This window comes from Shewanella sairae (assembly GCF_023283535.1).
Lineage (GTDB): Bacteria > Pseudomonadota > Gammaproteobacteria > Enterobacterales > Shewanellaceae > Shewanella > Shewanella sairae.
The window spans coordinates 1-57,671 of sequence record NZ_JAKILT010000032.1; the positions used below are offsets into that span (position 1 = coordinate 1).

Consider the following 57,671-nt stretch of genomic DNA (forward strand, 5'->3'; position numbering starts at 1 on the left):
TAGTCACGTTGTGTACGTTTACTGCGGATTGCACCTGAGGGTTTCATAGATAAGTCTCCAAAGTGTCAACTTATCTCAGGACGGGACACTGACATAAAGCCACCTCTGGGTTGATATGTAAGCCTTTTATGCGGCCTATACCATGTATACTAGTACTCGTATCAAGATTACCTTTCTCTTATTCCGCTAGGTTTGATGTACATCAATATCTCCCCCGAAAATATTGGCTAGGTGTGACCTATGCATTCTTTTTACATCTTAAGTTATTCACCCACAAATTGATGAATTTGGACATTGCTGCAGCTTATTGCTCTAATGGTATTTATAGCCAAGGAGTCAAAATTTGCAAACGCCCGAATTACAGCATTTCTATATATCTGAAGAGCAATCTATTTACTTGCTTGGCGCTAACGATGCGCGTAAACACAAGGCGTGGATACGCCTGTGCAAACAGCAACTCGGTAAGCTCGGTTATAAAAATTTAGAATTGGTTGGCAAAGGCGCTTACGGCTTTGTGTTTGCGGGGGTAAATCAACAAGGTGACTCCCATGTGTTCAAATTTTCAAGGCTTACTCTGCCGCAACATATTCAAGATAGGCTTGAAGAAGAAGCCTTTATGCTATCGCAGGTTATCCATCCCAACGTGCCACCAGTGATTAAATTTGAACACGTAGGAAAGCAAGGGATCTTAGTGATGGCTAGAGCCCCTGGCGAAGACCTCGAACAGCTATGTGTCAGGGTCGGCGCTCTTCCAGTAGCCATGATAATGAATATTGCACGGCAACTTGCCGCCATATTGCAATACCTGCATAACGGTCGACCGCTTATTCACGGTGATATTAAGCCCTCGAACCTAGTCTATGACATTAAAACCCAGCAGCTGTCTCTTATCGACTGGGGCTCAGCAGTGTTCGCCCAACGCGATACAGAGGGCAATCCAGTCAACGGCAATGTCATGGATTTAATGTCCAGTGACCAGCAGCATACTAATGCGCGCATGGGTGATGTTTACTTTATTGGTGACGAACAGCTTAACGGCGCGCTATCGAGCCCAAGGTTTGATGAACAAGGTGTTGCCGCAACCTTGTATGCATTAGCATCAGGTCAAGCCAGCCGCTTTGGCAGTAAAGTTATCCCACCAACCAGCATAGGCTTACCGGTAGAACTTGCCCGCACTTTAGATGGCATGCTTAGCGACGACCCAATCCTGCGTAAAAAAGCGGGAGACTACTTCTTAAAAAGTATGGTTCATAGTCACAGACTGCATTTACCAGAGGTCAATAATGGTCCTTTAATACCCGAGATCCCGGTATGGAACCTACCACGAGATAAAGAGGTTGAAACTGTCAGCTATAGCTCTCGTAAAGCTTTCCTCAAAGAACACAATGCTGACGACCCAATTGCAAAAATGGACGACCTGCAGCTAGAGAAATACTACCGTAACTTTATGGCAGGTATGGGCGATACAGAAAAAGGCTTTATTGCTGCAGTCGGCCGCTTAAGCCAATATGCTATTGTTGGTGGCTTAGCCATTCATTGGCGCGAGACGGGAGTGTTTATTGACTCCAACTTAGCCATCTATAAAGCCGAGCAAAAGCATGCTATTACTTTAGCGGTTAATAATATGGTGACTTTGGCGCGGGGGATCCGCCGCATCGGCGTATTTAAAGCCTGCTTTTTTAATGCTCGCGATACCTTGCATATTGAACGGACTGACAGCTCACAGCCATTTATCACCGCTTACGATCAACAACTCCCTTTTGAAGTCGGCGATGTGCCCTCTCTTGAAGATAAATCGCGGTTACACAGCTACTTTGAAGATGGCCGAGATCCCGAGGAAAACTTAGAGCTGCCAAAAGAAATTATGACGGAGCTTGGCTGGATAAACCAAATCCATCATACAGGTTGTATTATTTTTGAAGTCTTGCCTAACCACATGAAGATCCACAGTTACTTGCGCTTGCTCAACCCAAGAAAACAAGCCGCCTTCAGAGCCAGTCTAGATAGGATCTTATCTCATGTTGATAAGATCCAAGGCAAGGGGGTGTCTGGTTTTATGAAACTACCTTACAAAAACACCCGCAAATTTAATCTAATAGAACGTCGTGCCGACCGTTTTTACCCTCGAAACCCTAAAGAGTTGGTACGCTAGGGTTCGAGTGTGGCGTTAACTTAAGGCTTTGATTGCTTATCGTTAGCGTCTTTATCCGTTTCATTATTAACGGTTTCGCCTTCAATGGTTGAGCCTTTGACTTGATGACTCTCAGGACGTTTGTCACTCGGATCATCTCTACGTTCAAAGTCACCATCAAAAGTATTGCCGTCATCAAATGGTGAGTTACCGCCTTGCCCAAATGGATTTTGCCCCTGTGGTCCCATTCCCGGACCAAAACCGCCGCCAAAACCAGATTGAAAACCACCATTAGTCTGCACTTTTAACTGCATGCGTTTATAGAAAAATTTTGCCACTGGAATACGTGTAAACGGCGTTAATAATACTAGGCCGATAAAGTCAGTAACAAAGCCTGGGATTAACAATAGTAAGCCAGCAAGCGCTAACATCATGCCCTCAACAATCTCTTGTCCTGGGGCTTCACCACGAGCCATTTTTTGCTGCACCTGCATTAAGGTGCTAATGCCTTGGCTTCGCACTAATGATACGCCCACTACCGCGGTAAAAATCACCAATGCGACAGTCGTCCAACTGCCTAACACTTCGCCCACGCGGATCAGTACTGATAGCTCCATAACCGGAACCACAACAAAGATTAATAACAAAATAAAAAACACACTGACCTCACATTTCTTGCTGCTGATGAAAACTAAATTGGGGTAACTCGGTCTATTTTCAAGCCATAGCTATAACCGCACTGACAAGTAACAGTATAAATGCTAACTAAGACTGTATTTATGTCCGTAATTGTAAGCAAAAACTACTGGCATCACTATTTTAGCCATAGCTTAATGCAAGGCTAAGTTAAAACACGTAAAGTAATAATTAGCTTTATTATCCGCCATTGTAACTTATTTGGCTTAATACAATTTTAATCTGTTGGACAATAGAAATAGTTTACATGCAAACCGAATTCTTACTCGTTATCACAACTTGCCCCAGTGCCGAGCATGCTAAAAGCCTTGCCCGTGAATTGGTCAAAAGTAAACTTGCCGCCTGCGTACAGATCTCGCAAGCAATTACATCCGTATACCAGTGGCAAGGAGAGTTGTGCGAAGAACAAGAGTTTAGCTTGCAAATAAAATGCTTAGCGCAGCATTACAATGCCATAGAGCACACTCTCTCAAAACTGCATCCTTATGATGTACCCGAGCTAATTGCAGTCCCAATTACCCAGGGACTGCCAGCCTATTTTGATTGGATAAAAGAAACTACACAGCCATGAAAAGAATCATTAACCTGTTTTTAGCCTCGTTATTGCTACTAACCCCCTTAGCCCATGCTGAGGGGATTTTCAGCAGTAACAAGTTTGACTTTTTAAAGGGTGAGCCTGAGCTCATGCCGGTTGATCAAGCCTTTGTTTTTGATTTTAAACAGCAAGGTGAGCAAGTCAAAATTAGCTGGGTCATTGCCGACGGTTACTACATGTACCGCGACAAACTCAAGTTTGAAACCAGCGACGGCGCTGTACTTGGTGAAATCGCCTTACCTAAAGGCAAAATGCACAACGATGAGTATTTTGGCGAACAGCAAGTTTACTACTCGTTTGTAGAAATCCCCGTTGCCATTAAACAAGCGGCAACCGGTGAAAGCTTAAACGTGACTTTTATGGGCTGTGCTGAAGGAAAACTGTGTTTCCCACCAACCAAGCGCACCGCAGAATTAACTGAAGTTGCAGCCAATGACGGTACGCTTACGCAAACTGATGCCACGATTGCCGTTGACGATACTGCAGCCGCTGCCAATGAAAACAGCGCCCCCATTACCCAACAAGACAGCTTAAGCGCCATGCTATCGGGCGATAGCTTAATTTGGACCTTAGTTATCTTTTTCGGTCTAGGTATCGGTCTGGCATTAACACCTTGCGTGTTCCCTATGTACCCTATTTTGTCAGGCATTATTGTCGGTCAAGGGGAAAAGCTATCTACCGCTAAAGCGTTTACACTTTCAATGGTGTACGTGCAAGGCATGGCGATTACCTATTCTCTTGTTGGGCTTGTCGTTGCCTCTGCAGGGATGAAGTATCAAGCATGGTTGCAACACCCTGCAGTACTTATCGGCCTTGCGATACTGTTCTTTGTGCTCAGCTTATCTATGTTTGGCCTGTACGACCTTAAACTGCCATCTAAGTGGCAAGAGAAGATGAATGCATTCTCGAATAACCAAAAAGGCGGCAACGTTATTGGTGTATTCATAATGGGGGTTATCTCTGGTTTAGTTGCCTCACCATGCACTACAGCACCGCTGTCGGGCGCACTGATTTATGTGGCGCAAACAGGCGACCTAATGCAAGGTTTCTTAGCCCTGTATGTATTAAGTATGGGTATGGGTCTACCACTACTGATTATTGGTACCTCTGGCGGTAAGCTATTACCAAGAGCTGGCAGCTGGATGGATATCATCAAGACGATTTTCGGCTTCCTACTGATTGCGGTATCAATTGTAATGATTGGCCGTATTTGGCCAGACTTTATCTCAGATCTGTTATGGTCAATTTGGGCTATTACTTTAGTCGGTTACTTGATGCACCAAAACAAACTTAGCGAGTTTAGCTGGAAGCAAACTGTGCGTTCTGTACTACTCATGCTAGCGTTACTCGCAAGTTTCTCTTACGGCATGCAAGCGGTAATGACCAAACTTGGTTTTAATAATCACGCCAATATCGCCACTAACAGCACAGCTGAAAATCACGGCTTCACACGCATTAAATCATTGGATGATTTAAATACTGAGCTTGCCGCAGCTACCGCAGAAGGCAAGACGGTAATGCTCGACTTCTATGCTGATTGGTGCGTGGCCTGTAAAGAGTTTGAAGCGATCACGTTTAAAGATGCACAAGTGCTAGAGCGCATGGATAAAATGGTATTGCTACAAGCGGATGTGACTAAGAATGATGCCATAGATATTGAACTGCTTGAGCATTACGACATTCTCGGGTTACCGACTTTACTGATGTTTGACGAAAACGGCGTAATTCGTGATGACCTGCGAGTCACAGGTTTTATGCGACCCAAAGCGTTTGCAGAACATTTAGATCATTTAGTTAAGTAACACTTTATCGCCTGAATTAACGCTTCAAGTTAACGCGATAAAACTGATATCTGCCCCGTTTCACATTTTGAAACGGGGCTTTTTATTGCCCTAGCTTAAACATAAACAAAAAGCGTTAACCCACATCAAATTTGTTCACATTTTTCAGCTCAACTTCATAAATTTCTTATACAATGGTGCATCATTCCATATTTAAAAAGGAGCACTATGGAACCCGCCATACTCATTATCACCTTAGCCTGCGGCATGCTAGTTAGCCGAGTGGGACTGCCCCCATTAATAGGCTATCTTGTTGCGGGCTTTATGCTGTTTCTATTTGGAATTGAAGAGTCCAGTTTGCCGATGCTGGAACAACTTGCCAACTTAGGTGTAACCCTGTTGTTATTTGCTATCGGACTTAAACTCGACCTAAGAAGCTTATTTAAAGCCGAGGTGTGGGCAGGCTCAAGCTTGCATTTACTCGGTTCAATGCTGTTTTTTATTCCGCTGTTAAAGCTACTAGGACTGTTAGGGCTTGAGCAGTTAACCGGATTAGATATAAACCAATTAGCATTACTCGCATTTGCGTTAAGTTTTTCAAGTACCATTTTTGCGGTAAAAATACTGGAAGACAAAGGTGACATGCAGTCACTATATGGCCGAGTCGCTATTGGTATCTTGATTATGCAAGATATCTTTGCCGTGGCTTTTTTAACAATTTCAAAAGGTGACATCCCGTCCTATTGGGCATTGGGCTTACTACTACTTCCGCTAGCCAAGCCGCTTATTTACAAAGCATTTGATCGCGTAGGCCACGGAGAGTTATTAGTACTATTTGGCTTAGTGATGGCGCTTGTTATGGGTGCGGGGCTATTTGAGCTAGTTGGCTTAAAACCTGATCTTGGGGCATTGATTATTGGTATCTTACTCGCAGGTCACCCAAAATCCTCTGAGTTGGCAAAATCACTGTTCTACTTTAAAGAGCTATTCTTAGTCGCTTTCTTCTTAACGGTTGGTCTCAACGGTTTACCAAGCTTCTCAGATATTGGCCTTGCCGCCATATTAGTACTCGTAGTACCAATTAAAGTTATCCTATTTTTATACTTACTCACTCACTTTAAGCTACGTTCACGTACCGCATTAATGAGCTCTTTTAGTTTAGGTAACTACAGTGAGTTTGGATTAATTGTTGCTGCAGTGGCTACCTCAAAAGGCTGGTTACCACCACAATGGATGGTGATCCTCGCCGTAGCGCTAAGCTTTAGCTTTTTGTTTGCTGCACCACTCAATACCGCCTCCGGTCGGCTTTATCAAAAATATCAAAGTCGACTTAAGCGCCTAGAGAAACATCCGTTGCACCCTGAAGACCGTCCTATTCCAGTCGGCAATCCTCGCTTTCTTATTTTAGGCATGGGTCGTATTGGTTCGGGGGCTTATGATGAGCTAAGAGCCCGTTACGATGGTGAAATCTTAGGGGTTGAACATAAGCAAGACTTAGCGGATTTTCATATCAGCCAAGGCCGTAATGTTGTACAGGGTGATGCTTCAGATACTGACTTTTGGGAAAAACTTGATAGAGCGCCAAATCTTGAGCTAGTGCTACTTGCCATGCCTCATCACGTCGGTAATCAGTTTGCCGTAGAGCAACTAAAACAGCTGGATTACCGCGGAAAACTCAGTGCGATAGTCAAATATAAAGAAGATGCAGAGTCTTTAAGCGAATCAGGTGTCGATAGCGTCTACAATCTTTATGAAGCTGCAGGTGCCGGTTTTGTCGAGCATCTAGTAAAAGAGCTGCTGACCCCAAGTGGCAAAGCGCCAGATAACCCGGATGCTGTAAACCACAAAAATGAAGCCGAAAACGCATTAATCAAACGAAACTAAACTGCAATACTAACCCCTTATCGCCACGGTACAATAAACAGTGCAATAAGGGGTTAATCTAAAGCCCGACCTAAATAATCAACAAGCCAACTTCGCCTCAACAGCAAAGCAATACTGCATAGTCAGTAATCCTATTGCTGGGCAGAGGTGAACATATTCATGCTCTCGCCTAACGATATACCTGCTAGCTATCAGCTACTTTAAATACTGACTTTCCCGCTTTGCAAAAACTAGCTTGAAGCCCTCACGGTGCAAGGAATAAATCCCACCGCCACTCATTCAGGCTCACTGTGGTCGCGGTTTAATTGAGCACGACCAAATAAAAAACTCAGTTACACAAGTCGCAAAGACATGATATAAAACAATAGATGGATATTGAGCAAATAAACACATTTTACAAAAAAGCAGTATTTAGTCTAAATGGCTATGGCCTCACTGCCGCTCAATCGCTTGTTTGAAACCAAGCTAATTTTTAGGTAACTCGCTGTTATTAATTTGGTCGTCAGAATCAAACCGCAGCTAAACCACCCAGTTTACAGCAACGTCTTTGTACTGAACGCAAATATTAATATTCGGAAGTAAAAATTATGTCCAATCCCGCTCAGCGAGCAAACAAATTGTTTGTGCAAACTTTTGGCACCCAAGCAGATAAGCTTTATTGTGCCCCTGGACGCGTTAACCTTATCGGTGAACACACTGATTATAATGATGGTTTTGTTTTACCCGCTGCGATTAATTTCCATACCGCAATTGTAGCCAAACGCCGTGATGATCAAACCTTCCGCGCAGTATCGGATGCATTCCCAGGTGAAATAGAGGAATGGACCTTTGGTGAAGAAGGCACGCCGGTAGCCAGCCATTGGTCAAACTATTTAAAAGGCTTTACCGCCGCGATGGCAACATCAGGTTTGGCTCCTAAAGGGCTCGACTTAGCTGTGGTGAGCAATGTGCCGATGAGCGCTGGTCTCTCATCGTCAGCAGCATTAGAAGTGGCCTTTGGCACAGCAGTAAATGATTGCAGCCAAATTCAGCTATCACCACTTGCAATAGCCCAACTCGCTCAGCGCGGCGAAAATCAATTTGTTGGTCATGCTTGTGGCATTATGGATCAAATGATCAGTGCCCTAGGCGAGCAAGATCACGCGTTACTTATTGACTGCCTTGACCTTGATAGCGAAGCCATTGGCATTCCAGAAGATTTAAGCCTGATCGTTATCAACTCAAAAATACAGCGCAGTTTTATTGAATCTAAGTATCATTTACGTCGCCAAGAGTGCGAGCAAGCAGCAAGTCATTTCGGTCTTGAATCCTTACGTGACCTAAGCTTAACGACGCTCGAAAGTGCTAAAGATGAATTGAGCTTAGCTTGTTATAAACGCGCTAAACATGTCGTTACCGAAAACAGACGCACCCAAAATGCAGCCTGGGCATTGGAAGCTGGCGATATTGCTAAATTAAGCCAATTAATGGCTGAGTCACATATTTCTATGCGTGATGACTTTGAGATCAGCACCACTGAAATCGACTATCTAGTCGAGATAGTATCAGACGTTGTAGGGAATCGCGGTGGCGTGCGTATGACAGGTGGAGGCATTGGTGGCTGCGTCGTGGCGCTGGTCGAACATGAGCTCACTGACTCCGTCGTCGCGATCATTGAACAGAAGTACACAGAAAAAACTGGGCTAGAAGCCGAAATTTATCTGTGTTCAGCCAGCGATGGTGCCAAGCGCATCGACGACTAATTTAATGTAAACAGGACGGCATAATGGTACGTATTCGGGCGCTAGAACCTTGGACAGATCCACGTGGTGGACAGATTGAACGAGTCCTGATGGATAATGGTACTATCGCCGTTGAGGTGATTAGTCTTGGCGGGATAATTCGCTCGCTATGGGTGCCCGATCGAGATGGCGAACGTGCCAATATCGTACTGGGTTGTGACAGCGCAGAAGACTACCTAAACCAAGAGGCACACTTAGGTGCCATTGCCGGACGATTCGTTAACCGAATAGCAAAGGGTCAGTTTTCTGTTGGAGAGCAACACTATCAATTGGATGTCAATCAAGCTGGTAACTGTTTACATGGCGGCAATGAAGGCTTTAATAGAAAGAATTGGCAACTCGGCACCTTACCCGATGGCGTGCGCCTGAGCTTAAGAAGTCCTGACGGGGATATGGGCTTTCCTGGTAATTGTAATATTCAGTTAGATTATCGCCTCGTAGGTAACAATCTATATGTAGAGATTTTAGCAAGCTCAGACAAAACCAGCCCGATTAGCCTGTCCCAACACAGCTATTTTAATTTAGACGCCAGCGATACCAGCCTCAATCACCAACTGCAAACGGATGCCAAGCAGTATCTCGCAATGGATAACACCGGTATACCAACGGCCATTTGCGATACTGAAGGTAGTAGCTTAGCTATGCCACTGCCAACTAGCTTTCAGTCGTTAATAGGCAAAGAAGAGTTTTGTGCAACCTCAGGAATTGATCACTGCTACTTGTTACCCAAGATTGATTCACAGCTGCAAAAGTTTGGTACATTAAGCTCACCACTCAGTGGGCGCAGCTTAACCTTGTATACCAACCAACCCGGCGTGCAAGTTTATGGTGCCAATCACTTACAAGGCACAATAGGCAAAAACCAGCAGCCACTTAAGCAATATCAAGCGGTATGCTTAGAGCCACAACAAATACCTGATGCACCAAACCAGCCGAATATAGCAGGCAGCGCCTTAATTGCCCCAGGTGAAATCTATTACCATATTAGCCGCTATCAATTTGAAAGTAATTAATAGCGTTAATAGATAAAAAAAACAGCGCCTTATTAGGCGCTGTTTTTTATTTATTAATCGTCGTAATCATCCGACCAATCATCATCGTAGTCATCGCCATCGGCTGACTCTAATTCTGGCTCATCGTCATCTTCTGCTGGTGCAGCTTTAGCTTTCTTAGGTGCTGGTGCACTTTTAGGATTATTCGCCTCAACCCAGCCTTGATGCTTAGCCATAAACTCTTCACGTGCTGCAAACCATGCCGCACCAAAGTTTTTCTCTACTTCCGCTATCGCCTGATCATCAAGCTCATGCAGATTAGGCTTAACGATATCCTCTGCATACTCAACAATTGACTCTCGAGTCGCGTTATAGAAGTAAACACGTCCCGCAGATGCATCTGGAAACTGCTTATCATGAATTAGAATGGTATTGCCTCGAGCCGTTCTTAGCTCGCCGTACCAAACTGGTTTTTTTGAAGTCTTATACATATATGTTAATGCCCTTAAATCAACACATACAAAAATAAATAAGAGATAAATTGCGCTAACATTTACCTCCGTTTTCCCTATATTTTTTCATCAGGGACAGAAGCGGTATTTTTACAGATTTTTGCCGAATATCAATAGTTGAAACAGCGAAATATCACTCTCAAAGATGAAATAAATCACATAAATTATTCAGCTCTTATCGAATTTAGTTCAAAGCAGCGGTTATTCAAGTTTTTCGTTATCAATAAATGCAAAAAAACATTGCAACGGTTAACAAACCTCACTAACTCAACCACTTAGGCAACAAACCGTCAAGGAAACACAACAAGCAACTTTTCCATTGCTTATGTGCTATCCCTATAGTGTTAGTAGAATATGACAAGAAGATGTCAGCGATATAGAGTCCACTTGATTCCTCCGTAAACCAGCCTCGCGAGTCGGCATTTAATTAACCCTATTAAGTGTCTATGTTAAGCGACTAATCACACAATTACGGAGCAACAATATCGATTTTATAGCGCTGTTAGTTAACCAAAAAAAACGAGCCTTGCGGCTCGTTAAAGTCATAGCTAAACAATGCTAACGGGCTTTCTCAACCATCCTTTGAATCACTTTATTATGAGTAACATCATCAGGAGCATTGCCCTCAGCGCCTAATTCATCGCTACCATGACAAGCTAAACAGGCGCCTACTCGACTTATCCTATCCATCTCCTGCTTATTAAATGGGCGTGCTCCTTCATGAGACGTTGATTGCAGTTGGTTGCCCTGCTCATCCACAAAGCGCTCTAACTCGAAATCAACAGGGGCCTCACCATCAGGGAAGTTACGCTTGATATCATATTGACCACTGCCAAGCCCTAAAACTTTAGGGTTGGTATGGCACTCTTCGCAGGTACGCGACTTTTTACTCATGGTATGCGGCTGAATCGGATTATGGGACAAACCACTAGTGCCATCTTTAGTCACATAGGTTTTATTAGTCACAATCGCTTTCTCGCCGTCTACTTGAGTTAAGAACACCTGACAGCCCGGTACAAACGTTGATACCTTACCGCGGTGGTTAATCCCGAGAGCGGGATTCTCCCAGCGCACATATGAGCGAGACTCGCTCCAGCTAAAGGCTTGCTTGTTAAGGTTAGACTTTTTACCTAGTTGTGAAATATCGCTATGTTCGCCATCCAACCAATCGCCATTAGGCTTACTGACGTCTTGTTTAGCATGACAGCCGTAGCACTGAGGCGCCCACGCTGCATGGCAAGTCGAACATTCCATTTTCTCCATGTGGCTAGCAATCTTGACCATTGCCACCTGGCCTTCTTCCGATAACTCTGCGCCATTAAGCTGTGGCACATTAAGCTCTTTTGCATCAATTTTTGTCGTTAAGGTCACTTTATTACCGTCACGCTTAAGATTGGTCATCTTATTGCCGCGTGCAGTTGCTAACGTCGCGTCAGCTGATGTGGTGCCATGGCAAGTCTCGCAGCGCACTTCAAGTGCATATTGCTTTTTGGTATACAGGTAACCATCACCATGCATTTCATCTTTTGTATGGCAATCAATACAACTCATGCCTGCGTCATAGTGCAGATCTGCCTGCAAGAAGTTGTAATGCTTACCATGCAACTTACCTTGCTTACTGCCGTCTGCTTTATATGGCGTGCCATACCAGTCGGATTCCATCATCCCCATATAACTCACACCAGTACGACCACCGCGGTTGTGGCAGTGCTGACATTGTTCAACAGATGGCGCTCTGGTCATTTTGTGTTTACGCGGTCGATCCTTCTGTGTCTTATCAATCGCTTTGTCGCCACCTTCATAAGTTGCAGCGTTACTATATTCTACGTGACATGCGGCACACCCTGATGCTCGATAGTCACCATCCCTTTGGTGTCCGTCACTCCAAATATGGCAACGTAAGCATTGGTTACGTAAATAGTCATCACCCGGGGAATTACTGTCAGATTCAGCTTTTGTGGGGTCGTAACTCGGTAGTTGAGTTAACGCGTCTACCGTCCCCTCCCTTCCCGTTTTCAGTGCTTTTACATCGTAGGTAGCATGAATAGCGTCTCGAGTTTGACTACCAAAATTATAACGGGTACCCGAAATCATCCCCGCCATAGTTGCATGTAGAGAAGTTTTAGCATTATCGACTTCATCGCTATGGCAACTGCCACAGGTTTGCTCAACCACTCGCAGATCTGTCGGGTTTGCCCACATATTTTTATGTGCACTTTCTAGGGAAGTGGCATCACCATTACCGTTATGGCAGTCAACACAAGTTAAATCTGCCATGCCATCTATATCAGAAAACTGTTCAATACCTTCATGGCAACTTAAGCAGCCTTTATTTTCATCCCATTGAGCAAGCGCATTAGACATCCCTATGCCAAGAATCATCGGTATAGCAATGAGAAAGGATATTTTTTTCATTATCTTCATCTCCAGTAAACTGCAACTCATATAACCTTATAATTATTGTGCCTTTATATTTTGCTCAGTTAACAGTAACAATGTAAGCAAATAGTTAAACGATTGTGAGCGCGATCGTGTTTTTTTTGAGTGGATTGGGTTACAGGTAGAGTTTTGAAGAAATAATTGAAATAGATGAAATTTTTTAGCCCTAGTCCAATTAGAGCGAATACCTTTAACTACCTAAGACAGATAAAGTTCACACTCCATCTAAATAGTGGCAACAACTTAATTTAGAATAGCTAATTTAGACAAAAAACTTTAAAATATAATGACTTGAAAGCATATTGCTTAACAAGATAAGATGCGCGACTTTATTTACATAACACAGCTAACATAATGAATAGTAAAACGATTATAGCGGTATTAGTCGGCCTAATATCTTCATCTCAAGCAGCTTCAGCCAGCTCAATAGAAGGGCTTGTTTTTGCAGATGCTAATTTTAAAAAGTGCGTAGAGGTACATCGCGTCACAGATCCAAGCCAAACTAAAAAGTTAAACTGCCGTCACTTGCCCATGGAAAGTGTCAGCGATTTAAAATTCTTTCCAGCACTAGAAACTGTTAGCTTGGCAGGCCCACTGATAAGTACGATTGATTTAAGTCATAATCCTAAACTAAAGGATCTTTCAATTAGTTCTCGCCAACTAAGCGCAATCGATTTAAGCCATACACCTCAACTAGAGGCTTTAAGTCTAGACGCTAAGTTAATTAGCCAAATTGATCTTAGCCACAACCCTAAATTGAAAGAATTAGCAGTCATGTCTGCAAAATTGGCTGAGATTGATTTAAGTCACACGCCAAAGTTAGAAGAGTTAAACGTATCATTTAACCAGTTAAACTCGCTGGATCTTAGCCATACTCCTTTATTGACCGATCTTGCCATTGTGGGTAATCAGCTGACAGAACTAGACGTTAGCCATGTACCGGCGTTACGTTACTTTTCTGCTAAAGAAAACCAATTCACATCAATGGATTTCAGCAGCAACAAAGCGCTAGTGCAAATTGATTTAGGTTCAAATCAACTCAATGAGCTTAAGCTACCTGTTAATAATCAAATCTCAAGTTTAGGGCTTATGTTTAATCAGCTTACAGTTCTAGACGTCAGTCATAGCCCTAAGTTAAGTACCCTATACATCACTGATAATAAAATCAGCAAACTGGATGTTAGTCAAAATCCTAAGCTGCGTAAGCTATGGGCAACGGGTAACCCTATCGCTGCAGTTGATATTAGCCACAATGAAAAGCTAAGTGACTATGAGTTTGAAGACTCAACAAAAGTTAGCGAATAGGCGCTAAGAAAACCAATAAAAAAGCCGCTAATGCGGCTTTTTTATTATTTATCCAGTTCAACTTTAAAACGGGATATCGTCATCCCAACCATCATCCAAATCTGGAGTGAAGTTCTGCTGTGGCTGCGGAGCTGGGCGCTGTTGTGGCGCTTGCTGTGGAGTAGGTGCAGCTTGTGGCTTAGGCGCATAACCACCTTGTTGAGGTGCTTGCTGCTGTTGCTGTGGTTGCTGCTGTTGGTAACCACTTTGCTGAGCTGGAGCTTGTGGCTTCGGCTGGTAGCTGTTTTGCTGTTGAGGCTGCTGTTGCTGTGAACCGTAGCCACCACCTTGTTGCTGTTGCTGCTGACCACCATAGTTCTGGTTGCCACCTTGCGACGGAGCACCGGCATTTTGGTTACGGCTACCTAGCATCTGCATGCTACCGCTTTGATCGACAACCACTTCAGTGCTGTAACGATCTTGACCGCTTTGGTCTTTCCACTTACGAGTCTGTAGCTTGCCTTCAAGATAAACTTGAGAGCCTTTACGTAAATACTCACCAGTGATTTCAGCTAGTTTGCCGAACATCACAACACGGTGCCATTCAGTACGCTCTTGCTGTTGACCTTGTTGGTCTTTCCAAGACTCACTTGTCGCCACGGTAATGTTGGCTACGGCATTGCCATTTGGCATGTAACGTACTTCAGGATCTTGTCCTAAATTACCGACCAAAATTACTTTATTGACACCACGACTAGCCATTGAAATCTCCTGGAACGTATATTAAATTTTACCTAATCGACAGAGCGTAACACAGCTCTGGCTTCTCTCAAATCGAAATGGTCATCTACTTTTAAATAAGCCACTTTCTCTTCAAGTACCACTATCGCTTCTGACACACCTGCTAATGCCGATAACTCAGTCGCCATGGTCACTGCACTCTGTTTATCAGTTACGTTAGCCTCTAATGTATAACTCTTCAGCAGCACTGGATTTTTCATACCGAAGGTCAGTAAAAACCATATGCACATTAAGCCTAATGCCACCGCAAATACACCCGACGCGCCCACCAGTTGATAGGCGCCACCGCCTAATAAACCACCGCAAAACGCACCTAAAAATTGACTAGTCGAATAAACGCCCATTGCAGAGCCTTTATCACCCACAGGGCAAAACTTAGCAATCAAGCTCGGTAATGACGCTTCAAGATAATTAAAGCCGGTAAAGAACAGCACCACTGCAATACTGAGCATGACTAAGTTGTCAGCAAATATCGCCATTGTTCCAAGGGCTGCCATCATAATCAGCAGCGCAACTTGGAACATGCCTTTAGTATTATTGCGCTTAACTCCAATAATAATCAGCGGCACCATTAAAAAGAACGCCCCCATAAAGGCAGGGAAATACAGCATCCAATGCGCTTCTTTAGCAAGGCCTGCATCGACTAAATCCAGTGGCAAGGCAACGAACACTGCGGTCAAGACTAAGTGCAGGATAAAAATACCCGCATCGAGTCTAAATAACTGCGGGTCCATTAACATGCGCTTGAGCTTTTCAGGCGCGGCGACCGTGTCACCTTTTGGCGCTTGTGAAATAGGGTTGGGTACCAGCAGCTGTACAATCAACATGCCCAGCAAAGCAAGGCCAGCGGTCATAAAGAACAAACCTGATAAACCAAGGTGCTGCGCCACAATAGGGCCGACTAGTAAGGAGAGTGCAAACGAGAATCCGATACACATACCGATAATCGCCATCACTTTGGTGCGTTGTTCATCGCGGGTTAAGTCTGCAGCAAGTGCTAATACGGCAGCGGCAATCGCGCCCATACCTTGCAAGGCTCGCCCGGCAACGACGCCATAAATAGTTTCAGCATTAGCAGCCACTAAGCTACCTAACGCAAAGATTAATAATCCGGCTAATATGATCGGCTTACGGCCAAATTTGTCAGATAAAATCCCCATTGGGATTTGCAGAACCGCTTGCGTTAAACCATACGCGCCAATCGCAATCCCCACCCATAAAGGTGAGAACCCTTCGAGATGTTGCCCGTAAAGCGCAAACACAGGCATGATCATAAACAAGCCCATCATGCGTAAGCCAAATACACTGGCTAAAGAAAATGCGACTTTTTTCTCAGTCTTGGAAAGTCCTTGGTTGGCCATGCCCCCGCCCTGATCTGTCAACCTTAAATAGGTCGCGGAGTTTATCACGAAGTTTTTCATAGCCCAAAAGTAAAAACTGAAGATGTATACTTGAACCATGTTTTAAGTGATTGGTTCTCAAAGCCCCGATATCAAGGGGATTACCACCGTTAGCGTGGCAAAATCTTAGTTCTCTCCTACAATTGTTAGCCAGTCTTGGCTATTTACATAGCCAAATTTGTGAGATACTTAACCACTTTTTTCGGCTTTGAGATCTGAACGCTAGATGGAAAATATTGAAGTACGTGGAGCTCGTACCCACAATCTTAAAAACATCAACCTGACTATTCCTCGCGACAAACTAATTGTTATTACAGGACTATCGGGGTCAGGCAAATCTTCTCTTGCTTTTGACACCTTGTATGCAGAAGGCCAACGACGCTATGTCGAGTCTTTGTCGGCTTACGCACGTCAATTCTTGAGTTTGATGGAAAAGCCAGATGTTGATCATATTGAAGGCTTAAGCCCAGCAATTTCTATCGAGCAAAAATCAACGTCTCATAACCCGCGTTCAACCGTGGGAACCATTACCGAAATTTACGATTATTTACGCCTACTATTTGCCCGTGTAGGTGAACCACGCTGTCCAACCCACGGTAAACCGCTTGCTGCGCAAACCGTCAGTCAGATGGTCGACAAGGTGCTTGAGCTACCTGAAGACAGCCGTCAAATGCTACTCGCGCCAGTGATTAACAATCGTAAAGGCGAGCACGTTAAGCTACTTGAAAGCTTATCGGCACAAGGTTATATCCGCGCCCGTATCGACGGGGAAGTTTGCGACTTAACCGATCCGCCAGAGCTAGACCTTCACGTAAAACATACCATTGAAGTGGTAGTTGACCGCTTTAAAGTGCGTGGTGATATTAAGCAACGTTTAGCCGAATCATTCGAGACAGCACTCGAGCTTTCTGGCGGTATCGCCAAAATTGCCAGCATGGATCCGGTTGAAGGTAAGGCAAAAGCTGAAGAGCAGGTGTTTTCAGCTAACTTCGCTTGCCCCATTTGTGGTTATTCAATGGCAGAGCTTGAGCCACGTATTTTCTCATTTAACAATCCGGCTGGTGCGTGCCAAACCTGTGATGGCTTAGGTGTACAGCAATTCTTTGACCCAGAGCGCGTGATTACTAATACTGAGCTTTCGTTAGCCGGTGGCGCAATTCGCGGCTGGGATAGACGTAATTTCTATTACTTCCAAATGCTCACCTCGCTTGCTGACCACTACAAGTTTGATATTGAAAAACCATTTGAGCAGCTAAGCGATGAAGTACGTAAAATTGTACTTTATGGCTCAGGCAAACAAAGCATCGCATTCAAGTACATTAACGACCGCGGCGATGTCGTTGTGAGAAATCACCCATTCGAGGGTATTTTAAACAACATGGACCGCCGTTATCGCGAAACCGAATCCAATGCTGTGCGTGATGAACTCACCAAGTTCATTAATACTCAGTCTTGCCAAAGCTGTGGTGGTTCACGCCTGCGCGAAGAAGCCCGCAACGTATTTATTGAAGAACTTAACCTGCCAGTTCTAACTCAGTGGTCTATTGGCGAAGCCATGGATTACTTTGAGCAACTGGAACTGACCGGACAACGTGCCCAGATAGCCGATAAGATTTTAAAAGAAGTGCGCGACCGCTTAGGCTTCCTAGTGAACGTTGGCTTGAACTACTTAAGTCTTTCACGCTCAGCCGATACGCTATCGGGTGGTGAAGCCCAGCGTATTCGTCTTGCCAGCCAAATTGGTGCCGGCCTTGTAGGCGTAATGTACGTGTTAGACGAACCATCAATTGGCCTACATCAACGTGATAACGAGCGCTTATTGCAAACCCTTATTCATCTGCGCGATCTCGGTAACACTGTGATTGTGGTTGAACACGATGAAGATGCGATTCGTATGGCTGATCACGTAATTGATATCGGACCAGGTGCAGGTGTCCACGGTGGGCAGGTGATTGGTGAAGGTACACTGCAAGACTTACTGAACTGCAAAGAATCCATCACAGGTCAGTACCTGTCTGGTGAAAAGCAAATTCACATTAAAACAGAACGCACTGAGTATGACCCAACTAAGCTTATCGAGCTATTTGGCGCATCGGGTAACAATCTGCAAGATGTAGATCTACAAATTCCTGTGGGCTTATTTACCTGTATCACAGGTGTTTCTGGCTCAGGTAAGTCAACACTGATTAACGATACTTTCTATAAGATTGCTCATATGCAACTTAACGGCGCGACCGTTGATGAGCCTGCACCTTATAAGAAAGTGGTTGGTATGGATCACTGCGATAAAGTAGTCGATATCGACCAGAGCCCAATTGGTCGTACACCACGTTCAAATCCGGCAACTTACACTGGTATTTTCACGCCAATCCGTGAGCTATTTGCTGCAACTCAAGAGTCTCGTACTCGCGGTTATCAGCCAGGTCGTTTCTCGTTTAACGTCAAAGGCGGTCGCTGTGAGGCTTGTCAAGGCGATGGTTTAATCAAGGTAGAAATGCACTTCTTACCGGATGTGTATGTGCCATGTGATAGTTGCAAAGGCCAGCGTTATAACCGTGAAACCTTAGATGTACGCTTTAAAGGTAAGAATATTCACGAAGTGCTGCAGATGACCGTTGAAGAAGCGCGTCCGTTCTTTGAAGCGATTCCTGCGGTGGCCCGTAAGCTGCAAACCCTAATGGATGTAGGTTTGTCTTATATTCGTCTAGGTCAAAGTGCAACTACCTTATCAGGCGGTGAAGCGCAGCGGGTTAAGCTAGCGAAAGAGCTGTCTAAGCGTGATACCGGTAAAACATTGTACATTCTTGATGAGCCAACAACCGGCCTGCACTTTGCAGATATTCAACTATTGCTAGATGTATTGCATCGTCTTAAGTCTCACGGCAACACTATCGTGGTGATTGAGCATAACCTTGATGTGATTAAAACGGCTGATTGGATTATCGATCTTGGTCCAGAAGGTGGATCTGGTGGCGGCACAATTTTGGTTGCAGGCACGCCAGAAGAGGTTGCAGAGCATACTGAGTCGCATACAGCACGTTTCTTAAAGCCTCTTTTAGGTCAGTAATCGAGTTTAAATAGCAAAAATGCATTTTGGTAATATCTTATTGAGCTTAGGCCTAGTGTTTACACTTGGCCTTTTAGCCACTGCCGTTATTGATCCGCTTATTGGTAATTGCAGCGTTCATAGCGCTAGAGTCATTAGCAGCGATAAAGAATCCAGCACGATTGCACTGCCGAACGGTACAGTTTCTAGTGTGGCTGTTGGCAACCTAAAAGAGCAGTCGTTAATTCAAGTTGGTGCCAAGCGACGCTTGTTCTCGCGGGTAAAGGTGTACAAAGTTAAAGCCGTTGACCTACCGCAGGCTCACAAAAACGTTATGCAATTCAGTAAAATATAAGTTCACCTATTTGGGTCACATTAAGCCGATAACTTGCTAACCTTACTGTTAGTAAGTTATCAAAAAGGCGAATTTGGATGTTGCGTTTACTGGGCTTAATTATATGTATATGCATTAGCGGCTGCGCTTCAAGCCCTAGCTGCAATAAAGCGCCACAGCTCAGTTGGGCCAACACTTCTACTATTACATCAGATATCAAGACCCTCACGAGTGGTGAAATGGCCGGCCGTAAAACCGGTTCCCAAGGCGCAGCACTCGCCCGAAGCTTTCTACAACAACGCTTTAAACAGATCGGCCTGCAGCCATGGCAAGGTCAGTATCAACATGCTTTCACTTATCACAGTTCGTTTAGCAACAAAGTCGGCATCAATATCATCGGTGTAGTACCTGCAACTACTCATAGCGATAACTGGCGTATGGTAATTGCCCATTACGACCATTTAGGTGGCAATAGTAAACGTTATTATCCCGGAGCGGACGATAATGCATCTGGTATAGCGGGCTTGCTTCAGCTAGCTGAACACGCAATAAAGCAAACAAATGACGTTAACCTCCTTTTTGTCGCAACTGACGCCGAAGAGCCCGGATTATACGGCGCTTACGCGTTGACCGAACAACTCGCTTTAGCTGTCACAACACCACAAATCCAGCAAATACAACTCGCGATAAACCTGGATATGATCGGCAGACCAAACCGCACTAAAGCAATTTATATAGAAGGCCTTAGAAAGTTTTCGTCTGCAAAAGTCATCCGCAATACCCTCACACAAGATAATCAGTTATGTGTGCGAACTCAGCAACCAAAAAGTTTTGATGGCTCCGTGATTGCCATTGATTACCTAAGAGCCTCTGACCATTACCCATTGCACAAAGTTGGCATACCTTGGCTCTATTTTGGTGTGCCGACACACAGGGATTACCATCAAACAACAGATACTCTGGATAAGCTAAACATTAACTTTATTGCAGCAGTAAGCGAATCCGCGTACCAATTGCTAAAAATAGACACTTTATCGCTACAAAATTCCCATTAACGTGAACAAAGACTGACTTTTCATTCTTCGTAAACCACTATTTGGCGCACTATTTGCTTTGAAATTGGAGAAAAACTCAAGATTAATTGGTATTACCAATTGGGTGCTGCTATACTAGTCGGCTTACTGATACGTTTTCGGTGCGGGAAGTCGACACGGGGTTGATTTTCTGTCTATTAAACATCGGCACATTCTATGTGCTCTGCTATTCCACAAGGCTACAACCCATGTCATCCAATGAAAAAACTTTCCGCGAACTCGGTCTTGCCGAGCCTTTGTTGCGTGCTCTTGACGAGTTAGGTTACGAAAAACCAACTCCTATTCAGGCAGCAAGTATCGAGCCTTTAATGGCTGGCAAAGATATTTTAGGTCAAGCACAAACTGGTACAGGTAAAACAGGTGCTTTCGCCCTACCTTTACTGAACAGCATTGATCCAAACACTAATGCACCACAAATTCTAGTACTAGCGCCAACACGTGAACTTGCCGTTCAGGTTGCTGAAGCGTTTGGTAGCTATGCTAAATTCATGAAGGGCTTACACGTTCTGCCAATTTACGGCGGACAAAGCATGCACCAGCAATTAAATGCATTGCGTCGTGGCCCTCAAATCATCGTTGGTACGCCAGGCCGTGTTATGGACCATATGCGTCGTGGCACTCTTAAGCTTGATACCCTAAAAGCGATGGTTTTGGACGAAGCTGATGAAATGCTAAAAATGGGCTTCATCGATGATATCGAATGGATCCTAGAGCACACGCCTAAGTCACGCCAATTAGCGCTATTCTCTGCGACTATGCCAGAGCAGATTAAGCGTGTTGCTAACAAATACCTAAATGAGCCTCAGCATGTAAGTATCGCTGCTACTCATACAACGGTTGAAACAATTGAACAGCGTTTCGTTCAAGTATCACAACACAACAAACTAGAAGCACTAGTGCGTGTTCTAGAAGTAGAGAAGACTGAAGGTATCATTATCTTCGTTCGTACTCGTAACAGCTGTGTTGAGCTAGCTGAAAAGTTAGAAGCTCGTGGCTATGCGTCTTCACCACTACACGGTGATATGAACCAGCAAGCTCGTGAGCGTGCAGTTGACCAACTTAAGCGTGGCCAACTAGACATCATCATCGCAACTGACGTTGCGGCGCGTGGTCTTGACGTTGAGCGTATCGGACACGTAGTTAACTACGATATCCCATATGACACTGAAGCTTATGTTCACCGTATTGGCCGTACAGGCCGTGCTGGTCGTTCAGGTATGGCGATTCTTTTCGTTACACACCGTGAAATGCGTATGCTACGCACTATCGAACGTGCAACTAAGAGCCGTATCTCTCCAATGGACGTACCAAGCCCAGAGACTGTGACTGAGCGTCGTCTTTCTCGTCTAGGCGAGCAAGTTGCTGAAATCATTTCTCAAGATCTTGAGTTCATGAAGGGCGCAGTTGCAACTCTTTGTCAAGAACTAGAAGTTGATACAGATATGCTTGCTGCTGCACTATTGCACCAAGTACAGAAAGACCGTCCATTGCAGTTACCAGCAATGAACGAACGTCAACGTGATAGCCGTGACGACCGTAACTCTCGTGACCGTAATGATCGCAACGACCGCGGTCCACGTGATCGTAGCGACCGTCCACGTCGTGAGTCTCGTCCAACACCTGCAAACTTAGGTGCAGCTGATTCTCTTAAAGATAATCCAGACGTTAAGATGTGCCGTTACATCATCGATGTAGGTCGTGACAATGGTGTTGGTGTAGGTAACATCGTTGGTGCAGTTGCTAACGAAGCAAACATCGATAGCCGTTACATTGGTCAAATCCAGTTGTTCGACCAAGTAACAGCAATTGACTTGCCTGATGGCATGCCAAAAGAAGTGCTACAGCATCTTAGAAAAGTACGTGTTTGTGGTCGTCCACTAAACATCCGTGAAGCTGCTGGCGAAACTTTTGCTAATACTTCAGGTGGCGACAGCCGTCCACCACGTCGTCCACGTAACGACCGCCGCCCAGCAAGTGGTGAGCGTAGCGACCGTCGTCCTTCTGGTGACAGAAAGCCGCACCGTAAAGGTCCAAAAGACGCTGAATAAGTTTTAGTATTTGGAACATCCTGTTCCAATCACTAGATAAAGAAAAGGAGCCTAATGGCTCCTTTTTTGTTGCCTTTCATTAAGCCATTCACATCACCTGTTACCAGTGACTAAAGCTCGCCTCAACTTAGAGCTCCCCCACTCCTTGGCTTTAATTTTGACAATAGTCCTCCTTGCAATGCTTCTTGTATAAGTCTGCTATAAGCAGCTCGCTATACTGATCCCCCAATACCTAACACCAATAGCATTAAGAGTCTGTTCATTGAGTCTGAATTAAAAGAGCTGAAGGCAGGCAACTTGAAGCCATTCAATCGATAGGCCTCTGTTAACAACAAGCATAAAATAGCCACCTAAAAAGGTGGCTATTTATTTTAAGTTCTAAAGCTGAGGCTGAAATCCTAAGCTGCAGCCTTATTCACTTTCAGTGCCTTGCGTTTTTGCCAGATAGGCGATAACTGCACAACAATCACTGACGCTATAATCAGTACGATGCCGCTAAAGGATAACGGGTCGATAATCGCGCCTTTAATCAGGTCACTCCACCATCCTAAACTGACCACGATTGCCGTTAAGGTAAAACTAATCACTGGCGTTAGCGCCAACATCGCACTTACTTGCCCCGTAGGCCAATACTTCATTGACTGACCAAAGCAGCCATACGCAATCAAGGTATTAATCGCACAAAAGATAGCAATAGCCCACTCATTACTATCCATTGCAGCAAATTGGCTTAAATCACTAAAAGGCGCCATCGCAAAAATGCCAAACAAGTAAATGAACAACAATATGTTATTTGGAGACAATCGCTTAATCATCGACTTTTGAATGAGTGCGTAGCTTGCCCAAGATAAAACCGAGAATTGAACAATCAACACTCCTTTCCATACATCAGAAGGCCCAGCAGAAAAGCCGAGATAAGGATGGAAGAACATCAACATACCTAATGCTAACGTAGCAAAGCAGCTAAGCTGTAATGCATTGAGCTTTTCTTTAAAAAATAACATGCCACCGAAAGCTAAAAAGAACGGCGCGGTTTGGAAGTTTAACTGAGCAGAACCCGGCGCTAAGTACTGTAAAGAATACACAAAAGACACATAGTTAAAAATTAAAAATATCCCCGCTAAGGTCAACTTAATCCAAGACGTTTGATCTAAGTCTTTAAACTGCTTAATACTGCCACTAAGACATTGGATGGCAAAACTCACCACTAACGCGACTAAAAATCGAAACCAAGTCAAAGTTACCGGATCGATAAACATCCCCGATAGTTTAAGTGCGATGGGCAGCAGCCCCCAGAAAAGTACTGCGACTGAAATAAAGATAAATCCGAGTTTGAACTCGGCACGCTGAGTAAGCGTATCCATGATGTGCTCGATACAGATAAAAGAAGATCGGCATAGTGCCTTAAACAGTCAAGCTTGGTCTAGAATTAATCAACTTGCTTATATAAAGCATGCTCTACAGCAAGTTCGGCTTTTATCGAACTTAAACAAGACTCACAAATACACGCTTTACCATCAAGTGCCGCTAACATTTCTTCAGTTAGCACCTTTGTTAGGCCCTCTGTAGTCAAATATGGCTGTTTATTACACCAGCAATCATTAATATTGGCGCCCGATGTAACCGCACAAGCATTTAGCTGTTGGCATAAAGGGCAATTTTCTGTTGGTTGCTTCACTTATTTACTCTCGTTACCCGCTGTAGAATTAGTATCGCTCAAGGAAGTATTAGCGTTATAAGCCTGCGCTCCGCACTCAAGGCTCGCCTATCTGGCTTCAAAACTTTATAAGAATATACCAGCTAGGTTTATTAGTTGCTGCTTTCCTGCGTTCACAATACCTAAAATAGAAAGAAAGTTGAGCCTGCGACTTACCAGCAAAAGACACAAAAAAACCAACAACTCAAAAAGTTGTTGGTTCTATTGCTTAAGGCTAGCTAAGTATTTACTTGCCAGGGCGAACCCCTAATGTGTGGCAAATCGCATAGGTCAGCTCAGCGCGGTTTAGTGTGTAGAAGTGGAAGTCTTTCACGCCTTCACGTGATAGCACTTTAACCATATCAATCGCCACATTCGCGCCAACCATCTGGCGGGTAGTCGGATCATCTTCTAGCCCCTCAAACTGACGGTGTAACCAGCTTGGAATAGACACATTTGTCATCGCGGCAAAGCGTTTAGTTTGATTGAAGTTAGTCACAGGTAGAATGCCCGGCACAATCTCTGCCTCAATACCTGCTGCAGCGCAGCGGTCACGAAAACGTAAGTATGACTCTACATCGAAGAAGAACTGAGTAATGGCGCGGTTGGCACCTGCATCAATTTTCTTCTTTAGGTGAATCAGATCCGCCTGTGCGTTACTCGCATCTGGGTGCACTTCTGGATAAGCCGCAACAGAAATATCAAAATCAGCAACAGAGCGCAGCAAGCTGACAAGATCATTGGCAAAACGCGTAGGTTTCGGGCTACCATCTGGTAAGTCACCACGTAGCGCGACGATATCGCGAATACCGCTGTTCCAGTAATGCTTCGCTAGCTCTTTTAACTCTTCATCACTTGCGTCAACTAACGTCAGGTGGGGTGCAGCCAATAAGTTAGTCTCGTTTTGAATACGCTCAATCACGCTATGAGTTCTATCACGAACCCCAGAGTTGGCACCGTAGGTGACTGAGACAAACTTAGGGTTAAGTGGCTCTAATCGACGAATGGAGTTCCAAAGTAATGTTTCCATCTCTGGAGTTGAAGGCGGGAAAAATTCAAAAGAAACGTTAATATCACCATTTAGCTCAGATAGGCTCTGGTTTAATGACGTAGCATGTTGCGCATGATGAAAACCCATTTCTACTTCCTCAACTTCAGCATTAGATTTTATTTTAATTTAGACGTTTGGACGTCTATATGTCTACATACTAGAGAAACTAAGATTGAAGTCAAGCTTAAAAAGCAGGCAAATGAGTTTTTTTCTTGGAACAATATATAAACGTTATTTAGGATGGGGCTGAGACAACAAAAAAGGACTCAAATGAGTCCTTTTTAATGTTTATTCATTGAAGTACATGAAAATTATTCTTGTAACAGATCACGACAGATATGAGCGAGATCCGACTGTACTGCCGCAGCTGTAACCAGCCTGCCAGCACCAGGTCCCCTGATGATAAGCGGGTTATCTTGATAAAACTCACTGCGGATAACGAATACGTTATCGCCAGGTGTAAGGTTGGCATAAGGATGACTATTATCGACCCATTGAATACCAACTCCAGCTTTTAACTTGCCATCAACCTTGTCTAACGATGCCACATATCTCAGTACCTTATCTTGCTCTGCTGCGGTCATAAACTGTTGCAGCATGTCAGCATCGAGTTCATCTATTCGCGACAGGAACTGCTCAAGTGATAACTCTGCTAAAGCTGTCGGCACTAAAGACTTAAGTTCAATATCTTCAAGCTCAATTTCAAAACCAATTTCACGCGCTAAGATTAGAAGTTTACGCTGCATATCTCGACCCGATAAATCGTCGCGCGGATCAGGCTCTGTGATCCCTAGACCTTTGGCTTCAAGTACTAGCTCTGAGAACGGTTTTTTAGCATCAAAGTTTTCAAACAGCCAGCATAAGGTGCCAGAAAAAATACCGCCAACAGCTTCGATACTGTCGCCGCTGTTATGCAAATCATTCAGCGCATGCTGCACTGGCAAACCTGCGCCACAACTGGCGTTATAGCGCCAGAATAAACGGCGATTATCTAACTGTTGCTTTAACTCTAAATAGAATGGCAGTGGACCAGACCCCGCTAGCTTATTAGCGCTCACCACGTGAATGCCGCGGGCAAAAAATTCTGGGTATTGCAAAGTTAAATCAGCACTGGCACTGATATCGAGTGCAATCACTTCATCGCACTCAAGCTCATGCAAATCGTCAAACAAATGATTGTACTGCCACGGGGTCGCTTGCGCTGCAAATGTTTGCTTCCAGCTATCGAGCTCTATACCGTCATCAGTAATAAGGGCTTTTTTCGAGCTCACTAAACCAACTAGCTCAACACTGGCTTCTAGCTCTTTATTTAATGCCGCTTGCGCGTTAGCAAATAACTCAACCCAAGCCTCACCAATATTCCCCACACCGAGCAATAGCACACCAATACGCTTACGCGGGCCTGCGCAGCGACGATGGACTTTCTGTGTAAGCAAGTTAACTTGGCTTTGCGGCACTAACGTCACTAGGCTCATACCATCGTTAAATAGCGGTCTAGCATTGCGGCTTAGTAAACGTGCAAAACCTCGGCGATAAAGGTTAGCATCGGCGCTCACTAAGGCAACAAGTCCTAAGTTATCGGTGATTTTAATATTACTCACACCAAGCGCTTCGCTATTCGTTTCGAGTAACGCAAGCACCTGCTTTTGGTTTTCAAGGGTGACTGTTAACTCGACACGATTCTGCCCTAGCTCCCAATGCGCTAACGGGCTAAGACCCGCTTCATCCAATAAAGCGATAAACGGCTTAAACTGGGTTTTTAGCTCAAGGTTAAATAGCGCCACACTATTTAAGTTGGTCACTACCGGTGCGCTCGCTGACGAGCTTTTAGGCGCAATCAAGGTAAAATCAGTGTGCGAAGCGTAGCTTGAACGCACTGCAAGGCTGACTTCAGTGTCAAACAGTGGCTGCAAAGTACGGTTATGCAATACCGGCGAGCCTAAATGCGCTAAACGATTAGCTTCAGCTAACGACAAACTGCTTAGCAGCTTAGCGTCATTGATTTTATTCGGGTCAGCGTTAAATACACCTTCGACATCAGTCCAAATGGTGACACGTTCAATATCTGCCAAACTCGCAATCAAAGTCGCGCTAAAGTCCGAGCCATTGCGACCAAGTAGCAAGGTATCGCCACGCTCATTGGCGCAGATAAAACCAGTAATGATCAAACGCTCATTAGGGTGAGTCTCGATCATGGTTTGCACACGTTGACGAGATTCTTGCAGGCGAATTTGTGGCACCGCCGCTTCATCGGCGATTAACAAAGTGCGCGCATCAACATCGGATGCCGCAACACCTGATTCACGAAGCAACGCCGCCAATAAACGTGCAGACCAACGCTCACCAAAGCTCACCACTTGGCTGCTTTGGTAATCATTAATCGATGTAATAGATAACAAGCTGATCAGTTGTGACTGATCCGTAGATAAACGTTCGCGCAATGAACGCGCTTGCTCATTAGAAAGCAGTTGCTCGATTAGGTTTTGCTGAAAACTAATCAGCGTTTGCAGCTCTTCTTGCCACAACTGCTTAGTGGCACTTAGCTCAAGCAACTTATATAAAAAGTTAGTGCTTTTACCCGCAGCTGACACTACAACCAAGTCATCGCTGTGACCGTGTGTCAGTAAGATATGAGCAACGCGACGGTAACAGTCTGCATCAGCCAGACTAGAGCCACCAAATTTATGTAAGTGACAGCGTGCCATCGTATACCCCTTTAATTAACAAGCAGCTGCGGCATTAAGCGCAGCTTCAATATCGGCGACAAGATCGTCAGCATCTTCGATACCAACAGAAAGACGGATTAGCGTATCTTTTACGCCAGCTTCAGCCCGAGCTTCAGGCTCCATCGCTCTATGTGTCATCGTCGCTGGAACAGCCACTAAGCTTTCCACGCCGCCGAGACTTTCTGCAACTGAAAAATAATTAAGATTTTTTAAGAATGCCACTAACTGCGGCTCGCCACCTTCAAGCTCAAAGCTCAACATGGCGCCAAAGCCTTTTTGCTGCTTTGCAGCAATGGCATGTCCAGGGTGATCTTTAAGCCCAGGATAATAAATCTTTGATACCGCTTTATGGTTGACTAGAGTATCAAGAATTCGCTGTGCATTCGCCTGATGTTCACGAATTCGCACTGCAAGTGTGCGAATTCCGCGCAAAGTGAGATAGCTGTCAAATGCTGAGCCAGTTAAGCCCAAGGTATTTGACCACCAATGCAGCAATTCACCCACTTCTGGGTCTTTGGCAACCACGGCGCCACCGACAACATCACTGTGACCATTAATGTATTTGGTGGTGGAGTGAATCACAATATCAGCACCTAATAACAGTGGTTGCTGCAAAATAGGCGACAAGAAAGTGTTGTCTACTACAACGAGTGCGCCCACTTCATGGCTCGCCGCACAAATAGCCTCGATATCAACCACGCGTAATAGCGGGTTAGATGGTGTCTCTAACCAAACCATCTTAGGTTTTTGTGCAATCGCTTGGTTAAGTGCTTGTGAGTCAGTTTGGTCAACCACTATTAGCTTAAACTGGCCCTTCTTCGCCAAATTAGTAAAGAGTCGATAACTACCACCGTAGCAGTCATGTGGCACAACAATTAAATCTTCTGGGCCAAGCAAGCTTGTAGCAAGGGTAATAGCTGCCATTCCGGTGCAAGTTACCACTCCTGTCGCGCCCTTTTCGAGTTCGGCAATCGCATCACCTAAAATAGAGCGGGTTGGGTTACCTGAGCGGCTGTAGTCGAAATCTCTTGGATTTTTATGTCCATCAAAAGAGTAGTTAGTTGATAGGTATATCGGTGGAACAACGGCACCATGTTGGCTATCGGACTCAATGCCTTGACGCACCGCCGCAGTGGCGAGTTTACGCTCAGTCATGTACTACTCCCTTATGATACTGATTTGTTATTAGAGATGTCTGGACGTCTAAATGTACCGAAGCCTTACCCCTTCGTCAACCACTTTAGCCGTTTAGACGTCCATGCATATAGAAATCTATTTGCAATTGTCATAAATAAGAGGCAATAATTTGACTGCACAATTTAAAGGGTTAAAATCTGCCCCGAATTTTGAAATAACAGGTGAGTCAATGACTGAGTGGAATGGCGATTATATCAGCCCATATGCTGAACACGGCAAAAAGAATGAACAAGTGAAAAAAATTACTGTGTCCATTCCTTTGAAAGTACTTAAAGTACTTACCGATGAACGCACCCGCCGCCAAGTGAACAACTTGCGTCACGCCACAAACAGCGAACTGTTATGCGAAGCATTTTTGCATGCGTATACAGGCCAGCCATTACCAAACGATGCCGATCTTACCAAAGATAAACCTGACAGCATGCCTGCAGAAGTGAAACGTTTGATGGATGAGATGGGCATTGAGTGGGAAGAACTTGAATAATCTTCATTGATTATCAAAGACATTAAAAACAAACAAGGACTGCTAAGCAGTCCTTGTTTGTTTACAGAGCCCTAATACCAATTAGTATAAAGATTTGGTCGCTCAGCGAGAATTTAGCGGCACTGAGACAAGGCAACGAGTGAAGAGCATAGTGATTCTACGTTCAAGCTTGTTAACGCAGTATCAGAGCCGCTAAAACTCGCCATTCTGGAGCGTGTTTGGCTGCCTACTTCAGCGTTAAATAACTTCACAAGGGAACAACCATTCTTTCAGTCATTCGCCTTGAATTAGGTTGCCAAAAACGCTCTGAGTAGATCAACTACTTATACTAATTGGTATAATATAGCTTCAATAATGCCAAGGCTAGATAAGTTTCTCGCTAATGGCTGGATAAACCGATGATCGATCCTGTTACGCTTTTACTCGCCTCACTAATTATTTTCTGTGGCGCATTAACTCAAAGCCTTATTGGTTTTGGCTTGGCAGTCGTCGCCAGTCCTCTACTTTATATTATCGATCCAAGCTTAGTACCAGCCCCTGTTATCATGATGGGCTTTTCTATTGCGCTGTTAACGCTATTTAGAGAGCGCGGCCAGTTAGAGTTTAATGGCCTGCAATACGCGCTACTTGGACGAGTTCCTGGAGGCATACTCGGTGCAACACTGATTATTATCGCGCCGCAACCCATATTAGGCTTAGCCATCGCCGGCATTGTTGGCTTAGCAGTGGCTTTAAGCTTGATGAAATTCAGTATCCCGGTGAATCGTTTTAGCTTATTTGTCGCCGGAGTCTTATCCGGCGTATTTGGCAATATTGCCGCTATTGGTGGACCACCACTAGCCATTTTGCTGTCAGGCAAAGATGCTGGCCAATTTCGCGCGGCTTTATCAGCATTCTTTATCTTTAGCTCAATGATAGCGCTAACCATATTAGCATTTGCAGGTTTACTGACGCTTGAGCATTTTTATATCTCATTAATGTTGCTGCCATCTGTAGTGCTAGGCTACCTGGTGGCAGGTCGGTTAGTTGGCCGAGTCGACAAGCAAAAAACCAGAGCATTAACCCTGTTTTTATGTGGTGTGAGCGCATTAATCTTAACGATTAAATCGATTATTGAGCTGACTTAAGCGGGTGTCAGAAGTGATAGGAGGTCCTGAGTACACCTCCTAGCGCATTGTCATTACCAAACATGCCGGTAAAATCTAACGAGAAAGACTCTCCAATAGTAAAGCCTGAACCTAAAGAATAAATATCGCCACCGGCATCTTGCATATCATGGCGATAACCCACTCTTACCGACATCCAATCAAAGGCTTTCATTTCACCGCCAAGTCGCCAATACTGTGCGCCTTTAAGCTGCTTAAATTGATTATTCTCGATGAGGTCGATATCCGTGCTAACTGACAAGCTCTGCCAATCATAAGCGACTCCCGCCTTGACGAGTGGCTCGACTTGGTAAGTTAATTGCTGTCCGTTTAATGCTATCGTATCGTGCTCTTTATCTATGAGGTTACGCCCAGACAGCTCCACAGTTAAACCCGCCAATGGCTGCATCGCAATGCCGACATCGACATTAAAGTGAATTGCATCGTTGCGATAGCGATCATCAAAACCGTTCAACTCGCCAGCGCTAGCATCAAAGTGTGGTGCATTACCAAGGGAATGGTAAGTATCAACTCGTTGTAATTTAGGCGATACACCTACCGCGATGGGCATATTCACAATCGATAATGGAAAGCTCATGGCAACCCCAAAGTCAGAAACCCGACTGCTGATCAAAGGGCTTTGCTCATCAAGGCTCACTACGTCAACAGACGCATTAGCGAATCGATTTGTAGCCCCGAGTTCAGATTGAATTGCATCGCCAAGCTCTATCGCTGTATCTTCAGTTTGGTAAAAGCTGGTCAACGACATTATCGAGTTCGAAGCGACAGGCTCAAGCGCCACACTGGTATAAGTTGAGTGACCTTTGATTAAGCCTAAATTATTGCCGTAAGAGTGAGTGTCTGTGCTATTTCTTGAATTGAAGGTTAACGCAAGCTGGTTATAATCCTTTGCCGAGCCGGAAGTATCATGCGGTCTAACCTCGATAGATTTTGTCAGCGTTTGTACTGTATCTAGAGCAGAGCCTTGAGCAGGTGTTAGCCGCTCTGTCGCATTGTTTTTGTGACTGTTAAGCGCTAATAAAGCAGGATTAACAAAGGCCTTACCTTCAATATAAGCCGCAGCTACGCCCCCCACGGCAGCACGATGAACAAGGTAAGAGCCTTGATCTGCTAGCGCTGAAAAGCAGGGTAATAAGGCACAAGCTAACGCTATTTTATATCCTTTCATCCATCCCACCTTTTTTATTTCCTTAACGCTTTAAGCTGCAATACGGCTAAAAACGAAAAAAGGTTATTTTTTGTTCTTAGAATATTCTAAGACAAAAAAAGCTAATTGGGACGACAAAATACGTTTTTAAATAAAATTTCAATTCCCCCTCAAATCATCACAATTTATATGATCCATTTTCACTAACGCCTGACCTCAGGTAACTCAACGTACTGCATAAAATTTTGCATGGTAAATTCTATAAATTGTTTTAGTCTTGCGGGTTGAAACTGGTCTTTGTTGTACAGCAAATATAACGGTGTATCAGAGATGGTCCACTCATCAAAAACGTGTACTAACTCACCACTATCCAGCTCCGCACTGCAATAAATCTCCGGTAGCCTAACAATGCCATTGCCAGCTAGTGCACTGCTTTTCATTACCCGACCATTTTTACATAACAAGGCGCCAGCAATTGTTACCTCTGTTTTCTGGCTTTTATCGCCTTTACGATGGTAATTCCAATGATAAACAGAGCCAGTAACACAGGCGTGAGCTTTTAGATCTTTAGGGTGCTGCGGCCTACCGTGTTTTTCGATATAGCTGGGAGCAGCTAACGTGCAATTAGCAATATCCATTAACTTGCGCGCCACTAGGCTTGAGTCTTCAAGTTCGCCCATACGAAACACCAAATCAAACTCATCCAGTACCAAGTCAACACGCTGGCTGCTAAAGTCGAGATGAATTTGAATATTGGGATGCTGACTCATAAAGTCGTTCACCAACTGATTGACGATATCTTCGCCTATGTAGCCACCAACACAGTTGATATTGATTTTTCCTTGCAAGTTATGGGCATCATCAACCGTTTTAGCCACCGCTTGCTCCATCACATCAAGTGCATGCTGGCAACGCTCATAAAAGAACTGCCCTTGCTCAGTTAGTCGCTGCGCCCTTGTTGTACGAGTAATCAAAGTCACCCCTAAATAGCGTTCAAGCTGAGTTAACTGCTTAGATAGATGAGAGCGAGAGCAACCGAGCTTCTCTGCAGCAATAGTGAAACTGCCTTTTTCCGCTATCACGGTAAAGGCGCGCACATCTGCTAGATTTAAATCTTGATACATAAGTAGAAGCGCCCCATTAGGAGTTGTGTGTAAACAATCTTGTTCGCTATAGATTATATATCAACAATCATCCCTTAGTTAAAATACTCGCAACTTAACAACATAACCTTTTTATTGAGGCTGATATGAAACAATTAATCGTTATTACAGGTGCATCTTCTGGTATTGGCGCAGCCATGGCTCAAGCATTTAGCGCTAAAGGCCACCCTCTTCTTTTATTGGCCCGTCGTGTTGAGCCGATGCAAGCGCTAGGTTTAGAAAACAGCTTATCAATTAGTGTTGATGTTACCGATGCCGATGCAATGAAAGCCGCTATCGCAGAAGCTGAAGCTAAGTTTGGCCCAGTAGGTTGCCTAATTAACAACGCTGGCGTAATGCTACTAGGCGCTGCTGACGTGCAAGATCCTGCAGAATGGAGTCGTATGCTTAACATCAACGTGATGGGCGTACTAAACGGTATTCATGCAGTACTAGCAGATATGAAAGCCCGTAAAACCGGTACTATTATCAACGTAAGCTCAGTTGCTGGCCGTAAGACATTCCCGAACCACGCCGCTTACTGTGCAACTAAGTTTGCAGTACACGCACTCACTGAAAACATCCGTGAAGAAGTGGCCATGGATGACGTGCGCATGATAACAATTGCACCTGGTGCAGTTGAAACAGCACTGCTGAGCCATACCACCAGCGAAGAAATCAAAGACGGTTATAACGACTGGAAAGAGTTTATGGGCGGTGTAATGGACCCAACAGCGGTTGCAGATGCTGCAGTATTTGCATTTGAACAGCCACAAAATGTATGTGTGCGTGAAATCGTATTAGCGCCAACTCGCCAACAGCCATAAATCAGACTTACTTTAGTTCATCTTGACCATAGTTGTGCATCAATTGATGATTAATCAATCTTTGATGTAACTGAATCACCTAAAGTTTTCTGCTTTAGGTGATTTTTCTTTACTGTGTTCTCAATCATTAAAAATCAGTATTCACGAATATTAGACCAATTGACCATTTAAAATTAAAGCGGGAGCCAACTTGTCTCAACTCGGTTGGACTATTGCCGCCTTAACAGCATTTTGCTCCCATTATTCCTTTTAAAATCTGGCATCAATCTTGCGATAGTTATAGCGTTCTTTTCCCACGGCAAGCTATATGAGATGTAAGACCAATAAATTTGATAGTGTTAACCAGTATTCAGGAGAGTTTAGCGGCGCTTTTGCCGATCTAGGTACTTTTCTTCCCCTCGCGTTAGGTCTAATAGCCCTTAATCATTTCTCCCCCCAAGGGATATTTGTAGGCTTTGGTCTATTTGCGCTATTTACCGCTTACTTTTATCGACGCCCTATTCCTGTACAACCGATGAAGGTCATCACTGCACTAGTTATTGCGCAAGGGCTAACACCTGGAATGCTGCAAGCTAGCGGTATGTTAATGGGGCTTATTCTATTAGTCCTTGCTTACAGCGGCGCCATCACTTGGATGGCCAAGCAGTTGTCTCCAGCCATCAGCATAGGTATTCAGCTAGCCATTGGTTTGCAGCTTATGTGGATGGGCGGTCAGATGATGAGTCAAACTTGGCTTGTGGGTCTTGTGGCTTTCATCGCGTTATTTGCCAGTAAGTTCTTGCCTATGCGCTATTTGGCAATGCCTTTAGTCATCGTGCTCGGCATTGTTTGGCAGCTTAATAGCGGCACGGCACCTAGCTTCGATCTGTCCGTCTCAACCCCTTGGCAATTTATTTGGCCAAGCCTTGATGAATGGACCTCTGCTGCTGGCTTATTAGTGCTACCGCAACTCGCGCTAACACTCACCAATGCCGTCATTGCCACCTCTGCTATGGCAAAACAGAAGTTCCCCGAAGATGGTGATGCGGCCTTTGCCCCTAAGCGCTTTGCCACCAGCTCAGGCTGGGCTAATTTATTGCTAGCACCTTTTGGCGCAACCGCTATGTGTCATGGTGCCGGCGGCCTTGCGGTGCAACATCACTTTGGCGCACGAACTTGGCTAGCGCCAACGATTTTCGGTAGCAGTTGCTTACTGATAGCTGCGTTCTGGGGACAAGGTATCGCAGGTGTGTTATCCCTTATCCCGTTGGCCGTTTTAGGTAGTTTACTGGCGATTGCGGGGACGCAACTGGCATGGTCGCAGCGATTTATCGATGGTAAACCTTTCTGTATTTTTGTGATTTTATCAACGGCAGCGATTTGCTTACTGGTTAATACCGCTGCTGGTTTAGCAACAGGTATAGTGCTTGAAATGGGCCGACGTCAATGGCTCATATTTACTGATATTAAATCTTAATTAAAACTGCACTGGTACAGTGTTGCCAGTGCAATTTTATTAGAGACTAACGACTCTTTTACCTAGCCAAACCTCGCTTTTTATCTAACATATCTCGGTCTGCAGCATCCAATAAATCACTAATGTCTTCTGACTCAGTAATAAAAGTACTGCCAATAGATACGGTAACCTTAGGGATAGAAGATGCGTTTTGTACCTTTTCAAAAGCATCAGTTAAACGCTGTTTGATGTTAGCAAGCCCAGACATATTATCTAAAGCAATCAAAGCAACAAACTCATCTCCTCCCAAGCGTCCGACCACGTCGGCCTCGCGTACGGTGTCACTTAAAACTTGCGCAACAGATTGCAAAACTGCGTCACCAACGCCATGACCAAACTTATCGTTAACACATTTAAACTGATCAATATCTAGGTATAACAAACAGAGCAAGCCGCCTGTACGTTTCGCAAGTTTAATACGCTGCTCAGCCAAAATATTAAAGCCACGTCGGTTATTTACATTACAGAGAGGATCGGTAATGGCTAATTGTTGCATTTGCGCATAACTACCGATTAAAGCGAGATCTGACTCTAAAAGCTCTTTTAGCTGAGTAATTAATTCGATATAACTTTTTTTGTAATCCGTTTCTTGATAATCCATCACGCAGAATGTACCAAATGCCGATCCACATGGCCAAAAAACAGGTACTCCTAAGTAAGATCTAAAACCGTCATTATGTACTTCAGGATTAGTGTCCCAGCAAGGGTCGAGCATTGCATTATTAACGTAAAGTGCTTCGCCGGTTTCAACAATTTTACGGCAAAAGATATTCGCTTGGGGGTCAATAACAATACCAGAGGGATATGGATTGGTTTCTTGTTCGCTAGAAATGGTGACCTGAAAGCCTTCTTTAGTATATTGAACCAAAAAACCTGCTGGAGCCTCAAACAGCTCAGCTAGCAGGTTGACGGTTTTCTGCCACTTATCAATTGAGATTAAGTCATTAGGATTGTCCAGCAAAAACAGATCCGTCGTAAAAATTGAGTCAGTATTCATCGGTTATGGTACATCCTGTTTTAAGCGCTTCCTTAATTACAGTATAACCACACAAATAAAGCTCTCCTCAAATCATTCAAATAAATGCTTAACTATCTCGATGATCAGCTGTCGGTTTTTTCAATAACTTACGTTGTAAAGTACGCCTATGCATGCCTAACTGCCTTGCGGTAGCGGATACATTGCCGTTATTAGCAGTAAGTACTTGCTGTATGTGTTCCCATTCCAATCTTTTTGGCGATAACGGCTCTTCAGTTAATGGCTCAATTTCATATTCAGCGGCATTAACCGACAAAGCGTTAAGCAAGGTTTGGGTGTCGACCGGCTTGGCTAAATAGTTATCCGCTCCAAGACGAATTGCTTCAACAGCGGTGGCGATGCTGGCATAGCCCGTCAACAACACCATAGTGGCATCTGGCAGCAACTGCCTCAACGGCGAGATAAGTTTTAAGCCGTTTTCATACTCTAATTTCATATCAAGCAGCACGTGCGTCGGCCTGAACTGCCTAGCCATTAATAAACCTTGAGTAGCATCATGGCACTGTTGGCATTCAAAGCCCAGCTTGCTCATCCGCCGAGTCAAAACACTCGCTAAAGCAATATCATCTTCAATAATTAACAACTTATTTAGCGTTGTAGTCGTCATTACGCGGCTCCAACTGGGGAGGTAGATATAGACTCACTGGCCGGGAAACATACCTTAGCAATCGTCCCGCCTTCGTCAGCACTACTCAGTAATAACTGGCCACCTAAACGCTCGAAACTGGCATTACTTAACAAGAGTGCCATTCCCATGCCCTGTTCACTTTCAATCAACTTATGTCCTAATTGCAACAACATCTCTTTTGGGATCCCTGCGCCAAAATCTTTTACCGAAATACACAAGCGGTTGCGACCAGAGTCAAGCTGCACTGACACTAATACTCGCGACTCGCCGCAATGAGCCAAACTGGCACTACCGGCATTTTCAATTAAGGCTAATAAAGCAGGCAATAAGCTCGCATCGGTTTGGATCTGTCTCTCGCTCGATTCAGACTTCTCATCAAATTTAGGCCCTAAACTCAACTCTAAATTGATTTCAGGCATGAGTAGTAAAACTTGTTGCTTAATCGTCGCCGCGAGTTGCTCAGCACTCATTAACGCCTTTCTTTGTTGGCGAATAGATTCCGTTGCCATGCGCAAAGAGTTAAGCGTTTGCTCACAGCGCACCAGTGCCGTATCCATCTCTTGCAGCACTTGCTGCTCACTTACCGCATCTTCCACAGCTTCATCGACCAATAAACGCAAACTGGCTAAAGGCGTTGCGAGTTGATGAGCCATTTGCGCCGAGGCAGTACCGAGCGCGATTAACCGCTCTTGCCGCAATTGCGCTTCGCGCATATAACCTAACTCAACCTCTTGCTTGCGCATACGCTGGGCGATATAAGCCACACTGGTGGTCAACACCAATGACGAGATTAAGAAGTTAAACCACATGCCTAGGTAGTGAGAACTCATGTCCATGCCATGGTGTTTCATCTGGCTTTCGGGCACGGAGAAAATCATCAAGCTATAAGCTAACGTGGATATTAATGCTAAGATCCACGGCGCCCATGTTGGCAACACAACCGCGGCGATTGCCGTTGGCAGTAACAATAGCGAGATAAAAGCATTCGTCGCCCCGCCGGTGAAATATAGCCAAGAGATCCAAAATAGGGTGTCGATCAAGAGTACGATAAATAAACCTGAGCCTAACCGCGCGATAGCACTGCGATGCCAAAAGGTAAAACCTAAATACAAGGCTTCTAGGCTCATGCCCCAATACAACACAGGGCTTGTTAATGACAAGCCAAAAGTGTCTGCCGCAAAAAATGTCAGACCAATTTTTAATAACAGCCCTGCAAATCTTAATAGAGCCAACTGATCGACCGCACCAAGATTGCGGATGAGTAAATTTTTAACGCGCAGGTTTAGCATTAGGAAATTTTCTTTATCTATTGTTATTGATTTTAAACATTAATATTTAGCATTAACTCTGGCGTTCATCGGCTTGCTTTAGCCATTGTTGAACAACGACCGACTGCTGTAATGCTTTGGTTATGCCACTTGCAAAAGGTAACGTGCTTTTAATCCCTAAACTCATAAGTCGCTCACAGCTTAGGGTGCAGTCTTTAGGGCGTTTAGCGCTATCTGTGGGGGAAGTCACAGGCTGCAGGTGCTCAGTCGATACATTTAGCACTTTAGCCATCTGCAATAACATCTGGTACTTAGTCATGGTTTGCGCTGCACTAAAGTGGTAATGCCCTGTAATCGGCTCACCTGCCAGTTGCAGATTGAGTAACTTTTCTATCGCTAATGCAATGTCTTCAGTCGAAGTTGGGCTTCTTACTGCCCAGTCATCCACAAGTAAAGTCGCTGGTTTGGCAACGCTCGACTTTAAGCCATCTTGCAGACTTCGCAGCAATACCGTTACCGCAGACTCCTCTAAGGTTTGCACCTCACCGTAAAGAATAGGTAAGCGTAGCACTGCAAATTGCGCCGCAACTTCAGCAATGATTTTTTCCCCCAGTAACTTAGACTCACCGTAAAAGTTAACCGGATTAGTGGCTGCTTGCTCCGTATATTTAGGCTGCGTGCCGTCAAACACATAGTCGGTAGAGATATACAGTAACCAAGCGCCATTATCGCGCGCAGCTTGGGCTAAGGTTCTAGTGGCATCAGCATTTAGCGCTAATGCGGCTTGTGGATCTTGCTCTGAAATATCAGGTCTACGTTCAGCCGCGCAATGGACAATCACTTGTGGTTGATGCTGAGCAATAAAATCTGTTACTTGCTGATTTTGGGTTAAGTCGAGTTGAAACTCTCCCTCGCCAACACGACTATAACCACATGCAATAACTTGGTGTGCATTAACTTGTTGCAATTGCTTTACCAGCGCACGCCCTAATAAGCCTGTCGCGCCAGTAACCATAATTTTCACCATAACAGCTGCTCCCTTGTGCAAAACTTTGCCATCTAGCTTAAGGGCTTTTCATCTTCTAAGCACTGGTTTACTCTTGATAAAGATAACTTTTTGCTAAAGAACTGATTTATGCCAGCAGCTAAACCTATTCCACGCATCATTGCAGGGCCCGCTTTACGTCATTGCGATGAGCAACACTTTACCCTGTGGTTTGTTTGCCGTGAGCGTTTATCTTGTTTACGCTTGGCGATATTAGGTGCTGATTTTGACCGAGAGCTAAACGCTAGCGAAGTCCACTGCATCCCTCTTGGTCAGCACGCATACCAGTATTTAATTCGCGTCTCAGAAACGGCGCTGTTAACTAAAGATATCCCACTCACGTATGAGCTGTTCGAGTCCAATTCTGAGCGTTCGCTGTTCGCCGATGTAGATGAACTCAGTTATCCACAAAGACCTTCAGGCGAATTTATCGTCAAACCGCACATAGATAAGCTACTGCATGGCTCGTGCCGTAACGCCCACCACCACAGTAGTGATGCGTTAGTGGCTGCCGATACTCAGCTAGCAGGCTGTAACGATATAAACCAACGTCCAGCATTACTCATGATGAGTGGCGACCAAGTTTATGTCGATGATATTGCAGGGCCTATGCTGTATGCCATTGGCGAAGTGATTAAGTTACTTGGCCTGCAGCAAGAGCAGTTTGTGGATGCGCCAATTGCAGATTCTACTCAGATAAGTTATCAACCTGAGGCCATGTATCAGCGCCACCTCAATCTACTGCCAAAGACCCAATATAAAGCTAAGACAGCGATTACTCGCTGGTATATTAACCATCCTATTTTTACCTCCTCACTGGCCGAGAATCATTTAGTTAGCCTCAATGAATTAATGGCGCTATATCTGCTTTATTGGTCACCTGAGCTTTGGGAGTTAATCGATATCCCCAAAGAGGTGCCAGGTCTTAGCGCGGCACATACCCAAAGATGGCAGCGCGAATGGACCCACCTGTTAGCGTTTAAAGCGGGGCTCAAGCAAGTGCGCCGCTTAATGGCGCATGTACCGACTTATATGATTTTTGATGATCATGATGTCACCGATGATTGGAATCTCACCGCAAGATGGGAACTCGCAGCCTACGGACATAAATTTTCAAAACGCATCATAGGTAATGCCTTAATTGCTTATACGGTATTTCAAGGTTTAGGTAACGCTCCTGCTCGCTTTGATAGCGAAATTACCCCAGATTTAGATGCATTGTTTGCAAGCCCAAACCCAGCAGCACAGGATGCCTTGATTGAAAAACTATTGGCGTTTGAACATTGGCATTACAGCTTGCAAACCACGCCTAAACTGCTGGTGCTAGATACCCGAACTCGACGCTGGCGAAGTGAGTCTAATCTCGGTAAACCCTCTGGATTAATGGACTGGGAAGCCTTGATGGAGTTTCAGGCAGAACTCGTTAATCAGCCCAATGTGATTATTGTGTCTGCAGCGCCAATGTATGGCGTAAAACTGATTGAAACCGTACAACGAATGGCAACCTTATGCGGCGGCTCATTATTAGTGGACGCCGAGAACTGGATGGCACACCCAGGCACCGCAAATACGCTACTGAGTATTTTCCAGCATAGAAAAACCCCGGAGCAATTTATTATTTTGTCTGGCGATGTGCACTATTCATTTAGCTACGATGTCAGTATTCGTTTTCGTCATGGCGGACCACAGATCTATCAAATTACCTGCAGTGGCTTTAAAAACCAGTTCCCAGAAAAGCTATTACCTGTTTTTGATAAGCTAAACGGTTGGCTTTACGGCCATTTTTCACCGCTTAACTTCTTCACCAAGCGTAAACGCATGTCGATTAGAGGCCGCCGCCCTAATGGCGAACGCAGTAAACGCCTAGTCAACCAAAGCGGTATAGGCATTGTAGAGATAGCCCCGAGCGGCGCACCAACCAAGGTTGCAGTACTGCATGGCGATATGACAGAAACTGAGTTTTTACCGCCAAGGCATTAGAGCCTAGATAAAAGCAATCTGATACCTGTTTGTAGGTCGGCATTTATGCCGTCTTTTGACTCACTATCGAGTGAAATCGCGCTATAGCAATGCGACTTCATCTTGTAAGTTAAAGCCATCACAACTCACATCGATTTGCTTATGACTTATTGGGTCGATAAAGCATAGACGTCTTGCCATCAATTTAAGCGGCTTATCAAAATCATCAGGCGCTTTATCAAGTAACTCAGGGTAAAGCCTATCATTGAGGATAGACATTCCCAGACTCATCATATGCACTCTAAGTTGATGAGTTCGCCCCGTAACAGGTTCTAGCTCAAACAGCCCATATCCATCGAATACTTCAATCAAACGAATTTCTGAATGGCTGTTTGCCTCGCCCTCTGCAACACACATTCTAAAACTCGGAATGGTTTTGGCCATGCGGTTTTTCACTGTCCATTGCAATGGCAATTCACTCTGCTCTAGCAGTTGCTTTACTTCGGCCGATAAAGGCGCGATGGCTTGATAAGTCTTACTAATATTTCCTGACTTAAAAAGCTCATGATAATCATGGCGTGTTTGCGCATTAACACTAAGCAACATAACACCAGCTGTGGCTCGGTCTAGACGGTGGGCTGCGACTATCTGCTGATTATTAGTTTTTAGGCGTAAGCGATTCACTAAGCATTCGTTTACAAAATTACCGCTAGGGTTGACCGCTAAAAAGTGTGGTTTAAACACCAACATAAATTCATCAGTTTGTTGCAGCAATTGCTCTTTAAAAGGGATTAGACTTTCTTGGGTGACTTCTCGGTAATAGTAAACCCGCGCACGAGGAATAAATTGCGACTCTAGCGTAATCAAGCTGCCGTCACGCCAATGTACTTTGCCATCAACAATACGTTGTTGCCAAACAGTAGCTGTAATGGCTGGAAATTGGCTCACTAAAAAACTCAACACTGTCGGTTTATCAGTGACGGTTTCAGGTAGCACAATGTAGGAGGCTTGGGCGGCGCGTACAGAAGAGCTCATAGGACTCGAATATCAGATAAAGTCAAAACAAAAGTGGCGCTACTGTAGCAAACGTCTGTCTATTGTCAAAATCGACTTAAAGCTGATAATCCTTGCTCACCTTAGGCAATTTAAAGCAGTGTTTTGCCACGACTTTTAACGGACTCAAGAATGCTGATTATCTCTAGCGTGTGATTTGATCAATTCAAGAACGAAGTTCATGGTTTTATGGCAATTCGGTTGATTAAGCAAACGCAGCTTATCTTGATTATAAAGCGGTAACACTTCAAGCCAGCGCTGACTAACCCATGAAGCGTCTTCAAGGTGAATATCATTTTCATATAAACCGAATAGGTCTGGATTAACTTCATAAAACTGCTCTAACGCAGCACTAATCAGTTCAAACTCGCCATAGATAGGTTCTTGCTGCCAATTATTACTGCGAAGAACTCGGCTTATCCACACTCCATCACGGCGCTGCGCGGCTGAGAGCACTCTAACCCGCTGCTTACCTTCAAGCACAATACCTAAGGATCCGTCATCGAGCTGGTTAAAATCGATAATTTCACATTGAGTTGCCATCTCGTAACAGGGCAATTCACTGTTAGCTTTACTCATACCAAACACTAACGAGTAATGCCCCTTAAGGATCTCAGCAATCATGCTTAGGTAACGAGGATCAATCACTCTAATCTCTACCCGACCTTCAGGTAACAACAAGCTGTCGTGTGTTAATAACGCCATTTCTTGTGTTTGCATAATCACCTCCCCCCTTTACTAGGTAGGCTGTATCATTTTGGCAATGCTCAAGTAATCGACTTAAGTAAAGCTAAAGTGTAGCAGCTGAACTCATTTCAGCCAGCGACACATAAGCTCAAACTACTTACTAAACAGACAGGCGTTATCAGCAATTTATTGCAGCGCTCAAACTGACATCAAAGGGTTTCTAATCGCTCTAACAGTGTGCCTTTACTAATAACCTCAGCTAAATCATCAGCTAAAACCTGACTCATGGCAGCAGACTCACGCCAATATTTAATCCGGCTATCGCTATCCAACTGGGTAAAATCTTCCCTATCCGGCAATTTGTTATAAGGCAAATTCTGTAGGTAAGCATCGGTTGGTGCCAAGATCAGTGCGTTGTCATAATTTTGCTTGGCAAAGCGCCAAGCAAGTGATTTATCAAACCAACCCGGTGCCATATGTGGGTAAAAATGAGGATACAAAGTCAGCCCTTTGTTTTGGACTAACGGTAAATCAAAATGGTAATCGGTAATACCACCATCGTAATAATGGCCTTTTGGCGCACCGTTAATTTGAGTCACCGGCGCAAGCACTAAAGGGATAGAACCGGTAGCTAGCAACACTTGATGGATGTTATCGCGGGATAAACCATAATAACAACTCGGCAAATCTTTAAGACCTGCAAAGGCTGAGCTTTGCTGATTAACGCCAAACACACAGCGCTTAAAGTGCCAAGCGATGCTCTTACGACTGGCTAAATTGGTAATTGCGGCAGTAGCTAAACCCGCACCTAATGCTAAGCGCCCACCAGCACGATTAATATGCCTTGCCTGACAAGCAATATAATGACTATTTATATGTGGATTATCGATAATCTCAGCGGCGCCGTCACTGCCGAGCAAGCCGCTGATGATCCCAGCAACTTGAGTCGAGATCTCATTTGATGTTGGCTTAGTATCATAACGTTGACCGATATACAGCTCTTCTAATCGGTCATAAGCCGCATTAGGATTACTCTGCGCTAAACAAGCCAAGCGCCACGCACCTGACGAAGCGCCTAAAGTATGTAAGGGCTGGCTTAAATTTTTAAAGAATTCAGTAAACAAATAACGATCTAACGCGGCAATACCAATCCACTTAGGGCCACCAGACGCAGCCAACAATTGAGTGAATAGCTCAGGCTTAAACTCATTTTCGCTCACTGTTTTACAGGCTTTAGGGCCAGCGATAAACCGTAATGAAGACACATATATCCTTATTTTTTTATTATTGTTACTTTAAATTGACCTTTGTATAAGGTTATTCTTTACGCTAAATGGACACAACTAAAGAAAGTATTATGGATAATACAATAGCTTCTAACACGACTGTGGTTAACACTTTTCCTAAGATAGGTTACTTCATCATTTTGATTACCTTGGGGCTTGTCGGCTCTCAGCTCAATGATGTAACCACCATTTGGGATTACGCATTTTTAGCGCCGCTATGCATAACGAGCTTTATTCTCTTACGTGTATGCTGGCAACAAAAAGTGATTTTTGGCGATTCAAAAGTCAGTTTTATTAAGATGCAGCAAAACTCAGATTTCAGCCTACCAACAACCTTAAGTCTACACTATCAAGACATTGACTCTGTGCGCCTTCTTGGCGATCACCTCTTTATCCATTCAGCCAAAGGTAAGGTCAACTTTCCCTTAAGGCCAAAATCAACCTTAGCCAAAAAGCTGAAACAGACTTTCGAAGCAAAAGGCATCGAGTTTGAAGTCAACTCTTGTATCCTCTAAAGCTAGTTAGCGCTACACTTCGCCCTCTAAACGGCACTTTTTAGGTGCCCTTATTAAATGAATTTTCGGTCAAGTTCGGCCAAGGGTGAGAAATACCATGATTGTTGATACTTTAGCTAACCGCGAGATCTACACCGCGATTAACCCACGTATTGCTAGCGCGCTAGAGCATTTAGCCACGACAGACTTTAGCCAACTAGAAGCCGGCAAGTATGAGCTAGATGGCAAAAACCTATTTGTTATCGTAAACGACTACCAAACAAAGCCTAAAGAACAGCAGCCATTTGAAGCCCATGAGCAATATATTGATGTGCAGTATGTGGTAAGTGGTGAAGAAGAATTTGGCTACTTACCTTTAGCTGGCCAAACGCCGTCTAAAGCCTATTTTGCTGAACACGATTACGCCAATTATGACTATGAATCAAACAAAGACGATGCGGCGTTTATTCCGCTAAAAGCTGGTATGTTTGCACTTTTCTTCCCTGATGATATCCATATGCCAGGTGCTGGCGACAACGCGACACAAGTGCGCAAAGTGGTTATTAAGGTCAAGGTTTAATTTTTCCCCAATCTCGCCATATAGAGCTAAGCTAATTATCTAGCTTAGCTCTTAAATTGAGTAATGATCTCTAATACTAATCAGCATAAAGTGCCGCATTAAACGTTAGGCTTGAACTTTATTCTTGAAACAAGCTCTTATATTTCAATTGATAATAAGTACACAACAGGAATTCAAGATGCGCTTTATTCTATTACTAAGTAGCTTGCTTAGCCCTTTGGCTTTTGCAGCCATAACTCCGGATGCGTTACAGCAAGTTAAAGCGGTGCATTTTAGTAGCGACAATGTAATAACCGCAGGGTTACCAACCGAGTCTCAATTCAAGACGCTTAAAGAATCAGGTGTTGATTTGGTCATTAACCTTATTCCCAACGACAACCCTACAGGTTATACCAATGAAGCAGAGCTGGTTAAACAAGCAGGCATGGACTATGCACAAATTGATGTAGACTGGCAGCAGCCGACTCAAGAAAATGTGCAACAGTTTTTTGCCATCATGGATGCCAATCAAGATAAACAGATTTTAGTGCATTGCGCAGCCAACTACCGCGCATCGGCTTTCTATTACCTTTACCAGTTAAAGCAAGGCCAAGCCGACTCAACAGCTTACCAACAACAGGTCATGGCGCCTTGGGGCGACTTACCACAAACCTTTGCCAAGTATCCGCAGTGGCAACAGTTAATAGAGCAAGTTAAGCAAAGCCTAAACTAATTACAGTAACTACGGTAACGACTGTAAAAACTGAATGTTAAGCGCCTTTCAAGGCGCTTTTTTATTGGCTATTTCAAAGCCATTACGCTGAATATATAAGCTAACTCAGCTTACCCCTAACTCGATCAAAAATGTGATCTTGATCATTATTTTCAAGCTGCTAATATAACCACGAAGAATTAGTTATACCAAAAAGAAATATAAAATCTATCCGCTAAGAATAACAATAAAGAGCCGAAGATAATGAGCAATCACAAAGAGTTAACCCAGATCTATCTTGATGCTAATGCTACAACCCCAGTTTTACCTGAAGCGGCCTCCGCTGCTATGGCTGCGATGCAAACCCTTTTTGGTAATCCAAGTAGTAGCCATATAACAGGCTTAAAAGCGAAAGACTTAATGGAGCAAACTCGTCGTCGAGCGCAAACTCTTCTTGGTACAGGCAAAGGCAAACTCATTTTTACCAGTGGGGCTACCGAAGGGATCCAAACCTCAATTTTATCTGCGCTTATTGCCGCAAAACCGCTTGTTGATGCAGCACCACTTAGCGCGGATAAAAGTTATTGCGTGCTGTATGGTGCAACCGAGCATAAAGCCATACCAGAATCATTAAAACATTGGTTATCAGTACTGGATATCAAGGCTGAAGTCATTGCTATCCCAGTTGATGAGTATGGCATCTTAGATCACGAGTTTATTAGCCAGCACGCCGCTAATGCTTTAATGATTTGTACTATGGCAGTCAATAATGAAACCGGTGTATTTCAAGATCTGCAGTTATTAGAGCAAACCATTCGCACTGCTAACCCTAGTATTTTCTGGATGGTTGATTGCGTACAAGCTTTAGGGAAAACCCAACTAGACTTACAAACAACCACTATCGACTACGCACCTTTTAGTGGTCATAAACTCTATGCGCCAAAAGGAATAGGCTTCGTTTATATCCGTGATAGCGCACCTTTTACGCCTTTTATTGCTGGCGGAGGGCAAGAAAGCGGTTTGCGTTCTGGTACCGAAAACTTACCCGGAATGGCAGCACTTAATGTTATTTTCGACATGTTATTACGCAGTGAAGGTTCAGCGTTTAGCAACACACAAACACTGCACAGATTTCGACAGCAAATAGTCACAACACTCACCGAATGCTTCCCACGTATTGTATTTAATAATAGCTTCGAACACAGCGTCGCCACCACTATCAACTTTGCTGTACCAAGCTTTAGCAGCAAAGAGATTATGGATCTATTTGATGCCGCCAATATTCGAGTCAGCTCAGGATCTGCTTGCAGCTCTAAAGTCACCCGTAGCTTTGTGCTCGACGCCATGGGGCTACCCGCATGGCAAAGTGAGTCTGCTATTCGCATGTCATTTGGCCCTGCAATGACGCAAGCTGATGTAGACACCGCTTGCGCCCGTATAAAAATGGCATCACAAGCATTAACCCAAAGCTGTATGGTGCTGGCTCATAATAAGATTAGTGATAAAACTCAGCTAGAGGGCTTATTGCAGCTGCGCTCAGGAGCAAGTTGTACTTGGGTATATGCTGACAGTAAATCTAAACAAGCATTAATTATCGATCCGCTACCGGAATTACAACAACGCCTAGATACTTTACTGCAATGCCAACAGCTGACTCCCATTGCAATAATCGACACTCACGGTCATGCGGATCATGTTTCAGGTCGAGAAGTGTTAGCTAACCGTTATTTAGCAGAGCAAGATAGCGATATGTTAGGTTGGCCATATAGCAGTAAGACTGTTAGCTACGCTGGGGCAGAATTAGAAGCTATCTCCTTAGGAGATTTACAACTGATTAAAGTGCCGACGCCTGGGCATACAAGCGACAGTATTAGCCTAATGTTATGCTCCACCAATGGCGAACAACCAAGCACTAAATATGCTTTTTGCGGCGACACTATTTTAATGGGCAGCTTAGGTAGAACTAACTTTGATTCCAGCTCGAGCGTTGCGCTATTTAACAGCCTTAAATTACTCAATAGAACGCTAAAAGCAGACACATTAATTTGTGCCAGCCATGATTATAATAACGAGTTCACCACCACGCTTGCCACTGAGCTATCGCGTAACACCTTGCTTAAAGCAGTGCTACAAGATCAGCTATCACAAACCGACTTTGTTAAGCGTAAAGCTGAGTTAGACAGTCATTTAAATGACCAAACAGGTAGTGAAATCATGTGTGGCGCTTATATCGGTAGCTGCGATAAATCAGCAATTCTTGAGTACGACGCATCAAGCTTAGCCAAAGCGATAGCAAACAATGCCGGCGTAAAAGTCATTGATATAAGAGAGCCACACGAATACGTCTTAACTCGCTCAAAAGACCCTAATCAAAATGTGCCGTTAACCCGCCTAGTGCAATTTATTCATGATCACCAAGATCAAAAAGACCAGCCATGGGTATTAGTTTGTCGTAGCGGCAGCCGCTCTATGGTTGCAGCTCAAGCGATGCATAGGCTAGGTTTTGCTAAAATATCTCACCTAAAAGGTGGCTACGCCTTGAGTCACTAAATATTAACGAAGCTATGGAATAAAATATTTAACGACTTGTTTTATCATTATAAAAGCCATCCGATATCTATTACCTGGTGGCTTTTAGTTAACCTAAAAATACACGATGAATCGATAACTTAAGGTGCAGCCAGCACTACAGAACATTGCTTAGGCTTCACTTTTTTAGCTTTAGGTTTTGGCTTAGCTTGAGGTTTTTTAGGCTCTTTTGGCTTTGAAGGCTGGATCTGAGTGTATTGCTGCTTCCACCAGCTTAGTTCATTACAACCGTTGCCACTAGCAATTGGCGCCTGATTTAGGCAAGACTTGTCGCCACTAGGACAATGCAGTCTTACGTGCATATGGTAAGTGTGTCCCCACCAAGGCCGCACCTTATTAAGCCATGCATCATCGGTTATCTTTAAATCACACAGGTACTGCTTAATCACCGGGCTAACAAAAATGCGTGCCACTCGCTTATCTTCTGCAGCTAGCTTAACCATATTGGTTTGAGCGTGAGACCATAGCTCAGTATCTAGAGCGAATTGCTTTTTATTGACGAGTTTTAATGGCTTTGGTTGCTCTCGTTCGGTATCCGTTAATCGCTTATCGGTTTGCTTAAACCAGATATCAACATCTAAACCAATTTGATGACTGCTATGACCATGACTAAAGTTACCGCCTCTAGGCATAGACATATCGGCTATTAAGATATCGTCTAAACCTTGTTGTTTTAACTCCATCGCATATTGAGTTATAAATTCGATTAGCTCGGGGTGACCATAATAGCGTTGTCGTTGAGTCCGAATAACCTGGTAACCTTGGCCGTTAACGGGCAGTGCCAGCCCACCTTGCAAACATCCATTTGCATAACTGCCTATGGCACTCGCTTGATTGCCAAAAGGCGTCTTTAACGCCTCCCATTGATTGGCATTCACTGAAGGCATCGAGAACAAAAAAGCGAGCAACGGCAATGCAATTAATGCCGATTTAATTAAAGGTAAGCTGACTTTAATGCCAATAAACACCAAATAGTCATGATTAGCGTCATAATTCGAGATCGAAACCTTACCTTTGGATATGAATCTCACCGTGCGGCCTCGCTTACTTAGCTGTTAACTTTTTCTTCTGTGTAATCAGTATAGCTTGCTCTACCTTGAAGCAAATATTCAAGTTTGGCCGCCTAATTTATAAAAGTATGAGCAAATCTGATTAATGCTTAATTAAACAAAAAAATAGCTGCTAGAAAGTTAACAAGTATGAGAGTGGAATGAGACGCTTAACAACCGTTAGCCCAAGATTGATAAAACAAAAAAAAGCGGAGCAAGCCTGCTCCGCGTACTAAATATACTCGCCACATCAGTGTGATTAATCAAACAGGTTAGGCATAACCGTAAGTGCCATTAATGGTCACTCACTTTAATCAATAACACACTGCACTTTGGCAAGAAAACCGTAACAAAAAAACCAGAGGTAACGCCGAGGGCAGACTAATGCATCGTCGTCTTACTCAAGTCCTTTCCATTGTCCCTAATGGAAATATAATCGATATAAATCGATATTTAGCGCCCCAAAGAACGCCAAATATCACTGTTAAGCCTTACGGCTTTGGTAAATCCAGCGGTAAAGTGTCGGTAGCACTAATAGAGTTAGTGCCGTCGAACTAAATAAACCACCTATAATCACCACTGCAAGAGGCTGCTGGATCTCACTGCCTACGCCCGAAGAAAGTAAGATTGGGATCAAACCTAGTGCCGAGGTTAATGCCGTCATCAATACTGGACGTAAACGCCCTACCGTGCCCTCATAAACTGCATCATAAAGTGAGGCATCAGTTTCTTCAGTCACGCTGGCGCGTCTTTGATTTATCGAGTCCACCAGCACCACACCATTGAGTACTGCCACGCCAAATAGAGTGATAAAGCCAATCGAGCTTGGTACTGACAAGTAAGTGCCGCTGGCATACAAGGCCACAACACCACCAATTAACGCTAATGGTACGTTAGCCATAATCAGACCAACCTGCTTTACCGAACCAAAAGAGAAGAACAGTAATAAGGCAATCAATACAATAGAGATAGGTAACACCAACATTAGCTTTTGCTGTGCACGCTGCTGGTTCTCATATTGACCACCTACCACTACTGTGTATCCCGGAGGTAAGTCAGCCTTTGGCACAATAGCGTAAATATCATTTACCACTGAACCCATGTCGCGGTCAGCAACGTTAGCTTGCACCACCACACGACGCTGCACATCATCGCGACGAATGTTAGGCGGCGCCATTTCAATCGCCACATCAGCCACTTCCCCCAAACGCACAGTAGCGCCGCTGACACCTGTCAGTAGTAAGTTTTCCAACGCATCAGGTGAACTGCGGTATTGCTTAGCTAGACGTACATAAATATCGTAACGCGCATTACCATCAATCACTTGGCCTGCGCTGGCGCCACCAATACCTTGACTAACCAATGCCATCACTTCATCAACGCTAATACCATAGCGCGCCAGTTGATCTCGTTTAGGACGCACGACTAACTGCGCTTCGCCGCTCACCTGCTCAAGCGATACATCCACCGCACCTGGAATTTGCGCCACGAGATCTGTTAATACTTGGCCACGCTCAGACAGTACATCTAAGTCTGGGCCAAAGATCTTAATCGCTAGCTGCGCTTTAACACCCGATAGTAGTTCGTCAACGCGAGTGGCAATTGGCTGAGAGAAGGTGAACAACAAGCCCGGATAGACATTGAGCTTCTCTTCCATTTTACGCTGCAGCTCAAAACGGTTACTGGCACTGGTCCACTCATCAACAGGCTTAAGGCCGATGTAGATCTCGATGTTATTCACCGGCTCGGGGTCGCCACCTAATTCAGCGGCGCCAATACGGCTCAGCGCATAGTTAACCTCAGGAAACTCAAGTATTAACGCCTCAAGCTTTGGCGCGACATCAAGTGATGTTCCTAAACTTGCTGTTGGCGCTAGGGTGACGCGTAAGTTAATCGTGCCCTCTTCAAGCTCAGGCACAAACTCAGTACCCAGTCTTGGTAGCAACATCATACTTAGGGCGAACATCAGCACAGAGGCGCTCAACAGTACCTTTGGATGTGCCATCGTAGCGCTCAGCAATTTACGATATAGCGCTTCAATCGGTTTAAGCACTGGGCTTTCACGTAAAACAACGCCGCGCTTAAACAGATAAACCGCCAACGCAGGTACAGCAATCAACGCCACTAATAAAGCCGATAGCATGGCTAAAATAATACTCACAGCCATTGGCTGGAATAATTTACCTTCTACGCCTTCAAGGGCAAACAAGGGCGCAAACACCACGATAATAATCGCGGTCGCAAAGAAGATTGGGCTACACACTTCTTTGGCGGCCAGCATCACTTGATTGATCATGCTGCTTGAACCAACGTCTGACTCTTTGTTTTTACTCGACTGCGTGAGGTGTTTAAAGATGTTTTCTACCATCACCACAGAGCCATCAACGAGCATACCAATCGCTACCGCTAGGCCACCAAGCGACATCAAGTTAGCTGACATTCCAAAGTAAGACATCACTAACAGCGCTAAACCAATAGAGACTGGAATAGACAGCAGCACCAGTAAGGTCGCACGAATGTTGACTAAGAACAGCGCTAAGATCACCACAATAAACACGAACGCCATTAATAGCGCGTCACGCACAGTCGTTACCGCTTGATTCACTAAGTCTGATTGATCGTAGAACACTTCAAACGACACGCCGTCTGGTAGTGCTTGCTCAATCATAGCTGTGCGTTCACTAATGTCGTCGATAGTTTCCTTGGTATTGGCGCCCATACGTTTAAGCACAACGCCAGCAACCACTTCACCTAAGTCTTGCGAATTACCCGCTTCGTCACGGCGAGTCATGGTCACTGCGCCCACGCGGATCTCACTGCCGTAATCGACTTTAGCAATATCACCAATACGCACTGGAGTACCCGCGACTTCAGTTAGCGGAATTTGTGCAATCGCTTTAAGGCCTGCATTACCTGCTGGCAACATGCCATAGCCGCGCACGACTAATTGCTCTTGCCCCTGGTCCATAAACCAGCCGCCAGCGTTACGGTTATTGCTCTCTAACGCGCTAGTCACTTGCGCCATTGATAAGCCGTAACTCATCAGCTTATTAGGCTCAATTTGCACTTGGTATTGACGGACTTCGCCACCAAATGACAAGACTTCGGTTACGCCGCCAACTGGCATCAGCAACAGCTTAACCATGTAGTCGTTAATACTACGTAGCTCTGACGCATCTACACCCGACTCAGGCGTCGCACGTAAGATGTATTGATAGATTTGCCCAAGACCAGAAGTGTTAGGGCCGATTTCAGGCACCCCAACACCATCAGGGATCATTTCACGAGCCGCTTGTAACTGCTCAAACACCTGCTGACGCGCGAAATAAATATCGGTGCCTTCGGCAAATACGACCGTCACAATCGACAGACCGGTACGTGAAAGTGAACGTACTTCGGTTACCTCAGGCAAGGCGTACATGGCCGATTCGACCGGATAACTAATCAGCTTTTCTACTTCTTCTGCCGCCAAGCCCTCAGCCGCTGTGTTAACGGTAACTTGCACGTTGGTCACATCAGGAAAAGCATCTAAATTCAATTTTGGTAGCATGGCGACACTGGCAACAACCAAGGCCAGCAGCGCAAGCACCACCATCAGACGATTGCGCACAGCAACGTCTATGAGTTTTTGTAACATAGCAGTCGCCTCTTAGTGGTTATGAATATCGAAGCCAGATTTAGCTTGCTCTGATGCTAGGAAGAACGCACCAGAGATCACCACCTGCGCATCTTTTGCTAAGCCGCGCACTAAGTTCATGCCGCGCTGACGCTCAACCACTTCAATCTCAACCCCTTCAAAGCCTTCTGCGCCTTGAACAAATACCTGCCAATGGCCATCACTGCTGCGAGTTAATGCCGAATCCGGCAAAATAACTCCGCCTTCTGACGCATCAGGTAGGTATAACTCAGCAAATTGCCCCGCATGTAATACATGACCTGCGTTTTCAAATGCCACTAAGATCTGCTCGGTACGAGTTACACTATCAAGCTCATGAGAACGGCCAATAATGGTGCCCTCTAGGCTCTTATCACCAACCTTAACCACAGTCTTGCTGCCGATACTGACTTTTTCAGCCTGTACAGGCGTCAACTCTGCTTCAACCCATAAGTGAGACTCATCAGTTAACTGCATCAAGGCTGTGCCTGCAGGCACAATTTGCCCTAGCATGGCGATATCTTTTTGTACGCGGCCACTGATTGGCGCGATAAGCTGATAGCTACCTATGGTTTCAGGTGCATCAGCAAGTGCGGTAATTTGAGCAGACGTCATCTTCATCGCTTCTAGCGTGGCGCGTTTAAGTTCAGCATCCACTTGCGCTTGTAAGCGGCGACTCGCACTGACAGCACTGGCGCTCATGCGTTTAACTCGGCTCCATTCTGCAGCGGCATTAATATAGTCAGCTTGTGCCTGTGCAACGGCAACACCGCCCAATGTCAGTAACACATCGCCCTTATTCACTTCTTGCCCTGGCACTACGCTACGCTTAAGTACACGCACATCAACCTGTGGTGCAATAGTCACGGTTCTGTCGCGATCAACGACTAGGGTTGCAGTAGCAACGGCTTCTAAACTAAAGCTTTGCTCACTAAGTTGCGCCACTTCAATCTTTGCCAACGCTAATTGCTCAGCCGTTAACTCAATACCGTGAACGTCTTCTTCTACTGCTTCCTCAGCGCCATGGCCGTGGCCATCATCTTTAACTAACACCGCTTCTTCAGCGCTGTGATCATGGCCATCACCTGCAGTAGCCAGTGTCGGGATCAGTAATGCTGTTGTTAGGGTCATCAATAAACCTAAGCTCATTGCGCGAGTAATGGCGTTAAGTCCAAATACGCTAGATTTTGCCGTGCTATTAGTCAGCATCATTGTTGGTACCACTGTTTTATTGTTCGTTTTCATAATCAAAGCCTTTATTGAGCACGTTCAGGTGCTGCCGCAGTGGCACCCTGAGTTGATAACTGGCTATTGAGGTAGCCTTCCAATTGTCCGCTTGTTCCCATCCAGCTAAGCCAGCTCTCGTAAAGGGCAGACTCGAGCGCTAGCCCAGCTAAATAGCTGCCACTCATCTGTCTTTGGCTTTGTAAGTAGTCACTGGTATTGATATCACCCGCTTGCCATTGTTGAGACAAAGACTGCGCGGCTTGGGTGCCAGAGGTCAGTACCAACTCGCTCCAATCTTGATAGCGCTGGGTGAGCCTTGGAAGGCTTAATAAAAACTGCTTTTGCTGCTGTAGTAATACACGCTCTTGGGCTAAATAGGTTTGCTCGGCAATGGCAACACCCTGACTCGCAACAGCAATCGCTTCGCTATAGTTATTGCGGATCTGCAGCGGAATAGACACCCCAACACCAAACTTGTTTTCGCCACCTTCGCGCTCTGCACTTAGACTAATACTCGGATCGGCGCTGCCATCAGCCTTGGCTTGTTCAGCCGTCACCTTAGCAACTAGTACTTGCTGATAAGCACTTTTAAGTGCAGGTAATTCAGGCGAGATTTCTAAATGGGCCGCTTGCACTGTTAAGGCATTAACAAAGTCTGCAAACGGCAAGTCAAACTCACCAAACAAAGCTAATACTTGGCCGTCCGCCGCAATAGAGGCTTGCTCAGCTAATGCGTAATCGGCTGCATTACTAGCAACATCAAGCTGCATAAGTTGCAATTCAACGCTCGACAAGTCCCCCACTTCTGTACGTTGACGGGCGATATCAAGCTGGCCTTTAGCTAAGTTAAACTGCTGCTTTTGAAACTCTAATGCTTTACGTGCTTGGCTTTGATTGGTCAAAGCTTGCAGTCTTTCGGCTAACATTTGGTTACGCTCAAGCGTAATGTTAGATAGTAAAATTTCACTTTCTAGCTGGGCAATACGTGTTGCTACGCCACGCTTGTCACCCCAGTCAATTCTCTGGCTAATATCTAAGCTGTAAGTATCTTCACTCGCATTTTGGTAGCCTAAACCTAACTCTGGGTTATACACCGCTTGGTCTGCGGCCTCTACGCTCAACAAAGCTTGCTGACGGTGTGCGGCTTGCGCTTGCACTTCTGGCAGACTATTAAAGCGCTGCATCACTTGAGGTAACCAATGACTAAATTGGCCAAGATTATTTGTTGTCGCAGCAAGCCCTGTTTGGCTCATTGCACCACTGAGAGTTGACTCAGCAGCGGTTACAGTCGTTACAGGTACCGTTAAAAGGCCCAAGAGTAGACTGGCGATTATGGTTTTTTTCATCGCGGATCCTATCGACCCGGCAATCACGAACTCATGGTTATTAGCCTAACCTTAGGCTAAACATAAGGCTGACTTTTACGTGATATTGCCTGGGTACAAATCAATATAACAGTCGCGTAAACATTGCAGCTACAGCCAGTTAATACTCAAGCTAAGTTGAGCTAAAAGCAGCGATGCAATAAATACACGGTAATTAAATAAAGATTTAGCGAAGCGGAAGTTAAGGCAGCAATGCCATTCAAGCAAAGATGTAAAATCTTGCCAACTTCAACCTCTTAAGGATTAAACGATTGGAGGGCGATAGTCTGGAAGTTGCTCAGGAGGTAAATACTGTCCATCAATACTGGTAAGTGCGTCACTCACTGGCACAGAAGGCACAATTGATACTGTAGACATGGCGGTTACATGGCCACCATGGCAAGGACAATCTAAACAAAGATCAAAGCTTTTTGATTCAGTTTTAGTAACGGTGTGACTGTGAGGCTCGGCATCCGAAGCTGCACTGTCAATCGAGTCAAAGGCACAAGCGCAATCTACACACTGCGATAGCGTGGTAACGTCAGCAGTAAATTGAATATGTGGGTGAGGTGCGCTCTCTTCTTCATGATCTCCTAAATGTAACTGATGCATGCCTAGGTTGCCGCCTGCGAATTGCAGTACAACAACAGCAATTAATACAGCTGCCATTTTATACAGAGATTGAGGAGTAAATAGACGCAAAATTCACCTATCGATTAATGTAAAAGCGTAAATATTGATACTTTCGTAGCAAATCAGACCCGCATCATAAACAAAAGTTCACTGCAAACAAGATTTTATAGAGCCCTTAGTGAACTTGGTCTCATTTTAAATTTAGGTCTGATAAAGAAATTATTATTTAAAAACGCAGTGCTTAGCGTAATCAGTCGCTTCGTTAGCAGACCAGTCACCAGATGGCTTTTCTTTCATCTGCTTACACCAAGCTTCGCTGCCAACTTCTGGGGCACAGGCACTCAAGCCAAACACTAATGCACACACTAAAGACAACCCAGACAGCTTAGATAACGACATTGGTAAATCCTTCTATTACGATGACTAAAAATATATTTTACGGGATTATAACAAGATTCAAATTAAGTTCTTGCTGCAATCCACTCGATTGCAGATTCTTTTTGCTCTAGCGGGTACCAAGCGACCTCACCCTGCATAAATGGGCCCATTAACCTTACTGCATTACCAAACCAGTCAGGTCCACCTACCAGTACAAGGGCGTCAAAATTGGGTAACTGCACTTCACCACTGCCTGCTAATGACTCTTGTTGCCAGCCTTCGAGCAAGACATCGGCTTCA

At 44.6% G+C, this 57,671-nt stretch carries 46 protein-coding genes (1 of these 46 running past the window's edge); 20 read left to right on the forward strand and 26 right to left on the reverse strand.

Annotation, left to right across the window (positions count from 1 at the left end; translation table 11 throughout):
* Positions 1 to 343: 343 nt before the first annotated feature.
* Positions 344 to 2,152, forward strand: coding sequence for a protein kinase domain-containing protein (locus L2748_RS13905; RefSeq protein ID WP_220780682.1), 1,809 nt, complete (start codon positions 344 to 346; stop codon positions 2,150 to 2,152).
* A 20-nt stretch (positions 2,153 to 2,172) separates the two neighbouring features.
* On the opposite strand, the gene L2748_RS13910 is transcribed toward L2748_RS13905, so the two are convergent.
* Positions 2,173 to 2,790: an FxsA family protein gene (locus L2748_RS13910; protein WP_220780681.1), complete on the reverse strand. Its 618-nt coding sequence runs from the start codon at positions 2,788 to 2,790 to the stop codon at positions 2,173 to 2,175.
* A gap of 284 nt (positions 2,791 to 3,074) precedes the next feature.
* On the opposite strand from L2748_RS13910, the gene cutA reads away from it, so the two are divergent.
* The 5 genes from cutA to L2748_RS13935 all read left to right on the forward strand — a co-directional run bounded on the left by cutA (position 3,075) and on the right by L2748_RS13935 (position 9,881).
* Positions 3,075 to 3,398, forward strand: a complete 324-nt coding sequence (gene cutA / locus L2748_RS13915; protein WP_220780680.1) for a divalent-cation tolerance protein CutA — start codon at positions 3,075 to 3,077, stop codon at positions 3,396 to 3,398.
* Entirely contained in the window at positions 3,395 to 5,224 is a 1,830-nt protein-coding gene (locus tag L2748_RS13920; RefSeq protein WP_220780679.1) for a protein-disulfide reductase DsbD, read from the forward strand. The genes cutA and L2748_RS13920 overlap by 4 nt, the downstream gene beginning before the upstream one ends.
* Before the next feature lie 207 nt (positions 5,225 to 5,431).
* A complete protein-coding gene (locus L2748_RS13925; RefSeq protein ID WP_220780678.1) occupies positions 5,432 to 7,087 on the forward strand; it encodes a cation:proton antiporter family protein in 1,656 nt (551 codons plus the stop codon).
* Between the two features lie 587 nt (positions 7,088 to 7,674).
* Positions 7,675 to 8,829 (forward strand): galactokinase, encoded by a 1,155-nt coding sequence (gene galK / locus L2748_RS13930; protein ID WP_220780677.1) that lies wholly within the window; start codon positions 7,675 to 7,677, stop codon positions 8,827 to 8,829.
* A 23-nt stretch (positions 8,830 to 8,852) separates the two neighbouring features.
* Positions 8,853 to 9,881 (forward strand): aldose epimerase family protein, encoded by a 1,029-nt coding sequence (locus L2748_RS13935; RefSeq protein ID WP_220780676.1) that lies wholly within the window; start codon positions 8,853 to 8,855, stop codon positions 9,879 to 9,881.
* A gap of 53 nt (positions 9,882 to 9,934) precedes the next feature.
* On the opposite strand, the gene L2748_RS13940 is transcribed toward L2748_RS13935, so the two are convergent.
* Both L2748_RS13940 and L2748_RS13945 read right to left on the reverse strand, forming a co-directional pair.
* A complete protein-coding gene (locus L2748_RS13940) occupies positions 9,935 to 10,351 on the reverse strand; it encodes a hypothetical protein (protein ID WP_220780675.1) in 417 nt (138 codons plus the stop codon).
* A 579-nt stretch (positions 10,352 to 10,930) separates the two neighbouring features.
* Positions 10,931 to 12,787: a multiheme c-type cytochrome gene (locus tag L2748_RS13945; protein ID WP_220780674.1), complete on the reverse strand. Its 1,857-nt coding sequence runs from the start codon at positions 12,785 to 12,787 to the stop codon at positions 10,931 to 10,933.
* 378 nt (positions 12,788 to 13,165) lie between these two features.
* Here L2748_RS13945 and L2748_RS13950 point away from each other — a divergent pair, with 378 nt between their 5' ends.
* Complete coding sequence (locus L2748_RS13950) at positions 13,166 to 14,116, forward strand: leucine-rich repeat domain-containing protein (protein WP_220780673.1); 951 nt, start codon at positions 13,166 to 13,168, stop codon at positions 14,114 to 14,116.
* Positions 14,117 to 14,179: 63 nt separating this feature from the next.
* On the opposite strand, the gene ssb is transcribed toward L2748_RS13950, so the two are convergent.
* Complete coding sequence (gene ssb / locus L2748_RS13955) at positions 14,180 to 14,857, reverse strand: single-stranded DNA-binding protein (protein ID WP_220780672.1); 678 nt, start codon at positions 14,855 to 14,857, stop codon at positions 14,180 to 14,182.
* A 32-nt stretch (positions 14,858 to 14,889) separates the two neighbouring features.
* Positions 14,890 to 16,257: an MFS transporter gene (locus L2748_RS13960; protein WP_220780671.1), complete on the reverse strand. Its 1,368-nt coding sequence runs from the start codon at positions 16,255 to 16,257 to the stop codon at positions 14,890 to 14,892.
* Between the two features lie 265 nt (positions 16,258 to 16,522).
* Between L2748_RS13960 and uvrA the strand changes: the two genes are divergently transcribed.
* The 4 genes from uvrA (at position 16,523) to L2748_RS13980 (ending at position 22,818) form a co-directional block, all read left to right on the forward strand.
* Positions 16,523 to 19,363: an excinuclease ABC subunit UvrA gene (gene uvrA / locus L2748_RS13965; RefSeq protein WP_220780670.1), complete on the forward strand. Its 2,841-nt coding sequence runs from the start codon at positions 16,523 to 16,525 to the stop codon at positions 19,361 to 19,363.
* Between the two features lie 19 nt (positions 19,364 to 19,382).
* A complete protein-coding gene (locus tag L2748_RS13970) occupies positions 19,383 to 19,697 on the forward strand; it encodes a hypothetical protein (protein ID WP_246616127.1) in 315 nt (104 codons plus the stop codon).
* Positions 19,698 to 19,774: 77 nt separating this feature from the next.
* Complete coding sequence (locus tag L2748_RS13975) at positions 19,775 to 20,731, forward strand: M28 family peptidase (protein WP_220780669.1); 957 nt, start codon at positions 19,775 to 19,777, stop codon at positions 20,729 to 20,731.
* Between the two features lie 227 nt (positions 20,732 to 20,958).
* A complete protein-coding gene (locus tag L2748_RS13980) occupies positions 20,959 to 22,818 on the forward strand; it encodes a DEAD/DEAH box helicase (protein ID WP_220780668.1) in 1,860 nt (619 codons plus the stop codon).
* Positions 22,819 to 23,216: 398 nt separating this feature from the next.
* On the opposite strand, the gene L2748_RS13985 is transcribed toward L2748_RS13980, so the two are convergent.
* The 5 genes from L2748_RS13985 to metB form a co-directional block, all read right to left on the reverse strand.
* Positions 23,217 to 24,182, reverse strand: a complete 966-nt coding sequence (locus tag L2748_RS13985; RefSeq protein WP_220780667.1) for a DMT family transporter — start codon at positions 24,180 to 24,182, stop codon at positions 23,217 to 23,219.
* A gap of 65 nt (positions 24,183 to 24,247) precedes the next feature.
* Positions 24,248 to 24,496 carry a cysteine-rich CWC family protein gene (locus L2748_RS13990; RefSeq protein WP_220780666.1) on the reverse strand — a complete coding sequence of 83 codons (249 nt, stop codon included), beginning with the start codon at positions 24,494 to 24,496 and terminating at the stop codon, positions 24,248 to 24,250.
* Positions 24,497 to 24,761: 265 nt separating this feature from the next.
* The gene (gene metF, locus L2748_RS13995) at positions 24,762 to 25,652 is read right to left on the reverse strand and encodes a methylenetetrahydrofolate reductase (protein WP_220780665.1); all 891 of its coding nucleotides are present in this window, start codon (positions 25,650 to 25,652) and stop codon (positions 24,762 to 24,764) included.
* 224 nt (positions 25,653 to 25,876) lie between these two features.
* The gene (locus L2748_RS14000) at positions 25,877 to 28,270 is read right to left on the reverse strand and encodes a bifunctional aspartate kinase/homoserine dehydrogenase II (RefSeq protein ID WP_220780664.1); all 2,394 of its coding nucleotides are present in this window, start codon (positions 28,268 to 28,270) and stop codon (positions 25,877 to 25,879) included.
* Between the two features lie 15 nt (positions 28,271 to 28,285).
* Complete coding sequence (gene metB / locus L2748_RS14005) at positions 28,286 to 29,446, reverse strand: cystathionine gamma-synthase (protein WP_220780663.1); 1,161 nt, start codon at positions 29,444 to 29,446, stop codon at positions 28,286 to 28,288.
* A gap of 211 nt (positions 29,447 to 29,657) precedes the next feature.
* On the opposite strand from metB, the gene metJ reads away from it, so the two are divergent.
* Positions 29,658 to 29,972 (forward strand): met regulon transcriptional regulator MetJ, encoded by a 315-nt coding sequence (gene metJ, locus L2748_RS14010; protein WP_012153825.1) that lies wholly within the window; start codon positions 29,658 to 29,660, stop codon positions 29,970 to 29,972.
* Between the two features lie 398 nt (positions 29,973 to 30,370).
* Entirely contained in the window at positions 30,371 to 31,099 is a 729-nt protein-coding gene (locus tag L2748_RS14015; RefSeq protein WP_220780662.1) for a sulfite exporter TauE/SafE family protein, read from the forward strand.
* Between the two features lie 7 nt (positions 31,100 to 31,106).
* On the opposite strand, the gene traF is transcribed toward L2748_RS14015, so the two are convergent.
* Positions 31,107 to 32,306, reverse strand: a complete 1,200-nt coding sequence (gene traF / locus L2748_RS14020; protein ID WP_220780661.1) for a conjugal transfer protein TraF — start codon at positions 32,304 to 32,306, stop codon at positions 31,107 to 31,109.
* 182 nt (positions 32,307 to 32,488) lie between these two features.
* Positions 32,489 to 33,409 (reverse strand): LysR family transcriptional regulator, encoded by a 921-nt coding sequence (locus tag L2748_RS14025; RefSeq protein WP_220780660.1) that lies wholly within the window; start codon positions 33,407 to 33,409, stop codon positions 32,489 to 32,491.
* A 125-nt stretch (positions 33,410 to 33,534) separates the two neighbouring features.
* Between L2748_RS14025 and L2748_RS14030 the strand changes: the two genes are divergently transcribed.
* Positions 33,535 to 34,254, forward strand: a complete 720-nt coding sequence (locus tag L2748_RS14030; RefSeq protein ID WP_220780659.1) for an SDR family oxidoreductase — start codon at positions 33,535 to 33,537, stop codon at positions 34,252 to 34,254.
* A 307-nt stretch (positions 34,255 to 34,561) separates the two neighbouring features.
* Positions 34,562 to 35,710, forward strand: coding sequence for a putative sulfate/molybdate transporter (locus tag L2748_RS14035; RefSeq protein WP_220780658.1), 1,149 nt, complete (start codon positions 34,562 to 34,564; stop codon positions 35,708 to 35,710).
* A gap of 58 nt (positions 35,711 to 35,768) precedes the next feature.
* Here L2748_RS14035 and L2748_RS14040 read toward each other — a convergent pair whose 3' ends face one another.
* From L2748_RS14040 to L2748_RS14055, 4 genes are all read right to left on the reverse strand, one after another.
* Entirely contained in the window at positions 35,769 to 36,746 is a 978-nt protein-coding gene (locus L2748_RS14040) for a sensor domain-containing diguanylate cyclase (protein ID WP_220780657.1), read from the reverse strand.
* An 88-nt stretch (positions 36,747 to 36,834) separates the two neighbouring features.
* On the reverse strand, positions 36,835 to 37,392 hold the full coding sequence (locus tag L2748_RS14045; protein ID WP_220780656.1) for a response regulator transcription factor: 558 nt from the start codon (positions 37,390 to 37,392) through the stop codon (positions 36,835 to 36,837).
* Positions 37,392 to 38,702 carry a sensor histidine kinase gene (locus L2748_RS14050; RefSeq protein WP_220780655.1) on the reverse strand — a complete coding sequence of 437 codons (1,311 nt, stop codon included), beginning with the start codon at positions 38,700 to 38,702 and terminating at the stop codon, positions 37,392 to 37,394. Before L2748_RS14050 ends, L2748_RS14045 begins: the two co-directional genes overlap by 1 nt.
* Before the next feature lie 52 nt (positions 38,703 to 38,754).
* Positions 38,755 to 39,708 carry a dTDP-4-dehydrorhamnose reductase family protein gene (locus L2748_RS14055; protein WP_220780654.1) on the reverse strand — a complete coding sequence of 318 codons (954 nt, stop codon included), beginning with the start codon at positions 39,706 to 39,708 and terminating at the stop codon, positions 38,755 to 38,757.
* A gap of 108 nt (positions 39,709 to 39,816) precedes the next feature.
* Between L2748_RS14055 and L2748_RS14060 the strand changes: the two genes are divergently transcribed.
* The gene (locus tag L2748_RS14060) at positions 39,817 to 41,706 is read left to right on the forward strand and encodes an alkaline phosphatase D family protein (protein WP_220780653.1); all 1,890 of its coding nucleotides are present in this window, start codon (positions 39,817 to 39,819) and stop codon (positions 41,704 to 41,706) included.
* 81 nt (positions 41,707 to 41,787) lie between these two features.
* Here L2748_RS14060 and L2748_RS14065 read toward each other — a convergent pair whose 3' ends face one another.
* From L2748_RS14065 to L2748_RS14075, 3 genes are all read right to left on the reverse strand, one after another.
* Positions 41,788 to 42,720, reverse strand: a complete 933-nt coding sequence (locus L2748_RS14065; RefSeq protein ID WP_220780652.1) for a pseudouridine synthase — start codon at positions 42,718 to 42,720, stop codon at positions 41,788 to 41,790.
* Between the two features lie 144 nt (positions 42,721 to 42,864).
* Positions 42,865 to 43,458: an LON peptidase substrate-binding domain-containing protein gene (locus tag L2748_RS14070; RefSeq protein ID WP_220780651.1), complete on the reverse strand. Its 594-nt coding sequence runs from the start codon at positions 43,456 to 43,458 to the stop codon at positions 42,865 to 42,867.
* Positions 43,459 to 43,634: 176 nt separating this feature from the next.
* The gene (locus tag L2748_RS14075; protein ID WP_220780650.1) at positions 43,635 to 44,690 is read right to left on the reverse strand and encodes a patatin-like phospholipase family protein; all 1,056 of its coding nucleotides are present in this window, start codon (positions 44,688 to 44,690) and stop codon (positions 43,635 to 43,637) included.
* A gap of 92 nt (positions 44,691 to 44,782) precedes the next feature.
* On the opposite strand from L2748_RS14075, the gene L2748_RS14080 reads away from it, so the two are divergent.
* The 4 genes from L2748_RS14080 to L2748_RS14095 all read left to right on the forward strand — a co-directional run bounded on the left by L2748_RS14080 (position 44,783) and on the right by L2748_RS14095 (position 49,026).
* On the forward strand, positions 44,783 to 45,226 hold the full coding sequence (locus L2748_RS14080) for a hypothetical protein (RefSeq protein WP_220780649.1): 444 nt from the start codon (positions 44,783 to 44,785) through the stop codon (positions 45,224 to 45,226).
* A 97-nt stretch (positions 45,227 to 45,323) separates the two neighbouring features.
* Positions 45,324 to 45,785: a NanQ anomerase/TabA/YiaL family protein gene (locus tag L2748_RS14085; RefSeq protein ID WP_220780648.1), complete on the forward strand. Its 462-nt coding sequence runs from the start codon at positions 45,324 to 45,326 to the stop codon at positions 45,783 to 45,785.
* Between the two features lie 178 nt (positions 45,786 to 45,963).
* Positions 45,964 to 46,497 carry a protein tyrosine phosphatase family protein gene (locus L2748_RS14090; protein ID WP_220780647.1) on the forward strand — a complete coding sequence of 178 codons (534 nt, stop codon included), beginning with the start codon at positions 45,964 to 45,966 and terminating at the stop codon, positions 46,495 to 46,497.
* Between the two features lie 243 nt (positions 46,498 to 46,740).
* Positions 46,741 to 49,026 (forward strand): aminotransferase class V-fold PLP-dependent enzyme, encoded by a 2,286-nt coding sequence (locus L2748_RS14095; protein WP_220780646.1) that lies wholly within the window; start codon positions 46,741 to 46,743, stop codon positions 49,024 to 49,026.
* Between the two features lie 119 nt (positions 49,027 to 49,145).
* Here the strand turns inward: L2748_RS14095 and mepA are convergent, their stop codons facing one another.
* The 7 genes from mepA to L2748_RS14130 form a co-directional block, all read right to left on the reverse strand.
* Positions 49,146 to 50,096: a penicillin-insensitive murein endopeptidase gene (gene mepA, locus L2748_RS14100; protein WP_246616126.1), complete on the reverse strand. Its 951-nt coding sequence runs from the start codon at positions 50,094 to 50,096 to the stop codon at positions 49,146 to 49,148.
* Between the two features lie 502 nt (positions 50,097 to 50,598).
* Positions 50,599 to 53,751 (reverse strand): efflux RND transporter permease subunit, encoded by a 3,153-nt coding sequence (locus L2748_RS14105; protein WP_220780645.1) that lies wholly within the window; start codon positions 53,749 to 53,751, stop codon positions 50,599 to 50,601.
* Between the two features lie 12 nt (positions 53,752 to 53,763).
* On the reverse strand, positions 53,764 to 55,014 hold the full coding sequence (locus tag L2748_RS14110) for an efflux RND transporter periplasmic adaptor subunit (protein WP_220780644.1): 1,251 nt from the start codon (positions 55,012 to 55,014) through the stop codon (positions 53,764 to 53,766).
* 11 nt (positions 55,015 to 55,025) lie between these two features.
* A complete protein-coding gene (locus L2748_RS14115; protein ID WP_220780643.1) occupies positions 55,026 to 56,342 on the reverse strand; it encodes a TolC family protein in 1,317 nt (438 codons plus the stop codon).
* Between the two features lie 282 nt (positions 56,343 to 56,624).
* Positions 56,625 to 57,029 carry a hypothetical protein gene (locus tag L2748_RS14120; RefSeq protein ID WP_220780683.1) on the reverse strand — a complete coding sequence of 135 codons (405 nt, stop codon included), beginning with the start codon at positions 57,027 to 57,029 and terminating at the stop codon, positions 56,625 to 56,627.
* 186 nt (positions 57,030 to 57,215) lie between these two features.
* The gene (locus tag L2748_RS14125) at positions 57,216 to 57,392 is read right to left on the reverse strand and encodes a DUF3012 domain-containing protein (RefSeq protein ID WP_012153803.1); all 177 of its coding nucleotides are present in this window, start codon (positions 57,390 to 57,392) and stop codon (positions 57,216 to 57,218) included.
* A gap of 62 nt (positions 57,393 to 57,454) precedes the next feature.
* Positions 57,455 to 57,671, reverse strand: partial view of a SpoIIAA family protein gene (locus L2748_RS14130; RefSeq protein ID WP_220780642.1) — the 3' portion only. It continues 143 nt past the right edge of the window; 217 of the gene's 360 nt are visible here — the last part of the coding sequence; the start codon falls outside the window, past its right edge — the gene reads right to left on this strand; the stop codon is at positions 57,455 to 57,457.

What these genes read in the sequence shown, in the direction of transcription:
- ssb (WP_220780672.1), bottom strand. Translation starts at nt 14,857, where the DNA reads ATGGCTAGTCGTGGTGTCAATAAAGTAATTTTGGTCGGTAATTTAGGA.
- uvrA (WP_220780670.1), top strand. Translation starts at nt 16,523, where the DNA reads ATGGAAAATATTGAAGTACGTGGAGCTCGTACCCACAATCTTAAAAAC.
- L2748_RS13960 (WP_220780671.1), bottom strand. Translation starts at nt 16,257, where the DNA reads ATGGCCAACCAAGGACTTTCCAAGACTGAGAAAAAAGTCGCATTTTCT.
- L2748_RS14000 (WP_220780664.1), bottom strand. Translation starts at nt 28,270, where the DNA reads ATGGCACGCTGTCACTTACATAAATTTGGTGGCTCTAGTCTGGCTGAT.
- L2748_RS14030 (WP_220780659.1), top strand. Translation starts at nt 33,535, where the DNA reads ATGAAACAATTAATCGTTATTACAGGTGCATCTTCTGGTATTGGCGCA.
- L2748_RS14040 (WP_220780657.1), bottom strand. Translation starts at nt 36,746, where the DNA reads ATGAATACTGACTCAATTTTTACGACGGATCTGTTTTTGCTGGACAAT.
- L2748_RS14120 (WP_220780683.1), bottom strand. Translation starts at nt 57,029, where the DNA reads ATGGCAGCTGTATTAATTGCTGTTGTTGTACTGCAATTCGCAGGCGGC.
- L2748_RS14090 (WP_220780647.1), top strand. Translation starts at nt 45,964, where the DNA reads ATGCGCTTTATTCTATTACTAAGTAGCTTGCTTAGCCCTTTGGCTTTT.
- L2748_RS13980 (WP_220780668.1), top strand. Translation starts at nt 20,959, where the DNA reads ATGTCATCCAATGAAAAAACTTTCCGCGAACTCGGTCTTGCCGAGCCT.
- galK (WP_220780677.1), top strand. Translation starts at nt 7,675, where the DNA reads ATGTCCAATCCCGCTCAGCGAGCAAACAAATTGTTTGTGCAAACTTTT.
- L2748_RS13945 (WP_220780674.1), bottom strand. Translation starts at nt 12,787, where the DNA reads ATGAAAAAAATATCCTTTCTCATTGCTATACCGATGATTCTTGGCATA.
- L2748_RS14055 (WP_220780654.1), bottom strand. Translation starts at nt 39,708, where the DNA reads ATGGTGAAAATTATGGTTACTGGCGCGACAGGCTTATTAGGGCGTGCG.
- L2748_RS13940 (WP_220780675.1), bottom strand. Translation starts at nt 10,351, where the DNA reads ATGTATAAGACTTCAAAAAAACCAGTTTGGTACGGCGAGCTAAGAACG.
- L2748_RS13920 (WP_220780679.1), top strand. Translation starts at nt 3,395, where the DNA reads ATGAAAAGAATCATTAACCTGTTTTTAGCCTCGTTATTGCTACTAACC.
- L2748_RS14125 (WP_012153803.1), bottom strand. Translation starts at nt 57,392, where the DNA reads ATGTCGTTATCTAAGCTGTCTGGGTTGTCTTTAGTGTGTGCATTAGTG.
- L2748_RS14080 (WP_220780649.1), top strand. Translation starts at nt 44,783, where the DNA reads ATGGATAATACAATAGCTTCTAACACGACTGTGGTTAACACTTTTCCT.
- L2748_RS14035 (WP_220780658.1), top strand. Translation starts at nt 34,562, where the DNA reads ATGAGATGTAAGACCAATAAATTTGATAGTGTTAACCAGTATTCAGGA.
- traF (WP_220780661.1), bottom strand. Translation starts at nt 32,306, where the DNA reads ATGAAAGGATATAAAATAGCGTTAGCTTGTGCCTTATTACCCTGCTTT.
- L2748_RS14015 (WP_220780662.1), top strand. Translation starts at nt 30,371, where the DNA reads ATGATCGATCCTGTTACGCTTTTACTCGCCTCACTAATTATTTTCTGT.
- L2748_RS14085 (WP_220780648.1), top strand. Translation starts at nt 45,324, where the DNA reads ATGATTGTTGATACTTTAGCTAACCGCGAGATCTACACCGCGATTAAC.
- L2748_RS13970 (WP_246616127.1), top strand. Translation starts at nt 19,383, where the DNA reads ATGCATTTTGGTAATATCTTATTGAGCTTAGGCCTAGTGTTTACACTT.
- L2748_RS14045 (WP_220780656.1), bottom strand. Translation starts at nt 37,392, where the DNA reads ATGACGACTACAACGCTAAATAAGTTGTTAATTATTGAAGATGATATT.
- L2748_RS14060 (WP_220780653.1), top strand. Translation starts at nt 39,817, where the DNA reads ATGCCAGCAGCTAAACCTATTCCACGCATCATTGCAGGGCCCGCTTTA.
- L2748_RS14095 (WP_220780646.1), top strand. Translation starts at nt 46,741, where the DNA reads ATGAGCAATCACAAAGAGTTAACCCAGATCTATCTTGATGCTAATGCT.
- L2748_RS14115 (WP_220780643.1), bottom strand. Translation starts at nt 56,342, where the DNA reads ATGAAAAAAACCATAATCGCCAGTCTACTCTTGGGCCTTTTAACGGTA.
- cutA (WP_220780680.1), top strand. Translation starts at nt 3,075, where the DNA reads ATGCAAACCGAATTCTTACTCGTTATCACAACTTGCCCCAGTGCCGAG.
- L2748_RS14070 (WP_220780651.1), bottom strand. Translation starts at nt 43,458, where the DNA reads ATGCAAACACAAGAAATGGCGTTATTAACACACGACAGCTTGTTGTTA.
- L2748_RS14065 (WP_220780652.1), bottom strand. Translation starts at nt 42,720, where the DNA reads ATGAGCTCTTCTGTACGCGCCGCCCAAGCCTCCTACATTGTGCTACCT.
- metF (WP_220780665.1), bottom strand. Translation starts at nt 25,652, where the DNA reads ATGGGTTTTCATCATGCGCAACATGCTACGTCATTAAACCAGAGCCTA.
- L2748_RS13925 (WP_220780678.1), top strand. Translation starts at nt 5,432, where the DNA reads ATGGAACCCGCCATACTCATTATCACCTTAGCCTGCGGCATGCTAGTT.
- L2748_RS13950 (WP_220780673.1), top strand. Translation starts at nt 13,166, where the DNA reads ATGAATAGTAAAACGATTATAGCGGTATTAGTCGGCCTAATATCTTCA.
- L2748_RS14025 (WP_220780660.1), bottom strand. Translation starts at nt 33,409, where the DNA reads ATGTATCAAGATTTAAATCTAGCAGATGTGCGCGCCTTTACCGTGATA.
- metB (WP_220780663.1), bottom strand. Translation starts at nt 29,446, where the DNA reads ATGACTGAGCGTAAACTCGCCACTGCGGCGGTGCGTCAAGGCATTGAG.
- L2748_RS14110 (WP_220780644.1), bottom strand. Translation starts at nt 55,014, where the DNA reads ATGAAAACGAACAATAAAACAGTGGTACCAACAATGATGCTGACTAAT.
- L2748_RS13985 (WP_220780667.1), bottom strand. Translation starts at nt 24,182, where the DNA reads ATGGATACGCTTACTCAGCGTGCCGAGTTCAAACTCGGATTTATCTTT.
- L2748_RS13975 (WP_220780669.1), top strand. Translation starts at nt 19,775, where the DNA reads ATGTTGCGTTTACTGGGCTTAATTATATGTATATGCATTAGCGGCTGC.
- metJ (WP_012153825.1), top strand. Translation starts at nt 29,658, where the DNA reads ATGACTGAGTGGAATGGCGATTATATCAGCCCATATGCTGAACACGGC.
- L2748_RS14050 (WP_220780655.1), bottom strand. Translation starts at nt 38,702, where the DNA reads ATGCTAAACCTGCGCGTTAAAAATTTACTCATCCGCAATCTTGGTGCG.
- L2748_RS14105 (WP_220780645.1), bottom strand. Translation starts at nt 53,751, where the DNA reads ATGTTACAAAAACTCATAGACGTTGCTGTGCGCAATCGTCTGATGGTG.
- L2748_RS13935 (WP_220780676.1), top strand. Translation starts at nt 8,853, where the DNA reads ATGGTACGTATTCGGGCGCTAGAACCTTGGACAGATCCACGTGGTGGA.